The following is a 54585-nucleotide window of genomic DNA, read 5'->3' on the forward strand; positions in this document are numbered from 1 at the left end:
CAGGCTTCCAGGTACTGCCGCGCCGATGGGTCGTCGAGCGCAGCTTCGGGTGGCTGACGAGGAGCAGGCGGTTGGCACGCGACTACGAGCGCAAGACCGAGCACGCCGAGGCCATGATCAAGGTCGCCATGATCCGGCTCATGGCCGCCCGGCTCACCGGACGGCACATCGAGCCGCACGGCCCCATCGAGACCGAGGCCGCCCGCCGCCTCGCCGAAGACCTCGACGAGCAGCAGTAGCCGATCAGTTACCCAACACCCTCTCAGGGGCGGCTCACGCTCCACGTTCGGCTCCTCGAGCGCATCTCGACGGAGCGTGACCCGGTCAGCCGCGGTCCTGCAGCCACCGCAGGACGGCGAGGACGCGGCGGTTGTCGTCGCCGGCCATCTCCAGGCCGAGCTTGGCGAAGATGTTGTTGATGTGCTTGCCCACGGCCTTCTCGGTGACCACGAGGGCCGCCGCGATGCCGGCGTTCGACCGGCCCTGCGCCATCAGCTCCAGCACCTCGCGCTCGCGCGGGGTCAGCGCGTCGGTGGCCCGGCGCCGGTCGGCCGCCGCCAGGACGGCGGAGACCACCTGCGGGTCGAGCACCGTCCCGCCGCCCGCCACCGAGTGCACCGCCGCGACGAACGAGCGGACGTCGCTCACCCGGTCCTTGAGCAGGTAGCCCACGGCTCCCTCCCCCGACGCCATCAGCTCGCGCGCGTACAGCTGCTCGACCCACTGGCTGAGCACGAGCACCGGGAACGCCGGCCGGGACCGGCGCAGCTCGACCGCCGCCACCAGCCCCTCGGTGGTGTGCGTCGGCGGCAGCCGCACGTCGAGGATCGCGACGTCGGCCCCGTCCAGCCGCTCGGCCAGCCCGAGCGCGTCGGGCAGCGCGTCGACGGAGATGTCGTGCGCCTCGAGGATGCGGGTCAGGCCGTCCCGGAGGAGGGCGTTGTCCTCGACGACGACAGCGCGCACGGCACCTCCACTCCCACCGTCGTCGGCCCGCCGGGCGGGCTGGACACCGTCAGCGTGCCGTCGAAGGCGTCGACCCGCCGGGCCACCCCGGCCAGCCCGGTCCCGGACGACGAGTCCGCTCCCCCGCCGCCGTCGTCGCCGACCACCGCGCGCAGCACGCCGTCCTCGTGGCCGAGCGACACCCACGCCCGCGACGCCCCGCTGTGCTTGACCACGTTCGCCAGCGCCTCGGCGACGGCGAAGTACACCGCGCTCTCCACCGGCGCCGGCGCCCGGCCGTCCAGCGTCGACGACACCGTCACCGGCACGGCGACGTCCAGCGCCAGCGCCTCCACCGCCCCGGCCAGCCCGCGGTCGGCCAGCACCGGCGGGTGCATGCCGCGCACCACGCTGCGCAGGTCCTCCAGCGCGGTGGTCGCGCCCAGCCGGGCCTCGGCCAGCAGCTCCTCGACCGCGTCGGGGTCGCTGCGCAGCAGCACCTCGGCCAGGCCCAGGTTCATGCCGAGCGAGGCGATCCGCGCCTGCACGCCGTCGTGCAGGTCGCGTTCGATGCGCCGCAGCTCGGCCGCGGCGGAGTCGACGGTGGCCGCCCGCGACGCCGTCACCCGCTCCACCTCGCGCTCCAGCTCGGCGGCCGGCGACCAGCCGAGCACGTGCGCGCCGGCCAGGAACCGCGGCCGCACCAGCAGCGGGGTGAGGATCCACCACAGCCCGGCCGCCGGGCCGGCGAGCAGCACCATCCACCACCACGCGCCGCCGAGCAGCCACGGCGCGGCCAGGTACCAGAACGGCAGAACCGTGAGGCCCACGACCACCGCCGACATCGCCAGGCCGCCGGTGCCGTCGTAGGCGAGGAACGAGTAGTCGCGCCAGCGGGTGCTGTCCCGCGCCCAGGCACCGAGCCGGCGCACCGGGTCGCGCGGCGCCGGCGCGTACCTCGCGGTGAGCTGGTGCCCCAGCACCCAGCCCGCCGCTCGCCGCTGCACCCCCGCGACGGCGGCGACCAGCGGCACCAGCCCCAGCAGCAGCACGCCGCCGACCACCGCCGGCGTCGTCGCGATCCCGATCGTGGTGACGGCGAAGAGCACCAGCGAGCCGACCGCTCCGATCAGCGACACCAGCGCCAGGCCGGCCAGCCGCAGCCGCTGCCGGAACGCGCCGCCGTCCACCGGCAGCAGACCGGGGAAGGCGACCGCGTCCACGGCCAGAGCGTCCCACCGCCCGGCGGGCGGTGGGACGCTCCCGGCCTGCTCGGTCATCCCAGCGAGGGGCGCAGCACCGGCCCCGCGACCGCCCGGCGGGTGGCCACCACCGCGGTCCCGAGGGCGACGACGACGGCGACCACGACGACGCCGAGGAGCAGCCACGGCGTGGTCGGCAGCCAGCCGTCGGTCTTGGCGATGCTGTACGGGATCACCGTGCCCAGCGCCGCCAGCACCCCGAAGACCAGCGCGGTGACCAGCAGCACGGCGGTCTCCGCGCCGGCCGTGGTGACCAGCTCGGCGCGGGTGACGCCGGCCAGCCGCTGCTGGGTGAACTCGCGCCGCCGGTCGGCGACCGCCGCCACCGTGCCGTTGACCACCATGATCGCGGCGAAGACGGCGATCATCCCGACGACGAGGTAGTTGATCAGCCCGACCGTGTCGCCGGTGAGGCTGTCGGCCGAGACGCTGTTCTCGATCTGCATCAGGTACAGCGTGCCGGTGGCCGGGCCGACGAAGACCAGCAGCGGCACCAGCACGCCGGCCAGGTCGTGGGCCCGCCGCCGGGCGTGCTGCACCGCCAGGTGGCCGGGGACGTCGGGCAGGGCCCGCCGGACCAGCGGCGCGGTCAGCGCGGCGACCGCCTGCAGCAGCAGGGGGGCGAACAGCGCCAGCCCGACCGACCAGTAGATCGACGCCGGCCCGGCGGTCTGCATCGCGGCGTACGGGTCGCTGCTGCTGCCCGTGACGGTGAGCGTCAGCACCGTGAAGGTCATCCCGGCGGAGAGGAAGACGCTGCCGGCGGTGATCCGCCAGGCGCCGAGCCGGTTGCGGCGCACGCGGCCGGCGGTGAGCGCCTCCTGCGCCGAGCCGCGGGTGGCCGACCGCGCGGCGAGCACCCCGGCGACGGCGCAGGCGAGCAGCACCGCGCCGAGCGCGCAGGTTAGGGTGAGCCAGCCGAGGGTGTGCGCGACGTCGTCGGCCACGAGCCCGCCCTCCTGCAGGAGGTCGAGCACGACCCGGCCGAGCAGCCAGCCGGGCAGGACGCCGGCCGCGGCCGCGACGACGGCGATGGTCACCGACTCGGCCAGCACCATCCGGCGCACCTGGCCGCGGGTGGCGGCGATCGTGCGCAGCAGCGCGAACTCATCGGCCCGCCGCCGCACGGTGAGCGCGAGCATCGAGGCCACCGAGAACAGCACGATGACCGTTCCCCAGCCGCCGACCACCGAGGCGATGGTCACCAGCGTCTCCCGGTCGACCGCGCTCACGCCGTCCTGCACGCCGCTCTCCAGCAGGGTCAGGAACGCGGTCAGCACGGCGGTGCCCAGCAGCACCGACAGCGCGGTCGCGACGAACGTCGTCCGGCGGGCGCGCAGCGACCGCCAGGCCAGGCCGGTCACCGGGCCACCGCCACCAGCTCGCCGAGGTGGGCCAGCTGCCCGGCGACGGCGTCGGGGGTCGGCCGGGCCATCGTGCCGACGACGCGGCCGTCGGCGAGGAAGACGACCTCGTCGGCGGTGGCGGCCGCGACCGGGTCGTGGGTGACCATGACGATCGTCTGGCCGCGCAGGTCGGCGGCGCCGCGCAGCAGCGCCAGCACCTCGCGGGCGGCGGCGCTGTCGAGGGCGCCGGTCGGCTCGTCGGCGAACAGCACGGCGGGCTGGGTGACCAGGGCGCGGGCGACCGCCACCCGCTGCTGCTGGCCGCCGGAGAGCTCGGCCGGCAGCCGGCGCTCGCGGCCCTCGAGCCCGACCGCGGCGAGCGCCTCGAGCACGTCGCGGCGGTCGACGCGCCGGCCGGCCAGCCGCAGCGGCAGCTCCACGTTCTGCTGCGCGGTCAGGTACGGCAGCAGGTTCAGGCCCTGGAAGACGAAGCCGAGGTTGCGCCGGCGGAAGCGGGTCAGCTGGTCCTCGCCGAGCCCGGTCAGCGGCAGCCCCTGCACGGTGACGGTGCCCTCGGTCGGCCGGTCCAGCCCGGCCGCGCAGTTGAGCAGCGTCGACTTGCCCGAGCCGGAGGGACCCATGACGGCGGTGAAGCTGCCGCGCGCCAGGGCCAGGTCGACGCCGTCCAGGGCCCGCACCTCGGTGCCCGGCCGGCCGTAGACCCGGGTGACGGCGGCGAGCTCCAGCGCGGCGGGTGGGTTGGTCATCTCGTCGTCCTCTCGTCCGCGGCGCGCCGGGAGGAGCACCGCCGCGGACGACGCTAGGGACGCGCGAGGCGCCGGGACATGGCGCTGACCAGCCTCTTCGCGGTGGGGAAAAGCCCACCCCCGCCGTCAGGGACGGTAGGGCGGGGCGACGCCCCAGCCCCACCGCGGCACCGGCGCGTGCTCCACGACGTCGGTCGCGTCGCCGGAGTTGTGCACCGCCAGCCGGGTGCCCCACTCCGCGTAGCCCATGATCGCCGCCCGGAACTCGGGGTCGTCGGGCAGCGCGACGTCGTCGGCCGCCCGGGACAGCAGGGTGACGAACCGCAGCCGCTGCTCGCCGCTGATGTGCAGGCCGCGGTGCTTGCCGAGCATGTGCTCGTAGCCGCCGAGCGAGGCGGTGTACTCGGCCGGCCCGCCCATCACCTCGCACCACCAGGTGACGACGTCGCGCCGGTGCTGCTCGCTGACCCGGCCGTGGAACACCGGCGCCAGCAGGTCGTCGGCCTCGACCAGGTCGTAGAACCGGCCCAGCCAGCGCTGGAAGGCCGGCCGGCCACCGGCCCACTCGTAGACGGTCGGGTCGTCGCTCGCCACGCGGTCAGCATGGCCCCTCAGCCGGGGTAGGCGTAGGTCCAGACCAGCGCGTCGTACCCGTCCTCGTAGGCGTCCCGCGCCCCGGTGCCGACGACCAGCAGCGCACCGTCGACGACCGTGGCCGCGGCCGCCGAGCCGTCCCCCGCCAGCACCTGCGGCTCGCCGACCTCGCCGCCGTCCAGGCCGACCGCGAGCAGGAACGGCTCCGGGCGGTCGGTGTCCTCCCCGCCCGAGCCGACGAGGAACGCCAGCCCCGCCTCGGGGTCGACCGCGAGGTCCCGGTACTCGCCCTGCGGGTACGCCTCGTCCGACTCCGGCAGCCGGGCCAGCCGCACCGGCTCCGCCGCGTCCGGCGCGAGGGAGTGCAGCTCCGGCCCCCCGCCCGCGTCCAGCAGGAAGTACAGCGTGCCGTCGGGCGCCACCGTGGCCATCCACGCGTCGCCCGGCAGCACGACCGGCTCGCCGGGCCCGCCGGAGAGGTCGGCCGGCATCCGCACCACGTGCGTCGTCCCGCCGTCGGCGAGGAACAGGACCAGCTCGTCGCCGTCCTCGCTGAGCACCCAGGAGGCCGGCAACGCGTCCAGCTCGTGGCGGTCCTCGACCGCGCCGGTCGCGGGGGCGAGCCGGACCAGCACCGGTCCGCCGTCGGCCGGGTCGAGCAGCGCGATCACGTCCCGGCCGTCGGGGGCCGGCACGGCGGACACGTCGGCGTACTCGTCCTCGAGGTGCAGCGGCGGGTCGACCGGCCGCGTCGCCACCGGCTCGACCTCGTCGGGGTGCCCGCCCGGCGGCACGACGGCGACCTGCAGCGCGGTGCCGTCGGGGTCGGCGGTCACCAGCGCGACCGAGCCGTCCGCCCGCACCACGCCGGCCAGCCCGTGGGCGACCAGCTGGCTGCGCGACACCACCTCCCCGTCGCGCACGCGGACGACGGCCGTCTCGTCCAGGCCGTTCTCGAAGACCACCCAGGTGCCGTCGTCCTGCACGGCGATGCCGGTGGCGTAGGTGATCCACTCGCCGCCCCACGGCTGGGACGGGACGGTCACGTCGGTCGAGCGGATCTCACCGGGGAGACCGTGCTCCCCCTCGGCGCTGCACGCGGCGGTCAGGAGCACGGCGGCGAGGAGGAGCAGCCGCCTCACGGGACGCTCCACAGCTGGGCGCGCCGCTCGCCGTCGTCGTCGTCCGCGGCCCCGGCGACGAACAGCGTCCCGCCGTCGGCGCCCGCCGCGAGCGCGGTGCCGCGCCCGCCGAGCGCTTGCGGCTCGGCGACCTCACCGCGGGCGACGTCGACCAGCGCGTAGGTCGGCACGCGCTCGGCGCCGGTGCGGGCGGCCACCAGCACGGTGGCGCCGTCGCCGGAGACGGCCAGCGCCGTCGGCTCGTCGTACGGCCCGTCGGCCAGGTCGGCGATCGCCACCGGGGTGCGCGCGCCGGCCGCGAGCCGCACCAGCACCGGTCCGCCCTCGGCGCCGGGGTCGGTGAGCAGGTACAGCTCGCCGTCCGGCCCGACGGCGGGCGGGGTCACCGGGTAGCCGTCCACCTCGACGGTCGGGGCGTCGGCGCCGTCCAGGCCCGGGCCGAGCCGCCACACCTGGGTGGTGAGGTCCGCCGTCTCGACGACGACGGTCACGGTGCCGCCGTCGCCGGAGGCCACGACACCGACCGGCCGGACGGTCGCCGTGCCCAGGGTGCGCGTGGCGACCACCCGCCCCGTCGCGACGTCGACGGCAAGCACCTGGGCCAGCGAGCCCACGTCGAGGTCGCGCTCGGTGAACGCGACGTAGAGCGTGCGGCCGTCGGGCGAGAGCGCCGTGGTGACCGGCTGCGCGTCGTCGAGGGCGGGGTCGGGGTCGACCGGCCGGGTCTCGTACGGGTCGTCCGCGTCGGCGGTGCCGGCGGGCGGGACGACGACGAGGAGGAGGTCGGACTGGCTGTCGTCGTCGGCGACGAGGAGGAACGACCCGTCCGGCAGCGCCTGCACGGCGTGGGCGGTGTCGTCGACGAACGTCTCCTGCGCCACCGCGCCGTCGCGCACCTGCGCCAGGCCCGAGTCGTAGCGGCCCTGCAGCAGGACGCCGACCGTGCCGTCCGGGCCGACGGCCACGCCGTCGGCCCAGGTCAGCCGCTCGAACGACACGTCCACGGCGGCGACGGCGGCCGCACCGGCCGGAGCGCAGGCGGACAGCAGCGCCGCGACGGCGAGGAGGGCCGGCGCGGCGGGCGATCGGGAGCTCACGCCGGTCACCGTGCGCCGGCGCGCTTGGGCGGCGGTTGCAGGTCGCTTGAGCGATGAGTTCCTGGTCAGCCGGGGGTCTGCAGTGCATGACGAGCACCCTCCAGACCCCCGAGGCGACCCTGGCCTACGACGTCCGCGGTCCGCTGCCGACCGCCGACGGCCGCCCGCCGCTGGTGCTGATCGCCGCGCCGATGGACGCCTCCGGCTTCGGCAGCCTGGCGTCCCACTTCCCCGACCGCACGGTGGTCACCTACGACCCCCGCGGCCTGGGCCGCAGCACCCGGCACGACGGCCGGCCCGAGCACACCCCCGAGCAGAACGCCGACGACGTCCACCGGGTCATCGCCGCGCTCGGCGCGGGACCGGTCGAGCTGTTCGCCAGCAGCGGCGGCGCGGTCAGCGCGCTGGCCCTGGTCGCCGCGCACCCCGGCGACGTGAGCACGCTCGTCGCGCACGAGCCCCCGCTGCTCGCGCTGCTGCCCGACGCCGACCGGGCGTTCGCCGCCGAGCGCGACGTGCAAGCGGCGTACCACGACAAGGGGTGGGGCACCGGCATGGCGGCGTTCATCGCGCTGACCTCGTGGCGGGGCGAGTTCACCGACGACTACGCCGCCGGGTCCGCGCCCGACCCCGCGGCCTTCGGCCTGCCGGTCGACGACGACGGCTCGCGGCAGGACCCGCTGCTGTCCGGCATCTCCAACGCCATCACCGCCTACCGCCCCGACCTGGCGGCGCTGCGCGCGGCGCCGACCCGGATCGTCGTCGCGGTCGGCGCCGAGTCCGACGGCCTGCTCACCGGGCGGACGTCGGTCGCGCTCGCCGAGGCGCTGGGGCAGGCGGCCGTGGTCTTCCCCGGCGGGCACGGCGGCTTCCTCGGCGGCGAGTTCGGCCAGCAGGGCGACCCGGAGGCGTTCGCGGTGCGGCTCCGCGAGGTGCTGTCGGCGGGGTGAGCGGTCAGCAGCCCGCCGCGGCGTAGCCGCTGACGGCGGGCCACGCGGACGGGGGCGTCGTCGGCCAGTCGTAGATCGAGACGCCGACGGCGCCCTGCTCCGCCGCGGCCCGCACCATCGCGGCGTAGTCCTCGGCGGTCTCCTGGACGTCGTAGCCGCCGACCACCGAGACCACCGCGCAGGGCTCGCCGAGGTGCTCGCGCACCCGGGTGATGTTCTCGGTGACGTACCAGTGCGGATCGGTGAACCCCTCCTCCGACCGGTTCGACCAGTACGCCATGGGCAGCCACACGTCGTAGAGGTCGCGCAGCTCCTGCCAGGGGAACTGCGGCCAGTAGGCGGTGTTGAGCACGTCGGTGACCACCGGCGGCAGCACGATCGCGCCCAGCTCGGCGTCGGGCAGCAGGGCGCGCAGCTGCTGGGACAGGTCGACCAGCGCCGCGTTGCGCGCGGCGAGCCCGGTCCCCTCGGTGAACTCGATGTCGACCGCGACCGCGTCGAACGTGTGCCCGTCGGCGGAGAAGCCGGCGATCTCCTGCAGCCGCCGCAGGTCGCCGGCCACGTCGGTGAAGCGCGGCAGGTACCAGGCGACGACCTGCATGCCGCGCTCGTGCGCCCGGGCGAGGAACTGGCCGAGCAGGTCGGTGCTCAGCAGGCCGGGGAAGCGCGGGTCGTCGGCGGCCGGCTGGAGGTAGAGCGTCTGCACGCCCGCGCCGGCCATCGCGTCGACGTCGGCCGGGGTGACCGGTGGCGCCGTCCCGCCGAACTCGCGGGTGAACCGGTAGCGGGACAGCCACGTCCCGACCCCGGCGTAGGGCGAGGGCCCGGCGTCCGGCGCGGGCTCGGGCTGCGCCGGCGGCCGGGACGGCGGGGTCGGCAGGGCGGTGACGTCGGCGCTCTCCCCCGTGCCGCACGGGCCGGTGCACGGCTCGCCGAGCGAGTCGGCGCGGATGCCCACGAACAGGGCGACCACCACCAGGAGTCCGAGCAGCAGCCCACCGCCCCGGTGGGCCGGCCGCCGCGAGTGCGCCCCCATGACCACCCCCTCCGCAGCATGAGGGGAGAACCGGCCGGGCGCCAGACGCCCCGCTCCCGCCGGCTGGCGGGTCAGGCGCTGGGGCGCGCCCCGCCGATGAAGCCCGACCAGCGCATCGAGGTGATGCGGACGGTCTTGCCGCTCTCGGGGGCCTCCAGGATCTGGTTGCCGCCCAGGTAGATCGCGACGTGGTGGATGGTCGCCGGGTTGCTGGTGTTGGTGGCCCAGAAGACCAGGTCACCGCGCTGCAGCTGGCTGCGCGACACCTTGGGCAGGCTCGTGTACTGGGCGCTGCTGTTGCGGGCGATGGAGATGCCGGCCTGGTGGTAGGCGAACCGCGTCAGCCCCGAGCAGTCGAAGCCGACGACGCCGGCGTCCACGCCCCAGCCCATGCTGGGGCCGGTGAGCGACCCGCCGCCCCAGGCGTAGCGGGTGCCGATCCAGCGCGACGCGGCGGCGATCGCCGTCTCGACGGCGGAGGACGACGGCGCGCCCGCGCCGGAGCCGCCCCCGGTGCCGCCGGAGCCGTTCCCGCTGCCGCCGGAGGGGGCCGGCGCCGGGTCGTCCTCCTCCTCCGCCGCGGCGGCGGCAGCGGCGGCGGCGGCAGCAGCCGCGGCGGCCGCGGCGGCGTCGCGGGCGGACTGGTCGGCCGCGGTGCGCTGGCCCTGCAGGGTGGCGAGGGTCTGCTGCGCGGCGTCGAGCTGCTGCTGGAGCTGGGCCTGCTGCGCCTCCACGGCGGCGGCCTGCCGGCGGGCTCCGGCCTCCAGCGCGGTGGCCTCGGCCAGCTGCTCCTCGGCCTCCTGCTTGAGCGCGTCGGCGGTGGCGAGCGCGGTCCGCGCGGTCCCGGCGGCCGCGGTGGCCTGCTGCTCCACCACGGTCACCCGGGTCAGGACGTCGCTGCGGTGGTCGCCGGCGGCGTCGAGCAGCGCGGCACGCTCGAGCATCTGCGCCGGGCTGCCGGAGTCGAGCAGGCTGACCAGCCCGGGGCTGGTGCTGCCGGACATGTAGCTGTCGCGCGCGAAGGCGGCGACGTCGGTGCGGGCGGCGGCGAGGTCGGTCTGCGCCTGCTGCGCGGCGGCATCGGCGGCCGCGGCCTCGGCCTGGGCCGTCTCGTACTCGGCCTGCGTGGCCTGGAACTCGTCGAGGGCGATGTTGGCGGCCGCGTGCGCGGCGTCGACCTGCGCCTCGGCGGCGGCGACCTGGGCGGCGAGCTGGCCGATCTGCGCCGCGACGGCGTCGGCGGCCTGCCGGGCGGCGGTGATCTCGCCGTCGGACGGGTTGCGCGGCGCCGCGGAGGCGACACCGGCGGACAGGCCGACGCCGAGCGCCGCGGCCACCAGCACACCGGCGGTCCTCGCCGCGCCGCGCCGTCCCCTGCCGTTGCCGATCCGCACCGGCCTCTCCCTCCGTCGTGCGCGACCCGCCTTTCTGCGAATTGCGCCGACAATGGGATCGACCCGTTCGGATGAATGCTTGAGAGCCTTTTTCTAAATGGCGGGGAGTCGCCGTGTCGACAAGCTGCGGCATCGCCTTTGTCGGGAGTGCAATTCAACGGAGAGCCGCGTCCACGTGCCGGAGCAGTTCGCCGACCCGCTCACCGCCGCTCGGGGCGGGCGGGTAGCACCGGAGGACGTCCACCACCACCGCACCGGCGACCATTCGGAACCGCGTGAGGGAGTTCGCGCCGACGGCGGGGTCGCCCTCTGCCGAGAGCTCGATCGCCCGGGCGGCGGAGGCGGCCGACCCGAGGACGTGCCGGACCTGGGTGTCCTTCGCCAGGGGGTGGAGGAAGGCCGCCCCGGCCGCGCGCGCGGCGGCGCTCGCCGCGGCCAGGCCGGCGTCGCGGGTCTCCCGGGCCGCCCGGTGCGCCGCCCAGGCGGTGCCGAAGGCGCGGCTCTGCTTGTGCCGGTTGATGCCGCACTCCACGGCGTGCCGCTGCTTGCAGCGCTCTCGGTCGAATGCCGGGGGTCGGCCGCCGGCTGAGCCCTTCGCCCGGCGATGGGCCAGCTGGTCGACCTTGTTCGGGATGGTTGCCCGGATACCGCGTCGGCGCAGATGGGCGCGGTTGCCGCGGCTGGAGTAGGCCCGATCGGCCAGCACTTCTTCCGGCCGGGTCCGGGGCCGTCCGCGCCCCGGTGGTCGCGGTACCAAGGATCGGCCGAGCGCATGATCGGCCGGCTCCCCGACCGGCGGCAGCACCTGCTGCTTGGGGTGGTGGCGGGCGCCGGCGGCGTGCTGATGGGCCCGGTCGACGGTGGCGTCCACCGACACCGTCCAGTCGATCACCCAGGCCTCGTCGGCCACCGCCTGCAGCGCGGTCTCGATGCCGGCCCACCGGCCGGCCAGCTGCCAGGCGCGGAAAAGCTCGTAGACGCACTGTCAGGTGCCATAGCGCTCGGGCACGTCCCGCCCCACGCGCAGTCGGTGCGGGTGCGGAACTGGATGCCGTCGATCAGCTGCCGCAAGGTCCAGCGGCGGGGGCGGCCCTCCGTGGCCTCCCCGAAAGCAGCGCGGCCAGGATCAGCCACTGCTCGTCGGTCAGGTCGTGGCGGGCACCGGCCGGTAGGCGGCCGTCCACGAGGTCTCCGTGGTGAGCTTCTTGGTCGTTGATCCCTCTACCGGAGACCTCGCCGACGTCCCGGCACCAACACGCGCCATCAGCGCTTCCGCCGACTTCTCAAACACGCCCTAGGTGTCGCGACCGGACAGGTTGTTCACGCGGCGAGGCGGCTGACCGGCGGGCGGCCTCCGAGGGCGGAGTGGCTCCGGGCAGTGTTGTAGTGCGCCAGCCAGCCGTCCAGCGCGGCGGTGCGCTCGTCGTTGCTCGTCCAGGCGGTGGCGTAGGCCCACTCGGTCTGCAGGGTGCGGTTGAACCGTTCGGCCTTGCCATTGGTCCAGGGCCGGCCGGGCTGGATGAACCGGCGGGCGATACCCAGCTGGCCGCAGGCGGTGATCCACGCCTTGCCGATCCGGTAGCTCTTGGCGTTGTCGGTCAGCACCCGGGCGATGGTCACGTCCCGGGCGGCGAACAGGCCGCCGCCCGGGTCAGGAAGCCGGCGCAGGTGGTCGTCCGCTCGTCGCCCAGCACCTCGGCGTAGGCCAGCCGGGTGTGGTCGTCGATGGCGACGTGCACGTAGTCCCAGCCCAGCCCGCGGCCGCGGACCTCCTCCCGCCGGCCATGGACGCGCCAGCCACCGCCGTCAGGCACCCGGCCCAGCTTCTTCACGTCGACGTGCAGCAGGTCACCGGGCCGGTCGCGCTCGTAGCGCAGCCGGCTGTGTCGCCGGCCGCGCAGCAGCTCGCCGGTGAGCCGGTCGACCTCGGCCAGCCGGGGCATGCCCGCCCGGCGCAGCACCGCCCCGATGGTGGAGGCGGCGATGCCCAGCAGCGCGGCCAACCGGACCGGGCCGGCATGGTGCGCCCGACGCGCGGCGAGAATCTCGGCGACCCGCTCGGGCACGGTCTTGCGTGGCATCCGATGCGGCCGCGAGGAGCGGTCGGCCAGCCCGGCCTCGCCCTCGGCGCGCCAGCGCCGCACCCACTTGTAGACCGTCTGCCGACTGATCCCCAGCTGCTTGGCCACCTCGCCGGGCCGGTGACCGGCCCGGACGCGGGCAACGATCAGCCTGCGGGCGAAGACAGTGGTGCGGGCATTAGCGTGGGCCACGGAGACCTCCGGTTGGGAATGGTGACGTCAAGCACCACCACTCCTTCCGGAGGTCTCCTTCGTGATCAAGCCACCACGCCGACTGTCAACAACGTCTGTGGTCGCGACACCTAGGGCACGATCCGTCGAGCGAGTACGTGCGCCGGATCGCTCGGGACGCCCGCGTTCTCTGGCAGAGGGTCCTGCCATCCCGAGACCGTGAACATCGGTCTTGGCGGCACCGCTACTGCGAACATGCAAAGTCCGTCCCGTTGTGAGCCCCCACGTTCCGATCCTCGACCGACTAGCCTGCCCCTACACCTGACGAGGACGGTCGGCCGGGGGAGTTCATGACCGCAGACGCCTTCTTCTTGACCGTGGGGGGATTCTCGCCAGTTTGACGGCCATCGCCTTCGCGAAGAGCCACCGAAGTGCAACTCCGCTGCTCGTGGCCACCATAGTCTGCGCTCTAGTCGCCACCGGGCTATGGATCGTCCTTCCACAAGAGGATGAGCAGCAAGGCGGCGGTGGAACCCGGGCCTCTGACACAAGCACTTCTGCGCCTGATGACTCGGCGGAAGCCCAAGTCCGACGCCTGCCCCGACTCCGACGCCCGCCACGACGACGTCCACCTCGACGACACAATTTTCGCCCACGACACACCGAGTACCACTTGCGAACTGGATTCCTGGCGGGCCATACGTGCGACAAGTCGGGGGGCGTCCCTCCACCGCAGCCCTCGGCCTTTCTGGCAGCACTGATGATGTCACTGTCGAGGACAGCACCTGTACCTCAATATCACTGCAAGCTGGTGTCGTGGACGTCCTCGGCGGTCAGAGCGGGAACTCCACCATCTCCTTGGAGGGCGAGCTCGGGTCATACGGCAGTATGACCGTTGAGCCAGGCGTCCCAGCTATCCCGGGCGGCCCCTTCCCAATGGAGCCGGGGGTGGTGCAGCTTTCCGTGAGAGGCGGAACTCTAGGCGTGGCGATAAACGGTGAGCTCATCTGCACGACTCCAAACGGCCACGCGCGCTGATTCTGAGATCACCACGCGCGCGGCGGGATCTTGCCGGTGCTCTCAAGGTTCGACTGAGGGTCCGCACGCTCACCACGTTCGGCAACGGCACGCGCAGCTCAGAGTGAATCCAGTGCACTGGTCGGCGGGTGAACGTCAGAGGCCGGAAGGCGCTAGATGCTCTGCAAGGGTGATCTCAGTCGGCCGCGAGCATCTCGATCGAGGCCGAGTTCGGGCCCTCAGATTGACGAATCCGCTCGGTATGCACCTCTCTGTGCCGGTACACACCCGGCACGCCGTCGTACCTCGACCCGGCGGCGAATGCGTCACGCGGGGAAGCGGATGCTGATATCGCGGTCGTTGTCCATAGTGTGCCCCTGCCCTCTCCGGGCGACGGCTCCCACGGGCGCGGTCGCCCTATCCTCTGGCCTACGGTCCGGCCGGCCGGCTGGCACCGAGGTCCTTGAGGGAGCACCGTGCCGCAGCAGCGTGCCGGGAGTCGGTCCGGGCGGACGGCCGGGGCGTCACTGCCCACGGGCACGGTCACCTTCCTGTTCACCGACATCGAGGGCTCCACGCGGCTGCTGCAGGAGGCCAGCAGGGCTTACGGCGACCTGCTCAGCGAGCATCGGCGGCTGTTGCGGGCGGCGTTCACCGCCCACGGGGGACGCGAGGTAGACACCCAAGGCGACTCGTTTTTCGTGGCCTTCCGGGGACCGGCGCAAGCGGTGGCCGCCGCGGTGGACGCTCAGCGCGCCCTCGCCGCCCACGAGTGGCCGCCGGAGGCGCCGGTGCGGGTGCGGATGGGGCTGCATACCGGTGAGGCGGTCGTGGTCGAGGGCTCCTATGTGAGCATCGCGGTCCACCGGGCGGCGCGGATCGCCGCTGCGGCGCATGGGGGTCAGGTGCTGCTGTCGGAGGCCACGGCGTCGCTGGTGCGGGACGAGCTGTCGGGGGGTGTCGGGCTGCGCGACCTGGGCGAGCACCGGCTCAAGGACTTCCCGGCACCCTCGCGGCTGTTCCAGCTGGTCGTGACGGGCCTGCCCGCCGACTTTCCGCCTCCGCTCAGTCTGGGCCGACGTCGGCAGGTTCTCAGTCCGCCGGGCAGCTTCGTCGGGCGGGAGAGCGACGTCGCGGCCGTCGTCGGGCGGCTGCGCGACCATCGGACCCGGCTGCTGACCCTCACTGGGCCCGGCGGGATCGGGAAGACCCGGCTCGCGGTGGAGGCCGCCCATCTGGTGGCCGCCGACCTCCCGGGCGGCGCGGTCTTCGTGACCTTGGCGGCGGTCACGGATCCGGCTCTCGTGGTCGGCGCGATCGCCGACGCCCTGGGCGCGCGACGAGAGCCGGGGGACGACGCCATCGCCGTCATCGCGGCGGCGCTGGGGGACGACCGAACGCTGGTGGTGCTGGACAACCTCGAACAGGTGGCGGGCGCCGCCGGCGACCTCGCCGACCTGGTGGAGCGGGTGCCTTCGGTGGTGCTGCTGGTGACCAGCCGGTCGCTGCTGAAGCTGCGGGTTGAGGAGCAGTTCCGGGTCCGGCCGCTGGACGAGGCGGCCGCCGTGCGCCTCTTCGCCGACCGGGCGGCCGCGGTCCGCCCGGTCTCCGGGTCGGCGGCGGACGAGCTGGCGATGGCCGAGATCGCCCGCCGGCTCGACGGCCTCCCGCTGGCCATCGAACTGGCCGCGGCACGGGCCCGGCTGCTCCCGCCGCAGGTCCTCCTCAAGCGGCTGCGCGGTCGGCTCGACGTTCTAGGCTACGGCCCGGTGGACCTGCCGGAACGGCAGCGCACCCTCCGGGCGACGATGAATTGGAGCCACGACCTTCTCCGACCGCACGAGCAGGCCCTCTTCGCCCGGCTCGCCGTGTTCGTCGGCGGGTGGGAGCTCGACGCTTTGGAGCGGGTCTGTGCTCGTTCGGACGAGCCAGACGTGCTGGACACCCTCGGCGCGCTCGTTGACGCGAGCCTCGTGGTCGTCGACGAGGCGGGACCCGAACCCCGGTTCTCCATGCTTGAGACCGTTCGAGGGGATGCCATGGAGCGGCTGGTCAGATCCCCGGATAAGGACCAGACCGAGACCGCACACACCCAGTGGATGTTGGCACTGACCGACGAACTGCTGCACTCCCGTGGCGACGACTACCGGTGCGCTCTGCATCGCATGGACCGCGAACGGGCCAACTACCGAGCCGCGGTGCAGCGCGTGCTTGCCGCGCGGGACCTGGCCGCGGCTGCCCGCCTCATCCGCGATGCCCTGGCCTACCTCGCGTTCCGGGACGCCGAGCCCGAAGTCGCCGCCTGGCTGGACCAGGCGCTGGCCGCTTCGGGCGAGGCGCCTCCGCCAGTCGTCGGGCGTCTCTTGGTCCTCCGAGCGGCCGCAGCCATGGCGCTCGGCGATCTGCCGGCAATCTCACCGCTCCTGCGCCGCGGTCGGCCGCTGATTCCCGATGGCCACGAGTACGACGTCGACCGCGCCCTCGTGGCCGTCGCCGAGATTGAAGACGGATTCGAGCGTGGGCTGGACGAGGCGGCGCGGGCCGTGCACGTGGCCCTCGACCGGTTCACGGCACTGGGCATGGAACTCGGCCAGGCAAGCATGCATCTTGCGGCCGCTGACATGGCACTCGCCCGCCGGGATCACGGCACGGCCGCCCACCACTACCACGCTGCAGCCGACCTCGCGGAGACGGTGGGTGAGGAGGCAATGCTGGGGCGGGCCTTGAGCATGCTCGGCCTCACCCAGCTCGACCTCGGCGATCACGCCGCGGCTCGACGCTCGATAGTGGCCGGGGCCCTGGCCAACCAGCGCGCCGGCCAGCAGACGAGCATGGCCTACTCCCTCGAGGGACTCGCCTCGCTCGCCCTGGCCGAGCGGCGGCCGGCCGTCGCGGCCCGATCACTCGCCGCCGCGGCCGCCGCCCGGGGACGAAACGCCCGCCTCCTCACGCCGGCCCTTCCCCCGCTGATCGAGCAGATCGTCACCCGGTGCCGGGAGCTCCTTGGTCAGGACGCCTTCGAGCTGGCGTGGACCGAGGGGGAACGCTCGACGCTCCATCAGGCGCTGGAACAGACGCTGCAGGAGCTGTCCGAGCCGGCCGCACCCCACCCGACGGGTTGACCGCGGGCCGCGCTCATGGCGGCCAGGAAGCCGTACCTCTCTCGGCACGACGAACGACGGGAAGCCTGCAGCGCGGCGCCTGAGGCACACCGCATCAGATCTCGTACACGCCGCCGGCGAGATGCGTCCGCGGCTGGCTACCGCTCGGGTCTGTCCGCCAGCCGATCGCGGTCCCCCCGCGGCACCTCACGCGGCCGGCGAGGGTGCCCATCCCTCGACAGCCGCCTGGCGCGCCGCCGCGCACGGCACGCCCCCTCCGACGACCCCCGGCTGGCCGAGCAGGCGGGCGAGGGGCTGCGCGAGCTGCTCGCCGCCGCCGGGTTCGCCGAGGTGGTCGAGACCGGCCGCACCACGCTGCTGCGCGCGCCGATCACCGCCTACCGCGCCGTGCGCTGAGGGCGGCGCATCGCCTCTCGCCGCGGAGGCCGGTCCGGCGTAGCGTGCGCCCCACCGAAGCCGGATCCGGCCCTCCGCGAGGGAGCGAGAGCCATGGCCGACAAGTCGCCGCACGACGCGCACTCCGCCAAGAAGTCCAACAAGTCGCTCAAGGAGAAGCGCGCCGCGCGCAAGGAGGACAAGCAGGCCACCGCGGCGGTGGAGCGCCTGCTGCACCCGCGCAAGGCGCCGCGCACCTAGGCCTCACGCGCCGATGGTGTTGGTCATCCCCCGCGGGCCGGCGTCGTCGGTGCCGCAGACCGCGCACGAGCGGTAGCGGCTCCCGTCCTCGGTGCTGTGCAGCCGCCAGTCGTGCAGGCGCAGCACGCGGCAGCGGAACCGTCGTCCGAACGAGGGCATCGGGACCTCCTCCAGGAGCTGGCGGGGATCGCCGAGCGCGGCGCGCAGGGCGAACGCCTGCGAGAGCACACCGACGGCGAACCTGAGCTGATCGCGGGGCGTCGTGCCGTACAGCTCGGCGACCAGCTCGCAGTAGTACCTGTCGCGGTCCGCGCGCGTCGGCAGCACGCGGACCGCCACCGCGACCGCGAGGCGCGCCCCGGGGAGCGGCCTCCGGACGCCGGGAGCACCGGGACGCACCGGCACGGTCTAGCCGGCGAGGATCTGCCCGCCGCCGCCCGCCGCGTCGTCGTCCTTGCCGCAGACGGCGCAGGACCGGTAGCGCCCGCCGTCCTCGGTGCTGTGCACCCGCCAGTCGTGCATGCGCAGCAGGCGGCAGCGCCACCGTCGTCCGGTCGATGACATCTCGGTCTCCCCTCTCTCAGGCCACGCCACCGCCGCCGAGCCCGAGGCCGCCGCCTCCGCTCATCCCCGCGCCGGCCAGCCAGTGGGCCGGGCCGTCGTGGTGCTTACCGCAGACGGAGCAGGCGAGGTACGGGCCGCCGTCGGGGGCGCTGTACTTCTTCCAGTGGTGCCACCGCAGGACGCGGCAGCGGAACCGGCGACCGAGCGGCTGCCTCCCGGCCGCCGCCGGCAGGCGGCCGGCGCGGAGCGCGGCGCGCAGCGCCGGCGTGTGGGACAGCACGCCGGCGGCGTGCCGGAACTGGGCGGCCGGCGGGAGACCGTAGAGCTCCGCGGCGAACTCCGCCTGGTACCGACGGCGGTCGGCCGGGGTGGGCAGGAAGTGCGCGGCCACCTCGATGGCCAGCCGAGCGCCCGGCACCGGCCGGGCTGGCGCCGCCATGCCGCCGCCTACGGGATCCTGCGTCGAACGGTCATCGCGGGCTCCCCGGGTCGGGACGTCCTCGTCGTGCTCAGAACCAACCGGTGGGCGGCGCCGGCACGTGCTCGACGTACGGCGCCGTCGTCCGGCCGCACCTCCTGCACGTGCTCACGTACAGGCCGTCCCGCTCCGGGACGGCCGTCCAGGCGTGCAGGCCCAGCCGGCAGCGGAGGGCCGTGCGCGATCGGGTGGTGGGAGCCATGGCCGTCCTCCTCGCGAGGGCTGGGTCAGCCGGCGAAGTAGCCGGTGATGTTCTGGTCCACCCCGGCCCGGGCGGAGTGGTCCTTGCCGCACACGGCGCAGGCGACGTAGCGCTCGCCGTCCGGGGTGCTGGTCGGCTTCCAGGGGTGCCAGTGCACGAACCGGCAGCGGAACCGCTGCCCGGTGGTGGTGGACTGCATCGCAGCCTCCGGGGGTCAGGCGACGGTGAAGCCGTCGCGGGAGACCGTGTCGGTCGGGAACTTGCCGCAGATGGCGCAGGCGGAGTACCGCGCGCCGTCGGGCGTCCGGAAGACCCGCCACCGGTGCCACCGCAGCAGGCGGCAGACGACGACGCGGCGGATGGTGCTGGGCGGGGCGTCCAGGGGCAGGCCCGAGGGTCCGCCGCCGACGGCGGCACGCAGGGCGAGCGACTCGGCCAGGTAGCCGGCCACCTGCCGGCGCTGGGCCGAGGGGTCGAGCCCGTACAGCTCGGCGACGAACTCGCAGTAGTAGCGGTCGCGGTCGGCCCGGGCGGGCAACGGCCGCACCGCGATCGCGATCCCGAGACGCGCGCCGCGGACCAGGGCGCGCGAGCCGGTCACGTCTCCCCCACCTGCGGCCGGAGGCGGACGACGGACGGTCGGTACGCCTTCGCCAGCGCCGCCTGCGCGGCCAGCGCCCCCTCGGCGGTCAGCCGGTAGTACCGGCGCGGCGGACGGCCCTCGGCCTGCGGGTCGATCGCCTCCCACCGCGACGTCAGCCAGCCGACGCCCTCGAGACGGGCGAGGATCGGGTGCACGGTGCCGCTGCGCAGGTTCGCCAGCTCACCGATCTCCACCCCGTACAGCTCCCGCTCGGGATCGCCGAGCAGCGCCTCCAGCACCAGCTGGGTCGGGATGGTCATCCGGGGCTCTCCACCCATGCACGAACTCTACCTAGCCCCTAGGTAGAGAACAAGCATGGTTGCCCAGCGCACCGGGTGGCGCCTCAGAAGCCGAGACCGCCCGGCGGGACGTCCCGTGCGTCCAACCGAGTGGTCTCCCCCTCGTACCAGGGAAACGGACCGTCCTGGCGACCGCAGGCCCGGCAGGTGCGCATGCGCTGCCCGTCGCCCGCGCCGACCGTCGTCCACCGGTGCAGGGCCAGCCGGCACCGCACCCGCTGCAGCCGGGACGCGGCCATGCGGGGAACGGTCCGCGCCGCCGCGGTTGCCGGGCAACCACGGTCGGCCCGGGCGACTACCTCCGGCGGGGCAGGACGGCGGCGACGAGGTGCGGGCCGGGCTCGGCCAGCGCCCGGCGCAGCTGGTCGGCCAGCTCGTCGGCGGTCTCCGCGCGGGTGGCGGGCACGCCCATCCCGCCGGCCAGTGCGACGAAGTCGAGGTCCGGGGCGCCCAGGTCGAGCAGCTGCCCCGCCCGCTTGCCGTCGCCGGTCGCCCCCACCCGCGCCAGCTCGTGCTCGAGGATGGCGTACGAGCCGTTGTCGCACACGACCGTCGTGACGTCGAGCTGCTCGCGCACGTGGGTCCACAGCGCCGAGATCGTGTACATCGCGCTGCCGTCGGCCTGGAGCGCCAGCACCGGCCGGCCGGGGCAGGCGATCGCCGCCCCCGTCGCCATCGGCAGCCCGTCGCCGATGGCCCCGCCGGTCAGCGAGAGCCAGTCGTGCCGCGGCGCGCCGGAGGTCAGCTCGGCCAGCCCGACGCCCGAGGTCAGCGCCTCGTCGACGACGATCGCGTCCTCGGGCAGCAGCGCGCCGACGACCGCTGACAGCGAGCGCACGTCCAGCGCCCCGCTCGGCAGCTCGGGCCGGGCGGCCCCCAACAGCTGCGGCTCGGCGCCGTCGGCCACCTGGTCGGCGAGCGCCTCCAGCGCCGCCACGCCGTCCTCACCGGGTGCCGCGAGCACGTGCACGGTGCAGTCCTCCGGCACCGGGGACCCCGGGATCCCCGGGTAGCCGAAGAAGTGCACGGGCGCCGTGGCGCCGACGACGACCAGGTGCCGGGTGCGCGAGAGCGCCGCCATCGCCATCTCCGGCGGGTACGGCAGCTTCGGCAGGTCGGGCAGCCCCGCCCCGCGCGGCATGCGCGCCGGGAAGGTCTCGCCCATCAGCCGGGCACCGGTCGCCGCGGCGATCCGCGAGGCCAGCAGCTGCCCGGCCTCCCGCACCGCGTCGCCGCCGAGGAACAGCACGACCGGCTCCCCGGAGGTCAGCGCGGCGACCACCCCCTCCACCGCGTCGGGACCGGGTCGCGGCGCGGGCCGCGCCGGCACCGGCGCCGCCACCTCCGCGCCGTCGGACCACGAGACGTCCGCCGGCAGCACCAGCGTGGCCACGCCCCCCGCGGAGGCCGCGGCCACCGCGTCGGCGGCGTCCACCCCGACCTCGGCCGGCGTCAGCGACCGCCGCACCCAGGTCGAGACGGTGCCGGCGAGGGCGTCGATGTCCCACTCCAGCGGCGCGTCCAGCCGCTTGTGCGGGCGGGCGTGGTCGCCGACGACGTTCACGACCGGCGTGCGGCCGCGCCGGGCGTTGTGCAGGTTGGCCAGCCCGTTGCCCAGCCCCGGCCCCAGGTGCAGCAGGGTCGCGGCGGGCCGGCCGGCCATCCGGGCGTACCCGTCGGCCGCGCCGGTGGCCACGCCCTCGAACAGGGTGAGGACGCCGCGCATCTGCGGGACGTCGTCCAGCGCCGCGACGAAGTGCATCTCGGAGGTGCCCGGGTTGGCGAAGCAGACGTCGACCCCCGAGCCGACCAGCGTGCGGATCAGCGCCTGCGCCCCGTTCACGGCATCTCCGGGATGCCGGCGATCGGCTCGTGCACGTCGAAGTGGACCAGCGTCGCCCCGCCCGTGGCGAAGTTGGCGATGTCGGCCCCGGCGGCCCGCCCCTCGTTGGACGCCAGTGCCCGGCCCATCGCCTCCTCCGACTCGAAGTCCAGCTCGGCCACCAGGTAGGGCCCGGGCTGCGACGGGTCGAGCGGCTTCGGATGACCGATGGCCAACCGGACCAGGCCCGGCATCTCCATCGCCAGCGGCGTGTGGGTGTCGCGGTAGTAGTCGTCGAACGCCCCGGGGTCGGCGGGCTGGCCGTAGCTGACGAGGAGTCGGTGCACCATGCCGGTCAGCCAATCAGCGTCAGAAGGTGAGCACCAGCCGACCGCGGACCCCGCCCCCGGCGAGCAGCCGGTGCGCCTCGGCGGCGTCCTCGGCCGGGAGCGCGCGGTCGACCCGCAGCGAGAGGACGCCGTCCTCGGCCTGCTGCCGCAGCCGGTCGAGCGCGGCGCGGTCCCGCGCGACGCGGCGGACCAGGGTCGGGAAGAACCGCAGCCCGCGCTCGCCGCCGCCCGGCCCGCGGTAGCCGCGGACGGTCGCCACCGCTCCCCCGTCGCGCACCGCCGGCAGCACCCGCTCGTCCTGCACCGCGCCGTCGGCCTTGGCCAGCTGGACGACGTAGCCGCCGTGAGCGCCGGCCGCCCCGGTGACCGCGAGCACCTGCCCCGGCCGCAGGCCCACGAGGTGGAGGGTGGACCGCGCGGTCAGCGCGTTCATCGGCAGCGTCGACGCCGCGACGTCGGTCGCGGTCGCCGGCGCCCGCACCACCGAGTCGGCGGGCAGCACCAGGTCCTCCCGGTACCCGCCGTGCGACCCGGTCGGGACGACGACGCCCGTGACCCGGGCGCCGACCTCGAGCTCGGGCCGGTCGACGCCGTCGCTGAGCTCCTCGTCTCTACCCCGTCACTCGCTGTGGATCAGCTGTCACAGGGGACCTCCAGCCACTCCCCGGCTCCGCGCCAGCTCCGCACCTGACGGTGATCGCCATGCCACCCCTGCTGCAGGGCGCCGACGCGCGCGCTGGAGAGTCCCGACCCGCCCCGCCGGTCCTCGACGTCGTCGTGCCGGTGCACGACGAGGAGACCGACCTCGAGCCGTGCCTGCGCCGGCTGCACGCGGCCCTGTCGGAGCTGCCGTGGAGCTCCCGGATCACCGTCGCGGAGAACGCCAGCACCGACGGCACGCTCGCCGTCGCCCAGCGGGTCGCCGCCGAGCTGCCCGGCGTCGAGGTGCGGGTGCTCCTCGAGCCGGGCCGCGGCCGCGCGCTGCGCGAGGTCTGGCTGGCCTCCGACGCCCCGGTCCTCGTCTACACGGACGTCGACCTGTCCACCGACCTCGCCGCGCTGCTGCCCCTCGTCGCGCCGCTGATCAGCGGCCACTCCGACCTGGCGATCGGCAGCCGCCTCTCCCGCTCGTCGCGGGTGGTGCGCGGGCTCAAGCGCGAGGTCATCAGCCGCGGCTACAACCTGCTGCTGCGCGGCACGCTGGCCACCTCGCTGTCCGACGCGCAGTGCGGCTTCAAGGCCGTCCGCGCCGACGTGGCGCGGCGGCTGCTGCCCCTGGTGGAGGACACCGGCTGGTTCTTCGACACCGAGCTGCTCGTGCTCGCCGAGCGGTCGGGACTGCGCATCCACGAGGTGCCGGTCGACTGGGTCGACGACCCCGACAGCCGCGTCGACATCGTGCGGACGGCGAAGGCCGACCTCGCCGGCATCGCGCGGATGCTGCGCGCCTTCGCCACCGGCCGCCTGCCGGTCGCCGAGCTGCGCGCGCAGATCGGCCGCCGCCCGCTGCCCGACCCGGTGCCCGGGGTGCCGCCGGGCCTGGTGACCCAGCTGCTGCGGTTCGCCGCCATCGGCGTGCTGTCGACGCTGGCCTACCTGCTGGTGTTCGTGCTGCTGCGCGGGGTGGTGGGCGCCCAGGCGGCCAACCTCACCGCGCTGTTGCTCACCGCGGTCGCCAACACCGCGGCCAACCGGCGCTTCACCTTCGGCATCCGCGGTGGGGCGGGCGCCGGCGTCCACCACGCCCAGGGGCTGGTCGTCTTCGGCCTCGGCCTGGCGCTGACCAGCGGCTCGCTCGCCGTCCTGCACGCCGTCGCGCCGGGGGCCTCCCGCGCGGCGGAGCTCCTCCTGCTCGTCGCCGCCAACGCCGTCGCGACGCTGCTGCGCTTCGTCCTCTTCCGCGGCTGGGTCTTCCGGCCCGCCGCGGCTGCCCCTGCCGACGGCAGGACTGCCGTCCTCGAGATGGAGACCGCCCGATGACCACGACCCTGCCCGCCGCGCCGGGGTGGACCGCGCCGCCCGCTCCCCCGGCGCGGCCGTCGCGCCTCCGGCGCCTCGTCCGCGGGAGGGACGGCGACCCGCGCTGGGTGCGCCCGTCCCTGCTGGGCCTGCTGCTCGCCACCGGCGTCCTCTACGTCTGGGACCTGGCCGCCTCCGGTTGGGCGAACGCCTTCTACTCCGCCGCGGTGCAGGCCGGGTCGCAGAGCTGGGAGGCGTTCTTCTACGGCTCCTCCGACGCGGCCGGCTCGATCACCGTCGACAAGCCGCCGGCCTCGCTGTGGGTCATGGCGCTGTCGGTGCGGCTGTTCGGGCTGTCGTCCTGGTCGATCCTGGTGCCGCAGGCGCTCATGGGGGTGGCCACGGTCGGCGTGCTCTACCTCGCCGTCCGCCGGGTGGCCGGGTACCGCCCCGCGCTGCTGGCCGGCGCCGCCATGGCGCTGACCCCGGTCGCGGTGCTGATGTTCCGGTTCAACAACCCCGACGCGCTGCTGGTCCTGCTCATGACGATCGCCGCCTACGCGCTCACCCGGGCGGTCGAGAAGGCGAGCCTGCGCCGGCTGGTCGCCGTCGGGGCGCTGATCGGCCTGGCGTTCCTCACCAAGACGCTGCAGGCGGTGCTCGTCGTCCCCGGCTTCGCGCTGGTCTACCTGGTCGCCGCGCCGACGACGCTCGGCAAGCGCATCGGGCACCTGCTCGCGGCCGGCGCCGCCCTGGTGGTCACCGGCGGCTGGTGGGTGGCCGTCGTGGAGCTCGTCCCCGCCTCCATGCGCCCCTACATCGGCGGCTCGCAGACCGACTCCGTCTGGGAGCTGATCTGGGGCTACAACGGCCTCGGCCGGCTCACCGGGGACGAGACGGGCAGCGTGGGCGGCGTCACGGGCTGGGGCGAGACCGGCCTCGGGCGGCTGTTCGACTCGGAGATCGGCGGGCAGATCGCCTGGCTGCTGCCGGCGGCGCTGCTGCTGCTCGTCGCCGGTCTGGTCGCGGTCGGCCGCGCGCCGCGCACCGACCTCCGCCGCGCCGGGCTGCTCACCTGGGGCAGCTGGCTGCTGGTCACCGGCCTGACGTTCAGCCTGATGGCCGGCATCTTCCACGCGTACTACACCGTGGCCCTGGCCCCGGCGGTCGCCGCGCTCGTCGGCATCGGCGGCGGGCTGCTGTGGCGGCACCGGGGCGAGTTCTGGGCGCGGGCCGTGCTGGCCGTCGTCCTGGCCGCCACCGCGGCCTGGTCGTTCGCGCTGCTGGCCCGCTCGGCCGAGTTCGTCCCCTGGCTCAGGTGGGTCGTGCTCGCCGCCGGCGCCGTCGGGGCGCTCGGGCTGCTGGCGGTCCACCGGCTGCGCCGGGCGGTCGTCGTCGGCGTGCTGGCCGCGGCGGTCGTCGCCGGGCTCGGCGGCCCGGCGGCCTACGCCGTCCAGACGGCGGGGACGGCGCACACCGGGTCGATCCCGAGCGCCGGCCCGACCGTGACCGACGGCATGGGCGGTGGCTTCCCGGGCGGCGGCGCCCGTCCGGCCGGCGTCCCGGGTGGCGGCGCGAACGGCACGATGCCCGCCCCGCCCGGTGGCGGCACCGGCACGATGCCGGGCGGCGGGGCCACGGGTGCCCGGGGCGGCCCCGGCGGCGGCCTGGGGGGTCTGCTCGACGCGGGCGAGGTCAGCGACGAGCTGGCCGCCGTCCTCGCCGAGGACGCCGACGCCTACACCTGGGCCGCCGCGACGGTCGGCGCCAACAACGCCGCCGGCTACCAGCTGGCGACCGGGCTGCCGGTCATGCCGATCGGCGGGTTCAACGGCACCGACCCCTCGCCGACGCTGGCGGAGTTCCAGGCGCTCGTCGAGGACGGCCGGATCCACTGGTTCGTGTCCGGCAGGGTCGGGATGGGCGGGGACGGCGGGAGCAGCGCCTCGGCCGAGATCACCAGCTGGGTCGAGGAGAACTTCACCGCCACGACGGTGGACGGCGGAACGCTCTACGACCTCACCCAGCCGAACTGACAACCCTGTCCCACGATGCTTGTGCTCTGCCCACCACGGTGGGCAGAGCACAAGCGTCGGCGGAGGAGGTGTCAGCGCTTGAGGGCGTACTCCTTGAGCAGGCCGCGGCTGATGATCGTCTTCTGGATCTCGCTGGTGCCCTCGCCGATGAGCAGGAACGGCGCCTCGCGCATCAGCCGCTCGATCTCGTACTCCTTGGAGTAGCCGTAGCCGCCGTGGATGCGGAACGACTCCTGGGTCACCTCGGCGGCGAACTCGCTGGCCAGCAGCTTGGCCATGCCGGCCTCGACGTCGTTGCGGGCGCCGGCGTCCTTGAGCCGGGCGGCGCGGACCATCATCGCGTGCGCCGCCTCCACCTTGGTGGCCATCTCGGCCAGCTTGAACGCGATCGCCTGGTGCCCGGCGATCGGCTTGCCGAACGTCTCCCGCTGCTGGGCGTAGGCGATGGCCAGCTCGAACGCGCGGATCGCGATGCCGCAGCCGCGCGCGGCGACGTTGACCCGGCCGACCTCGACGCCGTCCATCATCTGGGCGAAGCCGCGGCCGGGCAGCCCGCCGAGGACGTCGTCGGCGGAGACGGCGAAGCCGTCGAACACCAGCTCGGTGGTGTCGACGCCCTTGTAGCCCATCTTGTCGATCTTGCCGGGGATGCTCAGGCCCGGGAGCACCTCGCCGAATCCGGCCGGCTTCTCGATCAGGAACGTGGTCAGGTTCTGGTGCGCCTTCTCGGCGCCCTCGTCGGTGCGCACCAGCGCGGCCACCAGGGTGGAGGAGCCGCCGTTGGTCAGCCACATCTTCTGGCCGTCGATGACGTAGGAGCCGTCGTCCTTCTTCACGGCCCTGGTGCGGATGCCGGCGACGTCGGAGCCCAGCCCCGGCTCGGACATGGAGAACGCGCCGCGCACCTCGCCGGCCGCCATCCGCGGCAGCAGGCGCTCCTTCTGCTCCGGGGTGCCGTGCTGCATGACCATGTAGGCGACGATGAAGTGGGTGTTGATCACGCCCGAGACGCTCATCCAGCCGCGCGCGATCTCCTCGACCACCAGGGCGTAGGTGAGCAGCGACTCGCCCAGGCCGCCGTACTCCTCGGGGATGGTCAGCCCGAAGATCCCGAGCTCCTTGAGCCCGTCGACGATCTCCTGCGGGTACTCGTCGGCGTGCTCGAGCCGCTGCGCGTTCGGGATGATCTCCTTGTCCACGAAGCTGCGGACCGTCGCCAGGATCTCGGTCTGGACGTCGGTCAGGTCGGCGGTCTGCGCCAGGCGGGTCATTCGCACGCACCTCTCGGGACTGCGGTGTCCGTTGGTTACCGGTGAGTATGGGCCACCCCCGCGGGACGACGAGGGTGTGCCTGGTCACTGCGTACCGTCGGCCCGGTGAGGAGCCGACTGCTCGCCCCCGTGGCCGCCGTGCTGCTGCTGGCCGGCTGCGGGAGCGACCCGTCGGCGTCGACCGAACGCGGCGAACCGGCGCCGGCCCAGGCCGAGGCGTCGGCCCAGGCCTCGGCCGACCCCGCCGCGGCCACCGACCCGGCGAGCGCGGCACAGGCGGTGGCGCTGCGCGCGGCCGACCTGCCGGAGGGCTGGAGCGTGCAGGCCAACCCGGTCCCCGACGGCGACCTCGGCGACGACCCGAGCCTCGCGGGGATCTGCGGGTTCGCCTTCGCCTCCGAGGCGCACCGGGTGGCCAAGGCGCCGGTCATCGGGCTCGACTCCACCGGCACCGCGCAGCTGTCCTCCGAGGCGATCGCCTACGACGGCCCGGAGGCCGCGACCACGGCGGTGCAGGAGCTGGTGCAGGCCTTCAGCAGCTGCCCGCCGGACGAGTACACGTTCGTCCCGGCACCGAGCGCGGAGGGGCTGGCCGACAACAGCGTCGTCTTCCAGTACCAGCTCGCCGGCGACGGGACGCAGGTCGTGGTCGCGCAGGCCCGCGGCGCCGTCCTCTCCGTCCTGATCGGCGACGACCCGGCGACGGCGACGGCCGCGGCGCGCTCGGTCGCCACCCGACTCGCCGCGCTGCCTCCAGCGGCGATCGGGCTCTGAGGCCGCACACTGCCCGGGTGAGCGACCCCGGCCAGCACTCCCCCGCCCCCTGGCCGCCGCCCGGCTACGGCCCACCCCCGGGGTACGGCTACCCGCAGCCGTACCCGGTGTACGGCGCACCGACGAACTCGCTGGCGATCGCCGCCCTGGTCTGCGCGCTCACCGTCGCCCCGGTCGGGCTGGGGCTCGGCATCGCGGCGCGCAAGCAGATCCGCCGCACCGGCGAGCAGGGCGACGGCTTGGCGCTGGCCGCGGTGATCATCGGCGGCATCGTCACCGGCATCTGGCTGCTGGCGATCATCGTGCTGGTCATCAGCTGGGTCGCCCTGGTCAACACCGGCTTCGGCCCGTAGCCCTCACCGCTCCCCGGTCAGGGCCAGCCCCAGGTTCAGGACCAACCGTGGGACGACGGCGTGGTCCAGGCCCGCGCAGCGGATGCTGGCCGTGTCGCTCTCCGGGTCCCAGACGATCTGAACGATCGGCTTGCCGCCGGAGACGTGCAACAGGGCCCGTGCCTCCTGCTCGGCCGACCGTGTGGTGGTGTCCCGATCCATGGCGCACCTCCGTCCTCCCCCGCGCCGGGAGTGACCATGCGCGCCCCTCCCCCATCCGGAACAGGGGCGTCCTCCTCTGGTCCTGCGCGGCGGCCCGGGAAAGGATGGGAGGTGTCCGCGCGGGGTCAGTCCTCCGGCGGCGTGAAGGACGACGTGCGCTGCATGCCGGCGGCGCGGCCCTTGCCGGCGACGACCAGCGCCATCTTGCGGCTGGCCTCGTCGATCATCTCGTCGCCGAGCATCGCCGAGCCCTTCTTCCCGCCGGCCTCGGACGTGTAGTACTCGTACGCGTCGAGGATCAGCTCGGCGTGGTCGTAGTCCTCCTGCGACGGCGCGTAGATCTCGTTGGCCGCGTCGATCTGGCCCGGGTGCAGCACCCACTTGCCGTCGAAGCCGAGCACCGCCGAGCGCTTGGCCACCTCGCGGAACGCGTCGACGTCGCGCACCTGCAGGAACGGCCCGTCGATGGCCTGCACGCCGCGGGCGCGGGCGGCCATGAGGATCTGCATGAGGATGTAGTGGAACGGGTCGCCCGGGTAGTCGGGGTGCAGGGCGCCGACGACGAGGGACTTCATGTTGATCGACGCCATGAAGTCGGCCGGGCCGAAGATGATCGTCTCGATCCGCGGGCTGGCGAAGGCGATGTCGTTGACGTTGATCAGGCCCTGCGCGGTCTCGATCTGCGCCTCGATGCCGATCCGGCCGACCTCGAGGCCGTTGGCCTTCTCGATCTGGGTGAGCAGGAAGTCCAGCGCCCGCACCTGGGCGGCGTCGGCCACCTTGGGCAGCATGATGCAGTCGAGGTTCGCCCCGGCGCCCTCGACGACCTCGATCACGTCGCGGTAGGTCCACTCCGTCGTCCAGTCGTTGACCCGGACGACGCGGATCTTCTCGCCCCAGCCGCCCTCGTTCAGGGCCGCCACGATGTTCTTGCGGGCACCGGGCTTGGCCAGCGGCGCGCACGCGTCCTCGAGGTCGAGGAACACCTGGTCGGCGTCCAGCCCCTTCGCCTTCTCCAGGAAGCGCGGGTTGCTGCCCGGGACGGCGAGGTTGGAACGGCGGGATCGGAGCTCGGCCACGGTGCCTCCGCTTCGGGTCTGGACGTCGTTACCGGAGAGTAGCGACGGCGCCCGGCGACCGCGCCGCGGAGTGAGCAACGCCTCAGGGCACCAGGTCGGTCTCCACCTCGTAGACGCGGTCGACCGGCAGACCGGCGTCGGCCGCGTGCTGCCGCAGGGTGTCGGGGTCGGGCGACTCGTACACGCAGAACGTCTTCAGCCCCTCCGCCGTCGCCACCACGTGGGTGTGCTCCCAGGTGAGGGTCGGGTAGCGCGCCTCCCGGACCTCGGTGGACCGCTCGGCGGCGGCGTCCACCTCCGCGCGGGAGACGTCGCCGAGTGTGCGCTCGACGAGGTACCTCGGCATGGGGCGCAGTCTGCCGTCAGGTCGCCGGCTCCACCAGGGTCGTGGGCCGGCTGGCCCGGACGACGAGCGCCACGCCGGCCACGACGGCGGCCATGCCCGGCAGCGCGAGCAGCGGCGGCACCTGCCCCAGCAGCACGAAGGCGACGACCAGCGAGCCGGGCACCTCGAGCAGGACGGCGAGGCTGACCACCGTCGGCCCCACCGAGGAGAGCACCAGGTTGAGCAGGGTGTGCCCGAACAGCTGCGCGCACACGGTGATCGCCGCGATGAGCAGCCAGTCACGCAGCGGGAAGCCGGCCAGCGGCGAGCCGGCGACCAGCGCGACGACCGCGGTGGCCGCGGCGCAGACCGAGTAGCAGACGATCGTGTAGGCCGACGTGGCCAGCCGCTGCCGGGCCCGCGCACCGGCCAGCACGTACCCGCCGGCGCAGAGCGCGCCCAGCAGCGCCAGGCCGTCGCCGGCCAGCGCCTCGAGGCTCACCGTGACGTCGACACCGGCGATCAGCGCCGCGCCGACGACGGCGAGCACGAGGCCCCACCAGACCGCCGCCGGCAGCTCCACGCCGCTGATCCGCGCCACCAGCGCCGTCCAGATCGGCGTCGTCGTGACCAGCGCGACCGAGGCGCCGACCGACGTCATCGACAGGCTCGGCAGCCAGGCGGCGAAGTGCCCGGCCAGGAACAGCCCGGCGACCACCGAGCTGCCCAGGTGGCGCGGCCGCAGCCCGTGCAGGGTCGACCGCTCACGGGTGAGCAGCACCGGCAGCAGCGCGGCGGCGCCGGCGGCGTTGCGCCAGAAGGCGATGGCCAGGAACGGCGCGGCGACCAGCGCGGTCAGCGGCCCGGACATCGAGACGCCGACCACGGCCAGCCCCATGAGCCCGAACTCGCGGCCGGTCGGCCGGTGCACCGCCCAGGCCGCGGCCTGGGACCCCGTCACGGCACCCGGATCCGGCCACTGGCCACCGGCACGACGGCACCGGCGACCGTCGCCAGCGTCGCCCGGCCCCCGGCGGAGGTGACGGTGCAGGTCATCAGCGAGGGCCGGCCCACGCGCTCGCCCTGGCGGACGACGTAGGACGCCGTCCCCTCCCCCGGCAGCAGGCCGGCGGCGACCAGCCAGACGCCGGTGCCGAGCGCGGCCGAGCCGGTGGCGGGGTCCTCGCCCCAGCTCAGGTCGGCGGCGAACACCCGGGCGTGGACGGTGGAGGCGGCGGGGTCCCAGGAGAGGACCGAGACCCCCTCCCCCACGCCGAAGCGGCCGAGCGCGGTCGGGTCGGGCCGCGCCCCGTCGACCACCTCGGGCCGCACCGCCAGGAAGGCGAATGGCAGCCCGCAGCCGGCGACGTGCGCCGGCAGGCCGACGGCGTCGGCGGCCGACAGGCCCACCGCCTCGGCCAGCTCGGCCGGGTCCGGCCCGTCCTCGAGGGTCGGCCGGCCGCCGGTGAGCGTGGCGCCGTCGTCGGTCACGTCGACGGGCAGCACGCCCGCGCCGCACTCCTGGTGCAGGGTGCCGGCCGGCAGCCGCCCGGTGCGCACGAGCGTGTGCGCGGCGCCGACGCTCGGGTGCCCGGCGAAGGGCAGCTCGGCGTAGGGCGTGAAGATGCGCACCTTGTAGCTGGCGCCGGGCTCGCTGGGCGCCATGAGGAACGACGTCTCCGACAGGTGGAACTCCGACGCCAGGGCCTGGCACTGCTCGGTGGACAGGTCGTCGGCGTCGAACACCACGGCCAGCGGGTTGCCCGCGAACGCCCGCGGCGCGAAGACGTCGACGACCTCGTACTCCACGGAACCCGGGCGCGACACGGCCCGACGGTAGCCTTCCGAGCCGTGACGACGGCGACCCGGGCATATGCCTCGCGACTGGCCGGGCTGACCGTCTTCGACCCCAACGGCGACCGGGTCGGCAAGGTGCGCGACGTGGTCGCCGCGCTGCGGGTGGGCACCGCCCCGCCGCGCGTGCTCGGCCTGGTCGTCGAGGTGGTCGCCCGCCGCCGCATCTTCGTGCCGGTGGGCCGGGTGACCGGGATCGACCCGAGCTCGGTGATGCTCGCCTCGGGCACGATCAACCTCAAGCGCTTCGAGCAGCGCCGCGGCGAGACGCTGGTGCTCGGCGAGCTGCTCGACCGGACGGTCACCATCCGGGAGTCGGGCCGCCGGGCCACCGTCGTCGACGCCGGCATGGAGCAGACCCGCACCGGCGACTGGCTGATCACCCGCCTCGCGGTGCAGGAGCCGGGCCGGCTGGGCCGCCGCGGCCAGCTGCACCAGCTGGCCTGGGACGAGGTGGTCGGGCTCGCGCTGCCGCAGGGCGACCAGGGCGCCGAGACGCTGCTCGCCACCTACCGGGAGCTCAACGCCGCCGACCTCGCGCACGCGCTGCAGGAGCTGCCGATCAAGCGCCGGCACGAGGTCGCCGAGGCGCTGGACGACGAGCGGCTGGCCGACGTGCTCGGCGAGCTGCCCGAGGCCGACCAGATCACCATCCTCGGCACCCTCGACGAGGCCCGGGCGGCCGACGTCCTCGAGGAGATGGACCCCGACGACGCCGCCGACCTGCTCGCCGAGCTGTCCAACGTCGACCGCGACCGGCTGCTCGAGCTCATGGAGCCCGACGAGGCCGAGCCGGTGCGCCAGCTGCTCGCCTACTCCGAGGACACCGCCGGCGGCATCATGACCAGCGAGCCGGTGATCCTCACCCCGGACGCCACCATCGCCGAGGCCCTGGCCCGGGTGCGCGACCCCGAGCTCACCCCGGCGCTGGCCAGCCAGGTGTACGTCTGCCGGCCGCCGTCGGCCACGCCGACCGGCCGCTACGTCGGGCTGGCGCACATCCAGCGGCTGCTGCGCGAACCGCCGTCCACCCTGGTCAGCGGGGCGCTCGACGACCTGGAGCCGCTGCGGCCGGAGGCGCCGCTGGCCGAGGTGACCCGCTACTTCGCCACCTACAACCTGGTGGCCGCGCCCGTGGTCGACCCGCAGGGCCGGCTCGTCGGCGCGGTGAGCGTGGACGACGTCCTCGACCACCTGCTGCCCGACGACTGGCGCGAGCGGGCCCGCCGTGGCTGACGGCCGCCGGCTCGACGTCCCGCGGGGTCACGCCCGCACGTTCGGCAACTTCCTGCGGCTGAACCCCGACGCCGTCGGCCGGTTCGCCGAGGGGATCGCCCGCTTCCTCGGCACCGGCAGCTTCCTCGCCGTCCAGACGATCATCGTGATCGCCTGGATCTGCCTGAACGTCTTCGCGATCCAGCTGCAGTGGGACCCCTACCCGTTCATCCTGCTCAACCTGGCCTTCTCCACCCAGGCCGCCTACGCCGCGCCGCTGATCCTGCTGGCGCAGAACCGGCAGGCCGACCGCGACCGCGTGCAGGCCGAGGAGGACCGCGCGCGGGCGGCGCAGACGCGCGCCGACACCGAGTACCTCGCCCGCGAGCTGGCCGCGCTGCGCGTCGCGATCGGCGAGCTGGCCACCCGCGACTTCATCCGTGGCGAGCTGTCCCGGCTGGCCGAGGACCAGCCCGAGGAGCGGGAGAAGAAGGGCAAGAAGAAGAAGCAGCAGGACGCCGCTCACCCTGCACCCGACCCGATCGCGTAGCGCACCTCAGCCCGCCCGGACGGCGATCTCCGGGTACTCCAGCGCGAGGCCGGCGGCGTCGTAGACGATCCGGACGGCGAAGTCCTCGGACGGGGCGTCGTAGTCGAAGCGCCGCTCGCCGAGCGCGACGTAGTCCTGGTCGAGCCGCTCGACCGACAGGTCACCGGCCCGCACCCAGGCCGCGGCGCTGGTGCCGCGCTCCCCCGGGCGCAGCGCCAGCCGGTGCACCGGGAGCGTGTTGGTCATCGCCGAGCTCTCCAGGTCGACGTCGAGGCAGCCATCGAGGTGCGGCGCCGGTGCGCCGTCGACCTGCCAGCGGCCGGCGCCGTCGGTGGTCAGCACGACCGAGCGCACGCCGTCGCCGGTGCGGCCGCGGACGCGGGCCTCGCGCGTGCGCCACTCGCCGTCGACCCGGATCTCGTACTCGACCGCCCAGGTGCGGCCCTCCTCCAGCCCGGTGGTGCAGCCGGTGAGGACGGCGCCGTCGAACCAGGACACCTCGAAGCCGTCGCGCGCCCCGCGGTGGGTCCAGGCCGCGGTCGACGGGAGCAGGTCCCACGTCATGCGCGCATCCTGTCGGTCCCCTCCGACAGGATGCGGGGCATGGGCCGGACGCACACCGTCGTGCCGTCGCCGATCGGACCGCTCGTCGTCGTCCGGGACGGCGACGTGCTGGTCCGGCTGCACCTCGAGCCGCCCGGCGCGACCGCCGACCTCGGGCCCCGCGACGACGGCGGCGACGTGGCCGCCCAGCTCGGCGAGTACTTCGCCGGCGAGCGCACCGCCTTCGACCTGCCGCTGCGGCCGGCCGGCAGCGCCTTCGAGCTGGCCGTGTGGGAGCAGCTGGCCGCCATCCCCTACGGCGGGACGCGCAGCTACGGCGCGGTGGCCGCCGCCGTCGGCGAGCCCGGCGGGGCGCAGGCGGTCGGGCTGGCGTGCGGGCGCAACCCGCTGGCGATCGTCGTCCCGTGCCACCGGGTGGTCGGCGCCGACGGCAGCCTGGTCGGCTTCGGTGGCGGGCTGCCGCGCAAGCGCTTCCTGCTCGACCTCGAGCAGCGCGACACCCGGCTGTTCTGACTCACACCCCCCAGAGGACGTGCGCGAGCGCACCGGCGCCGCCGGCCAGCAGCAGGACGACGATGAACGGCGCCCGCAGCGCCAGCGCCAGCGCGGCGACGGCGAGCCCGACCAGGCGGCCGTCGAGCTCGAGCTCCCGGCCCGACGCCGTCGCCTGGACCACGACGAGCGCGGCCAGCAGCGCGGCCGGGACGAAGTCGACCACCCGCGTGACCCACGGCTGCTCGACCCAGCGCGCCGGCACCGAGACCCCGGCGAGCTTGAGCAGGTAGCAGCCCAGGGAGCCGGCCAGGACGACGGCCCAGAGCGTCCCCTCGCTCACGCGGCCCGCTCCCGGGGCGGGCCGGCGAGCGCCACCGCGACGACGGCGGCGATCACCTGCACACCCGGCGGCACGAACGGGGTGAGGGCCAGCCCGACGACGGCGCCGCCGAGCGCCACCCGGCGCTGCACCGCCGCCTCGGGGAACGGGCGGCGCAGCCGCGGCCACAGCAGGGCCAGGAACGCCGCCGGGACGACGGCGTCCAGCGCCGCGCGGGCGGTGCCGCCGAGCGCCGCGGCGCCGAAGGCACCGACCAGCGTGGTGGCGTTCCAGAACGTGAAGATGGTGGCGCCGCCGACGAGGAAGCCCAGCCGGGCGAGGTCCCGGTCCGGGGCGCTCACCGCCAGCGCCGTCGTCTCGTCGATCACCCAGTGCGCGGCGCCGAACCGGCGCGGCCCCTGCAGCTTCAGCAACGGGACCAGCCGGACGCCGTAGACGGTGTTGCGGGTGCCCAGCAGCAGGGCGCTGCCGACCGCCGCGAGCGCGCTGCCGCCGGCCCCGAGGACGCCGACGAGGGCGAACTGCGAGGCGCCGGTGAACATGAGCAGCGACATCGCCGCCGCCTGCCACTCGGACAGCCCGGCCGAGACGGCGGCCGCGCCGAAGGCCGCGCCGTAGAGGCCGACCGCGACGCCGAGCCCCACCGCGTCCCGCACGGTCTCGGAGCGGGTGGGGGCCGGCACGCGGCCGACCCTAGGCGACCGCCCGGTCAGCGCTGCCGACCGCGCCAGGTGCGGCGGGTGCGCCGGGGACGGCGGTCGCTGCGGTCCGGGTCCTCGAGCAGCAGGGCGTGGAGCAGGGGGGCCATCTCGTGGGGTGTCATGACGACGACCGTCGTCCTGAGGCACCCGTGCCGGCATCGGTCGACCGCGCAGATCCGCACGTCGGCGGCGGGTAAGGGGCCTCAGGCCGCACTGAGCAGCAGATCACCCCGGGGACGGCGGGCGGCGCCTGCTGCCCGCCGTACAGTGGCGGGAGATCCGGATGCGCCGGTCCCCGCGGGCTCGCGGCGGGCGCAGACCGGTCCTTCGCCGAAGGAGACGAACGAGAACGATGTCGGACACGATGACCGGCTCGCCGGCGCTCGACGCCGTGAACGCGGCCCTGGCCACCGTCCAGGACCCCGAGATCAACCGGCCGCTGACCGAGCTCGGCATGGTCAAGGACGTGCAGATCGGCGCCGACGGCAGCGTGCGCGTCGAGGTCTACCTGACCGTCGCCGGCTGCCCCATGCGCGAGACCATCACCAACCGGGTCACGCAGGCCGTCTCCGCCGTCGCCGGGGTGACCTCGGTGCAGGTCGCCCTCGACGTGATGAGCGACGAGCAGCGCTCGGAGCTGCGGCGCACGGTGCGCGGCGACGCCACCGACCCGGTGATCCCCTTCGCCCAGCCCGGCTCGCTGACCCGCGTGTACGCGGTCGCGTCGGGCAAGGGCGGCGTCGGCAAGTCCAGCGTCACGGTCAACCTCGCCGCCGCGCTGGCCAAGCGGGGGCTGTCGGTGGGCGTGGTGGACGCCGACATCTACGGCCACTCGGTGCCGCGGATGCTAGGCGTCGACGACAAGCCCACCCAGGTCGACAACATGATCATGCCGCCGCAGTCCTACGGCGTGAAGGTCATCTCGATCGGCATGTTCACCCCCGGCAACACCCCGGTGGTGTGGCGCGGGCCGATGCTGCACCGCGCGCTGCAGCAGTTCCTCGCCGACGTCTGGTGGGGCGACCTCGACGTCCTCCTGCTCGACCTGCCGCCCGGCACCGGCGACGTGGCGATCTCCATCGCCCAGCTGCTGCCCAACGCCGAGATCCTCGTCGTCACCACGCCGCAGACGGCGGCCGCCGAGGTCGCCGAGCGGGCCGGGGCGATCGCCACGCAGACCCACCAGCAGGTGGTCGGCGTCATCGAGAACATGTCGTGGCTCGACCTGCCCGACGGCAGCCGCATGGAGGTCTTCGGCTCCGGCGGCGGCCAGGCGGTGAGCGATGCGCTGACCCGCACCCTCGGCGCCCGCGTCCCGCTGCTGGGTCAGATCCCGCTCGACACCCGCCTGCGCGAGGCCGGCGACGCCGGCGCGCCGATCGTGCTCGCCGACCCGGAGTCGGCCGCCGCCCAGGCGCTGGCCAGGGTCGCCGACGGCCTGGCCACCCGCCAGCGCGGCCTGTCGGGCATGAGCCTGGGCCTCACGCCCGTCCGCCGCTAGGCGCCCGCGCGCATCTGCGTCCGTCCTACGTCGCGTCGACGTCGAACGGCGGCGGGGTCGCGGCGTTGCGCGGCTTCGCCGCCGGCGCGGCGGGCGCGGACGACGCCGCGCTCCTCCGGCGCACCGGCGGGGTGTCGTCGCCGAGCAGGTTGTCGCGGATGAACGTCTTCGGGTGGTACTTGCGCAGGTCGAGGTCGCGCAGGTCGGAGAGCTCGTCGCCCATCGACTCGTGCACCTGGGCGCGGACGCCGGTGACCGCCTCGCGGACCTTGCGCAACCCCTGCGCGGCGTCGCGGGCCAGGGTCGGCAGGCGCTCGGGGCCGAAGATGAACAGCGCGGCCAGCGCGAGGACGACGATCTCGCCCCAGCCGATCGAGTCGAACACCGCCGCTCCCGTCCGGTCCCCGCGCCGTCCGCCGGACCGCCGTCCAGGGTAGCCGCGGCCCCTGTCGACGGGCCGTGCTCCGGCTGCGCCTCGTCTTCCCGGCTACGCCTCGTCGAGCGTCGCCTGCACGGTGGTCGACGACCCGTTGCGCACCAGCTCGATGGTCACCGTGTCGCCGGGGGCGTGGGCGTCGACGGCGACGACGAGCTCCTCGGAGCTGCCCACCTGCTGGTCGTCGACGCCGATGATGACGTCCTGCTCCTGGATGCCCGCGCGGGCCGCGCCGCTGTCGGGCTCGACGTTGAGCACCAGCGCGCCGTCGCGCGTGCCGTCGGTGACCGAGCGCGTGTTGACCCCGAGCGAGGCGTGCACCGCCGAGCCGGAGGAGATGAGCTGCTCGGCGATGTCGCGCGCGGTGTCGATGGGGATGGCGAAGCCGAGGCCGATCGAGCCTCCGCCGGCCCCGCCGCCGAGCGAGGCGATCGCGGTGTTGATGCCGATCACCGCGCCGGTCGCGTCGACCAGCGCGCCACCGGAGTTGCCGGGGTTGATCGGCGCGTCGGTCTGGATGGCGCTGATCACGGCGTTGGTGTCGCTGCCCTCGCCGGAGAGCCGCACCGGGCGGTCGAGCGCGCTGACGATGCCGCTGGTGACCGTGCCGGCCAGGCCGAGCGGCGAGCCGATGGCCACGACCGGGTCGCCCACCAGCACCGCCTCGGAGTCGCCGAGCGACGCGCCCACCAGACCCGGCTTCTCGACCTTGATCACGGCGATGTCGCTGGCCGGGTCGCGCCCGACGATCCGCGCCTCCGAGCCGCTGCCGTCGGAGAAGACGGCGCGGATCTCGGCGTCCTCGTTGCCGTCGGCCCCGGAGATGACGTGGTTGTTGGTGACGATGTAGCCGTTCTCGCCGTCGACGACCACGCCGGAGCCGGTGGCGCCGGCGTTGCCGAACCGCACCTCGATCGAGACGACGGCGGGGGTGACCCGCTCGGCGATGTCGGCGACCGAGCCGGGCTCGCGGGCGATGCCCTCGTCGGTCTCCGACAGCTGGGTGTCGGGGGCGAGCAGCGGCGTCTCGGCGGCCTCGCGGGTGAGGAACCAGCCGACGCCACCGCCGATGGCGCCCACCAGCAGGACGGCGAGCAGCACCAGCGCCGAGACACGGACGGAGATGTCGCGCAGCCGGACCTTCTTGCGACCCCTGGCGTCGACGACGACCGGGCCCTCCTGCTCGTCCTCGTCGTAGACGGCGGGGGCGCCCAGGCCGGCGGGGGCGTGCGGGTCGCGCCACGGGTCGGAGGCGGCGTCGGGCTTCCACCACGGCCCGGCCGACGTGCGCCGCCGGCCGGGGCGGCCGCCGGGCGGCTCCTGCAGGCCGGTGCGGCCGGGCCCGGACGGCGCGAAGGCGCGCAGCACCGCCTCGGGGGGCGGCGGGGGGAGCCGGCGCGGCGGGGGCACCGGCCGGTCGCCGGCGAAGCTGCCGTCGACGCTGGTCGGCCGCCCGAACGCCGCCTGCTGGGCCGGCGAGGTGGCGGGGACGGCGGTGGCGCGCGGGGTCAGCCGCTCACCGGGGGCGGCGAAGGAACCGGTCGCGCCCGCGGGTCGGGCGAAGGCCCCGTCGGCGGGGTTGGGCTGCTGCTCCGCCGCGGGGCGGCGGTCGTCGGTGTCGCTCAGGGGGTCCCGCCCGGAGCGGCGGCGGGCACGGTCGCGGTTCCCCCGGTGAGGGTGCGGACGACGGGCGGCACGCCCTCAGTCTGCTCCTCCGGCAGGGACGGGCGCGCGACGGGGCCCGACGGCGTGCCGCGTTCGAGCTCCCCCGCGGCGGGCAGGCTCAGCGCGAGGGCGGCGACGCCGATGCCGAGACCGGCGAGCGTGCCGGTGACACCGCGGCGCAGCCAGCGCGCGGTGGAGTCGGAGCGGCCCGGCCGGTGCGGGCGCAGCGACACCGCCCACGACCCCGTGGCCCCCGAGACGGTGAGCGAGTCCGGTCCCGCGGCCAGCGTCCCGGGGCCTCCGCTCCCCGGCACGTCGGTGGTGAAGGGGATCGCGCACAGCCGCGAGAGCAGGTCACCGGGGACGGCGACCTCCTGCGAACGGTGCAGCGCCTCCTTCGCCTCGCGCTGCGCCTGCACGGCCATGCGGCACTGCGCGCAGCCGGTGAGGTGCGCCGCCGCGCGCCGGGCGGGGCCCGCGGTCAGCTCGCCGTCGACCAGCGCGGCGATCGCCTCCTGGGCGAGGTGGCTCTCGGGGATGCTCATGCCTGCCCTCCTCCCGCGACGGCCGCACGGCGCGGCGCGAGGTGGGCGAGCGCCTCGCGCAGCTGGACGCGGCCGCGGTGGATGCGGCTGCGCACCGTCCCCAGCTTGATGCCCAGGGTCGCCGCGATCTCCTCGTAGGTCAGCCCCTCGATGTCGCACAGCACCACCGCCACCCGGAACTCCGGCGACAGCGCGTCCAGCGCCGCCTGGATCTGCGGGTCCAGGTGCGTGTCGGCGTACACCTGCTCCGGGCTCGGCGCCGAGCCGGGCAGCCGCTCGGTGTCCTCGGGCAGGGCGTCGAACCGGATCCGCTGCCGGCGCCGGACCATGTCCAGGAACAGGTTCGTGGTGATCCGGTGCAGCCAGCCCTCGAACGTGCCGGGCTCGAAGTTCGCCAGCGACCGGAACACCCGGACGAACGTCTCCTGGGTGAGGTCCTCCGCGTCCTGGGCGTTGCCCGAGAGGCGGTAGGCCAGCCGGTAGACGCGCGCCGAGTGCTCGCGCACGACCTGCTCCCAGCTCGGCGCGACCCATCCCTCGGCGACGACGGGCCCGGTCACGGGCTCAGCATCCCGCACGGGCGCCACCGCGACCTCGTCGGCGGGCGCGGGGTCGGCGGACGGTGCTCGCTTCAGGCGCACGACGGTGTCAACGGACGAGCCCCGGAGGGGTGTTCCCGCCCACAGGGAACTCCCAGGCGGGCACACCGGCCACTCGCCTCGCCGCTGGTGGCGGGGGTCGGCCACTACCCTCGGCCGGTGATGAGCGCCGGTGGATCGTCGTGGGCCGAGGCCCAGCTCCAGGCGCACGCCTACGCCGACCGCTTCGCTCCCGAGTCCGCCGCGCTGGTCGCTGCCCGGGCCCGGCTGGCGCACCGCGTGGACGCGGTGCCGGTCGAGCCCGCCGCCGGCGCCGCCCTCGCCGTCCTGGCCGCCCAGGGCCGCGCCCGCTCGGTGGTCTCGATCGGCGGCGGCGGCATCTCGGGGCTGTGGCTGCTGCGCGGGATGCGCCCCGACGGCGTCCTCACCGCCCTGGACGGCGACCCGGAGCAGCTGCGCGCCGCCCGCAAGGCGTTCCTCGAGGCGGGCGTGCCGCAGGGCCGCACCCGGCTGATCTTCGGCACCCCGGCGGAGGTGCTCCCCCGGCTCTCCCCGGGCGCCTACGACCTGGTCAGCTGCGCCGGGCCGCCGCGCGAGTACAGCGCCCAGCTGGCCGCGCTGCTCGACCTCGTCCGCCCCGGCGGCGCGCTGGTCTGCCACGGGTTGCTGGCCGGCGGCCGGGTGGCCGACCGCACCGCCCGCGACCCGCAGACGGTGGCCTGGCGCGAGCTCGCACGGGCGGTGCGCGAGGACGAGGGGCTGCTCTCCGCCGTCCTGCCGGTCGGGAGCGGTCTGCTGGTCGCGACCAAGCCCGCCGGGTCCTGACCGCGGCTCAGACGGAGGCGACGGCGCCCTTGCCGAGCACGGTCACGCCGCCGTCGGAGACGTGGTACCGCTGGCGGTCGGCGTCGTGGTCGACGCCGATCCGCGCCCACGCGGGGACGACGACGTTCTTGTCGAGGATCGCGCGGCGGACGTAGGCGCCCTCGCCGATCTGCACGCCGTCCATGAGCACGCTGTCCTCGACCCGCGCGCCGCGCTCGACCCGCACCCCCGGCGAGATGACCGAGTGGTGCACCGAGCCGCCGCCGATGATGGTGCCGGCGCTGACCATCGACTCCTCGGCCCGCCCGCCGAGGACGAACTTCGCCGGCGGCAGCTGCGGCGGCAGGGTGAGGATCGGCCAGCGGTCGTTGTAGAGGTTGAAGATCGGCGTGACCGACACCAGGTCCATGTGCGCGTCGAAGTACGAGTCGATCGTCCCGACGTCGCGCCAGTAGCCGTGGTCGCGCTCGGTGGCCCCGGGGACGATGTTGGTGGAGAAGTCGTAGACCCACGCCTCGCCCTGCTCGGCGAGCATCGGCATGATCGAGCCGCCCATGTCGTGGGCCGAGGACTCGTCGGTCGCGTCCGCGCGCAGCGCCTCGATCAGCGCGTCGGTGGTGAAGCAGTAGTTGCCCATCGAGGCGAAGCTCTCGTCGGGCGAGTCCGGCAGCCCGGGCGGGTCGGCCGGCTTCTCCAGGAAGCCGCGCACCCGGCCCTCGGCGTCGGCGTCGATGACGCCGAAGCCGGTGGCCTCCGCCCGCGGCACCCGCAGCCCGGCGATGGTCACCCCGGCACCGGTCTGCAGGTGCTGGTCGACCATCTGCCCCGGGTCCATCCGGTAGACGTGGTCGGCGCCGAAGACCAGCACGATGTCGGGCCGCGCGTCGTAGACCAGGTTGAGGCTCTGGAGGATCGCGTCGGCGCTGCCGGTGTACCAGCGCGGGCCGAGCCGCTGCTGCGCCGGCACCGGGGTGATGTAGTTGCCGAGCAGCTGCGAGAGCCGCCACGTCGTGGTGATGTGCCGGTCGAGGCTGTGGCTCTTGTACTGGGTGAGGACGGCGATCTGCCGGACCTCGGCGTTCACCAGGTTCGACAGCACGAAGTCGATCAGCCGGTAGTTGCCGCCGAAGGGCACCGCCGGCTTGGCCCTGTCCTGGGTGAGGGGGGCCAGCCGCTTGCCCTCACCGCCCGCCAGGACGATGCCGAGCACCCGTGGACCGCCGCGCATGCTCGCAACGTAGCCGCTCGGCGCGTGGTCCGCGCCACCTGGTCCGCCGGTTCCGCCCCCTAGGGTGACGCCGTGCGCATCGGGATCGTCACCAGGGAGTGGCCGCCGGACGTCTACGGCGGCGCGGGCGTCCACGTCGAACACCTCGTGGCCGCGCTGCGGTCGCTGCCGGCGGGGCCGGAGCTCGACGTCCACTGCTTCGGCGGTGAGCGGCCGGACGCGGTCGGGCACGGCGTCCCGGCCGGGCTGGCGCAGGCCAACGGGGCGCTGCAGGCGCTCGGCGTGGACGTCGAGATCGCCGGCGCGCTGGCCGGCGCCGACCTGGTGCACAGCCACACCTGGTACGCCAACGCCGCCGGCATGTTCGCCCAGCTGGTGCACGGGCTGCCGCACGTCGTCACCGCGCACTCCCTCGAGCCGCGCCGGCCGTGGAAGGCCGACCAGCTCGGCGGCGGCTACCGGCTCTCCTCGTGGGTCGAGCGGACCGCCTACCTGTCCGCCGACGCGGTGATCGCGGTCAGCCGTGGCATGCGCGACGACGTCCTCGCCGTCTACCCTGAGCTCGACCCGGCGCGGGTGCACGTGGTGCACAACGGCGTCGACGCCGAGGCCTACAAGCCGACCCCGGCACCCGACGTCGTCCGCTCGCTCGGGGTCGACCCCGACCGGCCGTACGCGCTGTTCGTCGGCCGGATCACCCGGCAGAAGGGGCTGACCCACCTGCTGGCCGCCGCCGAGCAGTTGCCGCCGGAGGCCGGGCAGCTGGTGCTGTGCGCCGGCGCCGCCGACACCCCGGCCGAGCGGCAGCAGGTGGCCGACGCGGTGGCGGCGCTGCAGGCCCGCCGGGGCGGGGTGGTGTGGATCGAGGCGATGCTGCCGCGCGAGCACCTGGTCCCGCTGATCTCCGGCGCCACGGTCTTCGTCTGCCCGTCGGTGTACGAGCCGCTGGGCATCGTCAACCTCGAGGCCGCCGCGTGCGGCACCGCCGTGGTGGCCAGCGCGGTGGGCGGCATCCCCGAGGTCGTCGCCGATGGCGCGACCGGCCTGCTCGTGCCCTACGACCCGGCCGACGCCGCCGCGTTCGAGGCCGGCCTCGCCGCGGGGATCGCCGAGCTGCTGGGCGACCCGGTGCGCTCGGCGCAGATGGGCGCCGCCGGCCGCGAGCGCGTGCTCACCGAGTTCGGCTGGCCGGCCATCGCGCAGGAGACGGTCGGGCTCTACACCGAGATCCTCAACGGGCGGGCCTGAACCGCACCACGTCCCCCGGGCGGAGCTGGGCGGCGGCGGGCAGCCCGGCGGTGGTGACGACGGCGAGCACCGGGTAGCCCCCGGTCACCGGGTGGTCGGCGAGGAAGAGCACCGGGGCGCCGTCGGGCGGCACCTGGACGGCGCCGGGCACCAGGCCCTCGCTGGGCAGCTCGCCGTCCCGGGCGCGCTCCAGCCGCGGGCCGCCCAGCCGCAGCCCGACCCGGTCGCTGTCGGCGCTGACCGTCCACTCCGCGCCGACCAGCCGGGTCCACGCCTCGTCGGTCAGCCAGTCGCGGCGCGGCCCGGGCAGCACCGGCAGCACGGGGCGGGCCGACGGCGCGGCCACCGGCGCGACGTCGACGACGGGCTCCTCCCCGGCGTCACGGCCCACCGGCAGGAGGTCGCCGGCCCGCAGCGGTTCCGGGCCGAGGCCGCTGAGCCGGTCGGTGCTGCGCGAGCCGAGGACCGGCGGCACGTCCACGCCGCCGCGCACCGCCAGGTAGGAGCGCAGCCCGACCGGCGGGACGCCGAGGGCCAGCTCGGCGCCGGCGGGCAGGGTCAGCGGCGCGTTGCCAGCGGCAGGGCGGCCGTCGACGGTCAGCGGGGCCGGGGCACCGGTGACCGCCACCAGCAGCGCGCGCTCGGCGCGAACCCGCAGCCCCCCGGCGGTGACCTCCACGGTGGCCGCGCCCGGCCGGTTGCCGACCAGCCGGTTGGCCAGGTCGTGCGCGGCGCGGTCGGCGGCGCCCGACCGCGGCACCCCGATCCCGGCCCAGCCGGTCCGCCCGGCGTCCTGCACGGTGGCGAGCGGGCCGGGCGCGACGACGCGGAGCACCTCAGCCGACCTCGGTGAGCCGGACGCGCGTGCCGGGGGCGAGCAGCGCCGGCGGGTCGCGGTCGACGTCGAACAGGACGGCGTCGGTGCGGCCCACCAGCTGCCAGCCGCCGGGCGAGGCGCGCGGGTAGGCGCCGGCGAACGGCCCGGCGAGGCCGACCGCGCCCGCCGGCACCCGCGTGCGGGGCGTGCTCCGGCGGGGCACGTGCAGGTGCTCGGGCAGCCCGGTGAGGTAGCCGAAGCCGGGCGCGAAGCCGCCGAAGGCGACGGTCAGCTCGGCGGCCGTCAGCTCCTCGACCAGCCGCCGCACCGGCCGGCCGGTCAGCTCGGCGACGTCGTCGAGGTCGGGGCCGTCGAAGACCACGGGCAGCTCGACCTCCCGTCCCGCCGCGGCGCCGGCGTCCCCGGTCAGCGGCAGCCGGCGCAGCCGGGCGGCGTCGGTGTCGGCGGGCGCGCGGTCGAGCAGCACGAGCACGGTGCGGGCGGCGGGCACGAGGTCGACCTGCCCCGGCAGCGGCTCGGCGGCCAGCGCCCTCCGGACGGCGGTGACCTCCGCCGCCCCCGCGACCTCGACCAGCAGCGCCCGGTCGCCGCAGGGCAGCACGGTGATGCCGTCGCTCACCCCTCCATGATCGGGCACGATCCCTCGTATGCAGCGGCTGCGGACCTACGCGCGCCTCTTCGTCGCCTGCGGCGTGCCCTTCGGCATCGTCACGGGGCTGCTCAGCCTGCCGTTCCTCGACGCGGGCGGTGGCGTCGCGGCCGGCGCGTCGGCCGGTGTGCTCTTCGGGGGCGGCATGGCGCTGCTGCTGGGGACGACCGACGCCGTCGCCGACCGCGGGGCCCGGCCCGGCGCACCGCACGGCCCGCGGCAGTCGGCGACCTTGGCCGTGCACCCGAGCCCGGACCTGCCGCAGCGCGTCGTCGACGCGCTGGCCGCCCTGCCCGCGACCGTCGCCACGGCGGATCCCGTCACCGGCCGGTTCACCGCCACCACGCGCACGACGTGGAAGAGCTGGGGCGAGGAGGTGACGGTGCAGCTGTCGGGTGATCCGGCAGCGCCGACGGCCACGGTGAGCAGCCGACCGCGGGTGCGCACCTCGCTCGTCGACTACGGCAGGGGCCGGTCGAACGTCGCCGCCGTCGTGGCCGCACTGCGGGCGCCGGCCGACGCGTGGGGCGGACCCGGGCGGGGCACCGTAGGGGGATGACCATCGCCGGCCGGTTCGAGGACGCGCTGGACTCGGTCAGCGAGCCGGGCTTCCAGGGGCCCGAGCTCCTGCCGGTCCGGCTCGCCCGTGCCTGTGCCCGGATGCTGCCCGTCGACGGCGCCGGGATCAGCCTGGCGGACCGGGGTGGGCAGCGGATCCCGCTCGGCGCCAGCTCCGAGGAGGCCGCCGTCGCCGAGCGGCTGCAGTTCACCGTCGGCGAGGGCCCGTGCACGACCGCCCAGGAGTCCCGGGAACCGGTCTTCGCGCTGCACGAGGACCTGCGCCGCCGCTGGCCGACGTTCACCGACCTGCTGGAGGAGCGCACCCCCTACTGCGCGGTGGTCGCCCTCCCCCTGCGCGAGGCGATCTCCGGGCTGGGCGCGATCGACCTGTACCTGGCGCGGGAGGACGGCGTCGCGGAGATCGACGTCTTCGAGGCCATGGCGGTCGGCGACCTGGTCACCTCGGCGCTGTCGGAGACCGCCGTCTGGTCGACCTGGGAGCCCAGCCGCGGCCCGGACTGGCTGCACGGCCCGTCGGCCGAGCGCCGGTCGCTGGTCTGGGAGGCCATGGGCGCGGTGGCGCTCGCCCTCGAGGTCACCCCGGAGGTCGCGCTCGACCTGCTGCGCGGGGCGGCCTACGCGTCCGGTTGCACCGTGGACGACGTGGCCGCCGACGTGGTCGCCGAGAAGCTGGACCCGCAGGAGCTGCGCCCCCCGGAGGACTGACGCTCAGCCGGCGAACGGCGCGATCGTCAGCCCGGCCCCGGTCAGCGCCGCCCGCACGCCGCGCGCCAGCTCCACCGCGCCGGGGGTGTCGCCGTGCACGCAGACGGAGTCGACCGCCACGTCCACCGTCGTCCCGTCGACGGCGACGACCACGCCCTCGGCGGCCATGCGGACCGCCCGCTCGGCGACCGCCCGGGGGTCCTCGACCAGCGCCCCCGGCGAGCGGCGCGGCACGAGGGTGCCCTCCGGGGTGTAGCCGCGGTCGGCGAAGCCCTCGGCGACGGTGCGCAGGCCCGCGGCCCCGGCGGTGCGCAGCAGCACCGAGCCGGGCAGCCCGAGCACCGGCAGCGCGGGGTCGTAGGCGGTGACCGCCTCGACCACCGCCCGGGCCTGCGCCTCGTGGGTGACGACGGCGTTGTAGAGCGCGCCGTGCGGCTTGAGGTAGGCCACCCGCCCGCCGCCGGCCCGGGCGATCCCGTCGAGCGCGGCCAGCTGGTACAGGACGTCGTCGGTGAGCTCGGCGGGGGCGACGTCGACGAACCGGCGGCCGAAGCCGGCGAGGTCGCGGTAGGAGACCTGCGCGCCGATGGCCACCCCGGCGGCGACGGCGCCGGCGCAGACCCGGCGCATCGTCGAGGGGTCGCCGGCGTGGAACCCGCAGGCGACGTTGGCGCTGCTGACGACGCCGAGCAGCGCCTCGTCGTCCCCGAGCGTCCAGACGCCGAAGCCCTCGCCGAGGTCGGCGTTGAGGTCGATCGCCGGCACGGTCAGACCGCCGCCGTCCCGATCAGGCCCTTGCGGGTGACCAGGCCGGCCAGCTCCTCCTCGCCGAGCCCGTCGGTGCCCGCCGGGCGGCGCGGCACGACCATGTACCGCGACTCGGCGCTGGCGTCCCAGACCGCGATCGAGGTCGAGGCCGGCAGCTCGAGGCCGAACTCGCGCAGCACACCGCGCGGGTCGCGGACCACCCGCGAGCGGTAGGCCTCGCTCTTGTACCAGCTCGGCGACGGCCCGAGCAGCGCGATCGGGTAGCAGGAGCACAGCGTGCAGACGACGACGTTGTGCTCGTCGGCGGTGTTGGCGACGACCTTCAGCCGCTGCTCCTGCAGGCCGCCGGACATCGACAACCCGACCTCGCGGATCGCGGTGTTGGCGTCGGCGAGCAGCCGCTCGGCGAAGCCGGGGTCCACCCACGCCCGGGCCACGATCCGCGCGCCGTTGGCCGGCGAGCCGCCGGCCAGGAACTCGTCGATGCGGGTGTCGATCTCGCCGGGGGCGAGCAGGCCGCGGTCCTCGAGGAGGGCCTCCACGTGCCGCACCTCCGCGGAGACCGCCGCGCTCGCGTGCTCGCCGCTCATCGCCCCTCCACCGGTTCCAGGTACTGCTCCCACAGCTCGACGGTCACCGAGTGGTCGCCGTCGCCGAACAGGTCGCGGGCCGCGAACCGCACGTGGTAGACGCCCTGCGGCTCCGGGCTCAGCCCGCGCGCCCGGTCGTCGGCCAGCGGGTGCCGCCCGGCCGGCTCCACCACCACGCCGACGGCCCCCCGGGCGTACCGCGGCAGCCGGGTGTGGCCGGGCGGGTCGACCGCGCGGGTGCGCACCCGGTCGCCGGGCGCGAACCGGTCAGGCACCGGAGAGCTCCTCCGCCGTCGCCACGCCCTTCTCGACCAGCAGCGTGCGGATCGCGGCGAACCACCGCTCGTAGTACGACGCCGCCAGGTAGTCGGCCGGCGGCATCCGCTCGATCGCGTCGCGGAACTCGTCGAGGTTGTAGACCCCCCGCTTGATCAGCGCGCCGTTGAGCGCGAAGACGTGCGCCTCCCAGTCGCTGTGGAACGGGGGCTCGTCGGGCTCCTCGGCGATCGCGGCGAAGCCGGACATCCCGCCGACGTCGTTGATGCGTGCCACCCGTTGTTCCTACCGCACCCGTGGGTACCCACGGGCCCATGACCGCTTCCCCGCGGAGCCCGCGCAAGGTCATCGTCGCGAGCCTGATCGGCACGTCGCTGGAGTGGTACGACTTCTTCCTCTACTCCACCGCCGCGGCCGTCGTCTTCAACAAGCTGTTCTTCCCCGACGTCTCGCCGGTGACCGGCACGCTGCTGGCGTTCACCACCGCGGCCGTCGGCTTCGTCGCCCGCCCGCTCGGCGGCATCGTCTTCGGCCACCTCGGCGACCGCCGCGGCCGCAAGCAGGTGCTGGTGATCACCCTGCTGATGATGGGCATCGCGACGGTGCTCATCGGCGCGCTGCCCACGTACGCCTCGATCGGCATCGCGGCGCCCGTGCTGCTGGCGGCGCTGCGCTTCGTGCAGGGCCTGGGCCTGGGCGGCGAGTGGGGCGGCGCGGTGCTGATGACGTTGGAGCACGGCGCTCCCGAGCGGCGCGGGCTGAACACCAGCTGGCCCCAGGTCGGCGTCCCCATGGGCAACCTGCTCGCCGCCGGCGCGCTGGGCGTGCTCGGCGCGGTGCTGAGCGAGGACGCGTTCCTCTCCTGGGGCTGGCGCATCCCGTTCTTCCTCTCCGGCGCGCTGGTGCTGGCCGGCCTCTGGATCCGGCTGTCGGTGGCCGAGAGCCCGCTGTTCGCCGAGGTGGAGCAGCGCGGCGCGAAGGTCGAGATGCCGCTGGTGGAGGTCGTGAAGCGGCACCCGCGGCAGCTGCTGGTCGCGATGGCGGCGCGGATCGGCACCGATGTCGCCTTCTACACCTTCACCGTCTACAGCCTGGTCTACGTCACCGAGGTCGCCGGCCGGGAGCGCAGCGTCGGGCTGACGGCGGTGCTCGTCGGCTCGGCGTTCCAGCTGGTGCTCATCCCGCTGTTCGGCGGGTTGTCCGACCGCCTCGGCCGGCGGCCGGTCTACGCCGCCGGGGCGGTGGCCGCGGCCGCGTGGGCGTTCGCCTTCTTCCCGCTGCTGGGCACCGGGTCGACGGCGGTCATCGTGTTCGCGGTCTCGGTCGCGCTGCTCACGCACGCGGCCATGTACGGCCCGCAGGCGGCGTTCATCGCGGAGCTGTTCTCCACCGAGCTGCGCTACAGCGGCGCCTCGATGGGCTACCAGTTGGCCGGCGTCCTGGGCGGCGCGATCGCGCCGATCGTGGCGATCGCGCTGGTCGAGGCCACCGGCACGTCGTTCGCGGTCTCGGCGTACGTGCTCGCCATGGTGCTGCTGACCCTGGTCGCGCTGAAGTTCGCGCCGGAGACCGCCGAGCGCCCGCTGCGGCGGGGCTCGCGGGTGGTGTCGACCGCCACGCGCTGACCCGAAATCCCTGGTCGGCGCCCGGCGCTGCACAGGACGTGCCCGCCGCACCCGCCCTCCTCCAGGTCCGCACGGTCTACGCCGAACCCGCCGCGCTCGCCTCCCCCCGCGGCCGCGACGTCCTCGACCGCTTCCCCGGCGCCGAGGTGGTCGAGATCGACTCGCACTGGAAGATCCCCGAGCTGCACGGCAACCAGGGCAACGTCGAGCGCTGGGTGCGGGTGAAGACCGAGACCCTCGTGCTGGGCGTGAAGAAGTCGCTGACCGCGCGGCCCAACGGCCGCTCGGCGAACTGGATCGCCCCCTCGACCGCCAACGGGTGCGCCATGGCGTGCGCCTACTGCTACGTGCCGCGGCAGAAGGGCTACGCCAACCCGATCACCGTCTTCACCAACATCGAGCAGATCACCGGCTACCTGCGCCGCCACGTGGGCCGGCAGGGCGTCAAGACCGAGCCGGACCAGTGCGACCCGGAGAGCTGGGTCTACGACATCGGCGAGAACAGCGACTGCTCGGTCGACGCCCTGGTCAGCGACAACGTCGCCGACCTGGTCGCCACCTTCCGCGACCTGCCCACGGCCAAGGCGTCGTTCGCGACCAAGTACGTCAACCGGCAGCTGCTGGAACTCGACCCGCGGGGCCGCACCCGGGTGCGGTTCTCCCTCATGCCGGACGACGACGCCCGCGTGGTCGACGTGCGCACCAGCCGGATCGCCGAGCGGATCGCCGCCGTCGACGACTTCGTCGAGGCCGGGTACGAGGTCCACCTCAACCTGTCGCCGGTGATCCTCCGCGACGGCTGGGAGGCCGACTGGGCGGCGCTGCTCGACCGGCTGGACGACGAGCTGTCGCCGCGGGCCAAGGCGCAGGCGGCGGCCGAGGTCATCCTGCTGACGCACAACCGCGACCTGCACCAGGTCAACCTCGGCTGGCACCCCAAGGCCGAGGAGCTGCTGTGGCGGCCCGATCTGCAGCAGCCCAAGCGAAGCCAGAACGGCCAGTGGAACGTCCGCTACCGCAACGACGTCAAGCGCACCGGCGTGGAGCGGCTGCGCGACCTCGTCGCCGCGCGCGCCCCCTGGCTGACGATCCGCTACGCCTTCTAGGAGGACCCCGCTGCCCCCACGCCTCGCAGGCCCGGCGCGGGCCCCTGCAGCGAGGCCGTTCCATCAGCCCGACTGGCCGGTGTCGGCGTGCGCGACGCCGACCGGCTTGGACTCCGGCGACCCGCGCTGGCGCAGGTAGACGGCGAAGATCGCCATGGAGCCGACGGCGAGCATCTCCGACTGCCAGTTCTGGAAGGAGCGGTTCCAGAAGTCGGCCTCGCCGAGGTAGCCGAGGAGGCTCACCGGGTCCTGCCGCTGGCCGAGCTGCTCGCTGTTGAACGCCGCCCAGCCGGTCACGGCCGAGGCCACCCAGGTGAGCAGGAACAGCGCGCCCATCAGCAGGCCCAGCGAGCGGGAGAACAGCGCCGTCCGCCAGCCACCGACCCGCGCCCACGCCGGGGAGTCCTCGTCCGCGTGCCGGCCGACCTTCTGCTCCTCGTCGCTCTCCGGGCCCTCCTGGCCCGGCTCCTTCGACTCCGTCGAGCCCTTCTGCACGAACCAGACGGTCGCGAAGATGAACAGGAAGAACTGCAGGTACTCCGACTGCCAGTTCTCCATGACGTCGACCATGAACGACGACGACGTCACGTAGTCGAGCAACCCGACCGGCTCCAGGCCGTCGGCCAGCTGCTGGGCGTTGAAGTCGGCCGTGCCCGAGATCGCCTGGCCGACGAGGGTGACGAGGAACAGCACGCCGAAGGCGAGGCTGAGCGCGTTGTTGCGCAGGAATCCGTAGCTCGGCTCCTCGACCGTCATCGCCCGATCGCCCCCAGCACGAACGCGTAGGCGATGCCCAGCGCGATCACGACCAGGTAGGTCAGGAAGACCGCCCGCACACCGTTCACGGCCCCTCCACCTCGCACTCGTAGGGCGCGTCGCCCTGCGGCTCGCAGCCCGCCGCGGTCACCTTCCAGCCGGCGTCGGTCTCGGTCAGGAAGACCGTCTCGCCGCCGAGCCGCACCTGGGCGTCGCCGCCCCACACCTCCACCGCCGTCACGTCGCCGCCCGGCAGCGGCACGTCGCCGATCGCCTCGGGGCAGGAGGCGGACTCCTCGGACTCGAACGTCGCCAGCGTGGCCGGCGCCAGCAGGTCGCAGCGGGCCTGCGGGTCGGCGGCCGGGTCCTCGAACGCGGTGGCCACGCCGCCCACGTCGGGCTCGGCCGCGCTCGCGCAGCCGGTGAGCAGCGCCAGGGCCCCTGCCCCGGCGAGAAGAGCGGAGAGCCTGCGCATCCGTCCTCCTGCAGCAGCAGCGCTCCGGCCGTCGTCTCGACCGAGCCCTCGTCCGCTACCCGGGGTTGCTCCACGGCCAAACGATCTTCACCCGGCCAGGCGACGGCCTCCGGTTACCGTGGTCGCCGTGGCGCGGGTGGCGGTCGTTGGCGCCGGGCTCGGTGGGCTGGCCGCCGCGGCTCGGCTGGCCGCGCTCGGGCACGCCGTCACCGTGCTGGAGCAGGCCCCGGAGGTCGGCGGCAAGCTCGGCTGGGTCGCCCGCGACGGCCACGGGTTCGACACCGGCCCCAGCCTGGTCACGCTGCCGCACCTCTACCGCGACCTGTTCGCCGCGACCGGCGCACCGCTGGACGACGTCCTCGACCTGGTGCCGCTCGACCCGGCGGCCGAGCTGCGCTTCGCCGACGGCACCCGGCTGACCGTGCCCGGCCGGGCGGCGGCCGTGCCCGACGCGCTGGACGACGCCCTGGGCGACGGCGCCGGCGGGCAGTGGACGGCGCTGATGGAGCGGGCCGGGCAGATGTGGCGGGTGTCGGAGCAGCCGTTCCTGCGCTCCCCGCTGGCCGGTGCGGCGACGCTGGCCCGGCTGGCCCGCCGGCCGGCCGACGTCGCGACCGTCGCCCCTTGGGAGACGCTGCGCGGCCTGGGCGGGCGCTACCTGCGGCACCCGCACCTGCGCACGCTGCTCGACCGCTACGCCACCTACTCGGGCTCCGACCCGCGGCGGGCGCCGGCGGTGCTCGCCACCGTCCCGTACGCGGAGCAGCGCTTCGGCTCCTGGTACGTGCGCGGCGGGCTGCGCCGGCTCGGTCTCGCCGTCGCCGAGCGGGCGGTGGAGCGGGGCGCCGAGCTGCGGACGTCGTCGCCGGTGGCCTCGGTCGTCGTCGAGGGCGGCCGTGCGCGCGGGGTGCGGCTGTCCACCGGCGAGGTCGTCCCCGCCGACGTCGTCGTCTCGGCCGGCGACGCGGCCGCGCTCTACCGCGACCTGCTGCCGGCCGACCGGCGCACCCGGCCGGTGCGCGCGGGGCTGGCCCGCGCCACGCCGTCGCTGTCCGGGTTCGTGCTGCTGCTCGCGCTGCGCGGGCGGACCCCGGGGCTGGCGCACCACACGGTCCTGTTCCCCGAGGACTACGACGCCGAGTTCGACGCGGTCTTCGGGATCGGCGGCGCGCCGCGGCCGGTACCCGACCCGACCGTCTACGTCAGCGCGCCGGACGACCCGGCGACCCGGCCGGACGGCGACAGCGAGTCGTGGTTCGTGCTGGTCAACGCTCCCCGCCACGACCCGGCGGCCGGGGTGGACTGGACCGCACCCGGGCTCGCCGACGCCCACGCGGCGCGGGTGCTGGAGACGATGGCCCGCCGCGGGTTGGACGTGCGCGACCGCGTGAAGTGGTGCGTCGTGCGCACCCCGGCCGACCTCGAGCGCGACACCGGCAGCGTCGGCGGCTCGATCTACGGGACGTCGAGCAACGGCACGCGGGCGGCGTTCCTGCGGCCGGCCAACGCCTCGCCGGTGCCGGGCCTGTTCCTCGTGGGCGGCTCGGCGCACCCCGGCGGCGGCCTGCCGCTGGTGGCGCTCTCGGCGGAGATCGTGGCGGGCCTGGTCGGCCCCGCCTGACAGACTCGGCGGCGTGCAGGTCGCATACCTGGGGCCGCTCGAGGTCCGCGACGGCGGGCGGATCGTCCCGGTGCCCGGCGCCCGCCTGCAGCAGCTGCTGACCGCGCTGGCGCTGCAGCCCGGCCGCTGGGTCTCCGCGGGCGCGCTCGCCGAGGCGGTGTGGGGCGGGGACTCCCCCGCCGACCCGGCCAACAGCCTGCAGTCGCTGGTCTCCCGGCTGCGCCGGGCCCTGGGCCGGCCGGAGCTCGTCGAGCAGTCCGCCGCCGGGTACCGGCTGGCGGTCGCGCCGGAGGACGTCGACGCCGTCCGGTTCGAGCGGCTGGTCGCCGAGAGCCGCCGGCTGCGGGCCGCCGGGAACGCGGCCGCGACGGCCGCCGTGCTGGCGGAGGCGGCCGCGCTGTGGCGCGGCACCCCGCTGCCGGGCGACGACTCCCCGGAGGCGGCCGGCCGGCGGGCGGCGCTGGACGACCTGCGGCTGGAGGTGGTGCTCGAGCAGGCCCGCCTCGCGCGGGGCGACGGTCGCGCCGCCGAGGTGGTGCCGCTGCTGGAGGAGCTGGCGGCCGCCCACCCGCTGCGCGAGGACCTCGCCGGCGCGCTGGTCGACGCCCTCGCCGCCGCCGGCCGGCCGGCCGAGGCGCTGGCGGTGTACGAGCGGGTGCGCGCCACGCTGGCCGACGCGCTCGGCACCGACCCGTCGCCGGCGCTGCGCGCCCGGCACCTGGAGCTGCTGCGGGCGGCCGACCGGCCCGCGGAGGTGCCCACGAACCTGCGGGCCGCGGTCACCAGCTTCGTCGGCCGGGAGGACGACGTCCGCGCGGTGCGGGAGCGGCTGGCCGCCGGGCGGCTGGTGACCGTGGTCGGCACGGGCGGCTCCGGCAAGACCCGCCTGGCCGGCGAGGTCGCCGCGCGGGT

The 54585-nt window shown here is 75.3% G+C and carries 63 protein-coding genes and 1 pseudogene (1 of these 64 only partly in view); 20 read left to right on the forward strand and 44 right to left on the reverse strand.

The features are described 5' to 3' along the window. On the forward strand, positions 1–239 hold a 239-nt coding region (locus ACI797_RS21005), incomplete at its 5' end, for a transposase (RefSeq protein WP_456861032.1). A gap of 85 nt (positions 240–324) precedes the next feature. Here the strand turns inward: ACI797_RS21005 and ACI797_RS21010 are convergent. The 7 genes from ACI797_RS21010 to ACI797_RS21040 form a co-directional block, all read right to left on the reverse strand. Then, complete coding sequence (locus ACI797_RS21010; RefSeq protein WP_456861034.1) at positions 325–966, reverse strand: LuxR C-terminal-related transcriptional regulator; 642 nt, start codon at positions 964–966, stop codon at positions 325–327. Next, positions 918–2168 carry a histidine kinase gene (locus ACI797_RS21015; RefSeq protein WP_456861036.1) on the reverse strand — a complete coding sequence of 417 codons (1251 nt, stop codon included), beginning with the start codon at positions 2166–2168 and terminating at the stop codon, positions 918–920. Before ACI797_RS21015 ends, ACI797_RS21010 begins: the two co-directional genes overlap by 49 nt. A 53-nt stretch (positions 2169–2221) precedes the next feature. Beyond that, positions 2222–3571, reverse strand: a complete 1350-nt coding sequence (locus ACI797_RS21020; protein WP_456861038.1) for an FtsX-like permease family protein — start codon at positions 3569–3571, stop codon at positions 2222–2224. Then, entirely contained in the window at positions 3568–4320 is a 753-nt protein-coding gene (locus ACI797_RS21025) for an ABC transporter ATP-binding protein (RefSeq protein ID WP_456861039.1), read from the reverse strand. The genes ACI797_RS21020 and ACI797_RS21025 overlap by 4 nt, the downstream gene beginning before the upstream one ends. Before the next feature lie 126 nt (positions 4321–4446). Further along, positions 4447–4914: a group II truncated hemoglobin gene (locus tag ACI797_RS21030; RefSeq protein WP_456861041.1), complete on the reverse strand. Its 468-nt coding sequence runs from the start codon at positions 4912–4914 to the stop codon at positions 4447–4449. 17 nt (positions 4915–4931) lie between these two features. Beyond that, the gene (locus ACI797_RS21035; RefSeq protein ID WP_456861043.1) at positions 4932–6056 is read right to left on the reverse strand and encodes a hypothetical protein; all 1125 of its coding nucleotides are present in this window, start codon (positions 6054–6056) and stop codon (positions 4932–4934) included. Continuing rightward, positions 6053–7153: a hypothetical protein gene (locus ACI797_RS21040; RefSeq protein ID WP_456861046.1), complete on the reverse strand. Its 1101-nt coding sequence runs from the start codon at positions 7151–7153 to the stop codon at positions 6053–6055. The genes ACI797_RS21035 and ACI797_RS21040 overlap by 4 nt, the downstream gene beginning before the upstream one ends. A gap of 86 nt (positions 7154–7239) precedes the next feature. On the opposite strand from ACI797_RS21040, the gene ACI797_RS21045 reads away from it, so the two are divergent. Beyond that, positions 7240–8103 carry an alpha/beta fold hydrolase gene (locus ACI797_RS21045; RefSeq protein ID WP_456861048.1) on the forward strand — a complete coding sequence of 288 codons (864 nt, stop codon included), beginning with the start codon at positions 7240–7242 and terminating at the stop codon, positions 8101–8103. A 4-nt stretch (positions 8104–8107) separates the two neighbouring features. Here ACI797_RS21045 and ACI797_RS21050 read toward each other — a convergent pair whose 3' ends face one another. The 4 genes and pseudogenes from ACI797_RS21050 to ACI797_RS21065 form a co-directional block, all read right to left on the reverse strand. Then, positions 8108–9139 (reverse strand): hypothetical protein, encoded by a 1032-nt coding sequence (locus tag ACI797_RS21050; RefSeq protein ID WP_456861050.1) that lies wholly within the window; start codon positions 9137–9139, stop codon positions 8108–8110. Between the two features lie 71 nt (positions 9140–9210). Continuing rightward, the gene (locus ACI797_RS21055) at positions 9211–10533 is read right to left on the reverse strand and encodes a C40 family peptidase (RefSeq protein ID WP_456861052.1); all 1323 of its coding nucleotides are present in this window, start codon (positions 10531–10533) and stop codon (positions 9211–9213) included. 154 nt (positions 10534–10687) lie between these two features. Beyond that, positions 10688–11443, reverse strand: a complete 756-nt coding sequence (locus ACI797_RS21060; protein ID WP_456861054.1) for a hypothetical protein — start codon at positions 11441–11443, stop codon at positions 10688–10690. A gap of 410 nt (positions 11444–11853) precedes the next feature. Next, positions 11854–12806: pseudogene (locus ACI797_RS21065) on the reverse strand (IS481 family transposase). A gap of 1472 nt (positions 12807–14278) precedes the next feature. Between ACI797_RS21065 and ACI797_RS21070 the strand changes: the two are divergent. After that, positions 14279–16924, forward strand: a complete 2646-nt coding sequence (locus ACI797_RS21070) for an ATP-binding protein (protein WP_456861056.1) — start codon at positions 14279–14281, stop codon at positions 16922–16924. Positions 16925–17413: 489 nt separating this feature from the next. Next, positions 17414–17560 (forward strand): hypothetical protein, encoded by a 147-nt coding sequence (locus ACI797_RS21075; protein ID WP_456539505.1) that lies wholly within the window; start codon positions 17414–17416, stop codon positions 17558–17560. A gap of 3 nt (positions 17561–17563) precedes the next feature. Here the strand turns inward: ACI797_RS21075 and ACI797_RS21080 are convergent, their stop codons facing one another. The 11 genes from ACI797_RS21080 to ACI797_RS21130 all read right to left on the reverse strand — a co-directional run bounded on the left by ACI797_RS21080 (position 17564) and on the right by ACI797_RS21130 (position 22420). Beyond that, positions 17564–17887 (reverse strand): hypothetical protein, encoded by a 324-nt coding sequence (locus ACI797_RS21080; RefSeq protein WP_456861058.1) that lies wholly within the window; start codon positions 17885–17887, stop codon positions 17564–17566. Positions 17888–17968: 81 nt separating this feature from the next. Next, entirely contained in the window at positions 17969–18124 is a 156-nt protein-coding gene (locus tag ACI797_RS21085) for a hypothetical protein (protein WP_456542707.1), read from the reverse strand. A 16-nt stretch (positions 18125–18140) separates the two neighbouring features. After that, positions 18141–18563 (reverse strand): hypothetical protein, encoded by a 423-nt coding sequence (locus ACI797_RS21090; RefSeq protein ID WP_456861060.1) that lies wholly within the window; start codon positions 18561–18563, stop codon positions 18141–18143. A 70-nt stretch (positions 18564–18633) separates the two neighbouring features. Then, positions 18634–18804, reverse strand: a complete 171-nt coding sequence (locus ACI797_RS21095) for a hypothetical protein (RefSeq protein ID WP_456861062.1) — start codon at positions 18802–18804, stop codon at positions 18634–18636. 25 nt (positions 18805–18829) lie between these two features. Continuing rightward, a complete protein-coding gene (locus ACI797_RS21100; protein WP_456861063.1) occupies positions 18830–19003 on the reverse strand; it encodes a hypothetical protein in 174 nt (57 codons plus the stop codon). Positions 19004–19018: 15 nt separating this feature from the next. Continuing rightward, positions 19019–19405 carry a hypothetical protein gene (locus tag ACI797_RS21105; protein WP_456861065.1) on the reverse strand — a complete coding sequence of 129 codons (387 nt, stop codon included), beginning with the start codon at positions 19403–19405 and terminating at the stop codon, positions 19019–19021. Beyond that, entirely contained in the window at positions 19402–19725 is a 324-nt protein-coding gene (locus ACI797_RS21110; RefSeq protein WP_456861067.1) for a PadR family transcriptional regulator, read from the reverse strand. The genes ACI797_RS21105 and ACI797_RS21110 overlap by 4 nt, the downstream gene beginning before the upstream one ends. 65 nt (positions 19726–19790) lie before the next feature. Next, positions 19791–19985 (reverse strand): hypothetical protein, encoded by a 195-nt coding sequence (locus ACI797_RS21115; protein WP_456861068.1) that lies wholly within the window; start codon positions 19983–19985, stop codon positions 19791–19793. A 56-nt stretch (positions 19986–20041) separates the two neighbouring features. Beyond that, positions 20042–21589: an acetolactate synthase large subunit gene (locus ACI797_RS21120; protein ID WP_456861070.1), complete on the reverse strand. Its 1548-nt coding sequence runs from the start codon at positions 21587–21589 to the stop codon at positions 20042–20044. After that, positions 21586–21918, reverse strand: coding sequence for an EthD family reductase (locus tag ACI797_RS21125; protein ID WP_456861072.1), 333 nt, complete (start codon positions 21916–21918; stop codon positions 21586–21588). The genes ACI797_RS21120 and ACI797_RS21125 overlap by 4 nt, the downstream gene beginning before the upstream one ends. A gap of 19 nt (positions 21919–21937) precedes the next feature. Beyond that, positions 21938–22420, reverse strand: a complete 483-nt coding sequence (locus tag ACI797_RS21130) for a zinc-binding dehydrogenase (RefSeq protein WP_456861073.1) — start codon at positions 22418–22420, stop codon at positions 21938–21940. 200 nt (positions 22421–22620) lie between these two features. Between ACI797_RS21130 and ACI797_RS21135 the strand changes: the two genes are divergently transcribed. Then, positions 22621–23898 carry a glycosyltransferase gene (locus ACI797_RS21135; protein WP_456861075.1) on the forward strand — a complete coding sequence of 426 codons (1278 nt, stop codon included), beginning with the start codon at positions 22621–22623 and terminating at the stop codon, positions 23896–23898. Beyond that, entirely contained in the window at positions 23895–25913 is a 2019-nt protein-coding gene (locus ACI797_RS21140) for an ArnT family glycosyltransferase (protein WP_456861077.1), read from the forward strand. Before ACI797_RS21135 ends, ACI797_RS21140 begins: the two co-directional genes overlap by 4 nt. A gap of 71 nt (positions 25914–25984) precedes the next feature. Here the strand turns inward: ACI797_RS21140 and ACI797_RS21145 are convergent, their stop codons facing one another. Then, a complete protein-coding gene (locus ACI797_RS21145) occupies positions 25985–27184 on the reverse strand; it encodes an acyl-CoA dehydrogenase family protein (RefSeq protein WP_456861079.1) in 1200 nt (399 codons plus the stop codon). Between the two features lie 105 nt (positions 27185–27289). Here ACI797_RS21145 and ACI797_RS21150 point away from each other — a divergent pair, with 105 nt between their 5' ends. Both ACI797_RS21150 and ACI797_RS21155 read left to right on the forward strand, forming a co-directional pair. After that, positions 27290–27958, forward strand: a complete 669-nt coding sequence (locus tag ACI797_RS21150; protein ID WP_456861081.1) for a hypothetical protein — start codon at positions 27290–27292, stop codon at positions 27956–27958. Positions 27959–27975: 17 nt separating this feature from the next. Beyond that, positions 27976–28311: a DUF4190 domain-containing protein gene (locus ACI797_RS21155; protein WP_456861083.1), complete on the forward strand. Its 336-nt coding sequence runs from the start codon at positions 27976–27978 to the stop codon at positions 28309–28311. A 3-nt stretch (positions 28312–28314) separates the two neighbouring features. Here ACI797_RS21155 and ACI797_RS21160 read toward each other — a convergent pair whose 3' ends face one another. The 5 genes from ACI797_RS21160 to ACI797_RS21180 all read right to left on the reverse strand — a co-directional run bounded on the left by ACI797_RS21160 (position 28315) and on the right by ACI797_RS21180 (position 31743). Continuing rightward, positions 28315–28512 carry a hypothetical protein gene (locus tag ACI797_RS21160; RefSeq protein ID WP_456861084.1) on the reverse strand — a complete coding sequence of 66 codons (198 nt, stop codon included), beginning with the start codon at positions 28510–28512 and terminating at the stop codon, positions 28315–28317. Positions 28513–28637: 125 nt separating this feature from the next. After that, positions 28638–29591 (reverse strand): HpcH/HpaI aldolase/citrate lyase family protein, encoded by a 954-nt coding sequence (locus ACI797_RS21165; protein WP_456861086.1) that lies wholly within the window; start codon positions 29589–29591, stop codon positions 28638–28640. A gap of 82 nt (positions 29592–29673) precedes the next feature. After that, a complete protein-coding gene (locus ACI797_RS21170) occupies positions 29674–29937 on the reverse strand; it encodes a DUF4242 domain-containing protein (protein WP_456861088.1) in 264 nt (87 codons plus the stop codon). A gap of 16 nt (positions 29938–29953) precedes the next feature. Next, complete coding sequence (locus ACI797_RS21175) at positions 29954–30877, reverse strand: DMT family transporter (RefSeq protein ID WP_456861090.1); 924 nt, start codon at positions 30875–30877, stop codon at positions 29954–29956. After that, positions 30874–31743: a PhzF family phenazine biosynthesis protein gene (locus tag ACI797_RS21180; protein WP_456861092.1), complete on the reverse strand. Its 870-nt coding sequence runs from the start codon at positions 31741–31743 to the stop codon at positions 30874–30876. The genes ACI797_RS21175 and ACI797_RS21180 overlap by 4 nt, the downstream gene beginning before the upstream one ends. Positions 31744–31767: 24 nt before the next feature. Here ACI797_RS21180 and ACI797_RS21185 point away from each other — a divergent pair, with 24 nt between their 5' ends. Further along, on the forward strand, positions 31768–33006 hold the full coding sequence (locus ACI797_RS21185; RefSeq protein WP_456542689.1) for a magnesium transporter MgtE N-terminal domain-containing protein: 1239 nt from the start codon (positions 31768–31770) through the stop codon (positions 33004–33006). After that, positions 32999–33535, forward strand: coding sequence for a DUF1003 domain-containing protein (locus ACI797_RS21190; RefSeq protein WP_456861094.1), 537 nt, complete (start codon positions 32999–33001; stop codon positions 33533–33535). The genes ACI797_RS21185 and ACI797_RS21190 overlap by 8 nt, the downstream gene beginning before the upstream one ends. Before the next feature lie 6 nt (positions 33536–33541). Here ACI797_RS21190 and ACI797_RS21195 read toward each other — a convergent pair whose 3' ends face one another. Beyond that, on the reverse strand, positions 33542–34099 hold the full coding sequence (locus ACI797_RS21195; protein WP_456861095.1) for a putative glycolipid-binding domain-containing protein: 558 nt from the start codon (positions 34097–34099) through the stop codon (positions 33542–33544). Positions 34100–34138: 39 nt separating this feature from the next. On the opposite strand from ACI797_RS21195, the gene ACI797_RS21200 reads away from it, so the two are divergent. Further along, complete coding sequence (locus ACI797_RS21200; protein WP_456861097.1) at positions 34139–34612, forward strand: methylated-DNA--[protein]-cysteine S-methyltransferase; 474 nt, start codon at positions 34139–34141, stop codon at positions 34610–34612. A 1-nt stretch (position 34613) separates the two neighbouring features. Here ACI797_RS21200 and ACI797_RS21205 read toward each other — a convergent pair whose 3' ends face one another. Together ACI797_RS21205 and ACI797_RS21210 are read right to left on the reverse strand one after the other, a co-directional pair. Then, positions 34614–34934 (reverse strand): AzlD domain-containing protein, encoded by a 321-nt coding sequence (locus ACI797_RS21205; protein WP_456861099.1) that lies wholly within the window; start codon positions 34932–34934, stop codon positions 34614–34616. Then, a complete protein-coding gene (locus ACI797_RS21210; RefSeq protein ID WP_456861101.1) occupies positions 34931–35617 on the reverse strand; it encodes an AzlC family ABC transporter permease in 687 nt (228 codons plus the stop codon). The genes ACI797_RS21205 and ACI797_RS21210 overlap by 4 nt, the downstream gene beginning before the upstream one ends. 370 nt (positions 35618–35987) lie before the next feature. On the opposite strand from ACI797_RS21210, the gene ACI797_RS21215 reads away from it, so the two are divergent. Then, on the forward strand, positions 35988–37136 hold the full coding sequence (locus ACI797_RS21215) for an Mrp/NBP35 family ATP-binding protein (RefSeq protein WP_456861103.1): 1149 nt from the start codon (positions 35988–35990) through the stop codon (positions 37134–37136). 25 nt (positions 37137–37161) lie between these two features. On the opposite strand, the gene ACI797_RS21220 is transcribed toward ACI797_RS21215, so the two are convergent. From ACI797_RS21220 to sigE, 4 genes are all read right to left on the reverse strand, one after another. Further along, positions 37162–37521: a twin-arginine translocase TatA/TatE family subunit gene (locus ACI797_RS21220; protein ID WP_456861105.1), complete on the reverse strand. Its 360-nt coding sequence runs from the start codon at positions 37519–37521 to the stop codon at positions 37162–37164. Between the two features lie 102 nt (positions 37522–37623). Continuing rightward, positions 37624–38982, reverse strand: coding sequence for a S1C family serine protease (locus ACI797_RS21225; RefSeq protein ID WP_456861107.1), 1359 nt, complete (start codon positions 38980–38982; stop codon positions 37624–37626). Positions 38983–39194: 212 nt separating this feature from the next. Next, positions 39195–39782, reverse strand: a complete 588-nt coding sequence (locus ACI797_RS21230) for an anti-sigma factor family protein (RefSeq protein ID WP_456542680.1) — start codon at positions 39780–39782, stop codon at positions 39195–39197. Further along, a complete protein-coding gene (gene sigE / locus ACI797_RS21235; RefSeq protein WP_456861109.1) occupies positions 39779–40342 on the reverse strand; it encodes an RNA polymerase sigma factor SigE in 564 nt (187 codons plus the stop codon). Before sigE ends, ACI797_RS21230 begins: the two co-directional genes overlap by 4 nt. A 201-nt stretch (positions 40343–40543) precedes the next feature. On the opposite strand from sigE, the gene ACI797_RS21240 reads away from it, so the two are divergent. After that, positions 40544–41206: an O-methyltransferase gene (locus tag ACI797_RS21240; RefSeq protein ID WP_456861111.1), complete on the forward strand. Its 663-nt coding sequence runs from the start codon at positions 40544–40546 to the stop codon at positions 41204–41206. Positions 41207–41213: 7 nt separating this feature from the next. Here the strand turns inward: ACI797_RS21240 and glgC are convergent, their stop codons facing one another. Further along, positions 41214–42434 carry a glucose-1-phosphate adenylyltransferase gene (glgC, locus tag ACI797_RS21245; protein WP_456861113.1) on the reverse strand — a complete coding sequence of 407 codons (1221 nt, stop codon included), beginning with the start codon at positions 42432–42434 and terminating at the stop codon, positions 41214–41216. Between the two features lie 72 nt (positions 42435–42506). On the opposite strand from glgC, the gene glgA reads away from it, so the two are divergent. Next, on the forward strand, positions 42507–43682 hold the full coding sequence (gene glgA / locus ACI797_RS21250) for a glycogen synthase (protein WP_456861115.1): 1176 nt from the start codon (positions 42507–42509) through the stop codon (positions 43680–43682). Here glgA and ACI797_RS21255 read toward each other — a convergent pair. Both ACI797_RS21255 and ACI797_RS21260 read right to left on the reverse strand, forming a co-directional pair. Next, on the reverse strand, positions 43666–44517 hold the full coding sequence (locus tag ACI797_RS21255) for a 5-oxoprolinase subunit C family protein (RefSeq protein WP_456861117.1): 852 nt from the start codon (positions 44515–44517) through the stop codon (positions 43666–43668). The genes glgA and ACI797_RS21255 overlap by 17 nt on opposite strands. A gap of 1 nt (position 44518) precedes the next feature. Next, positions 44519–45139, reverse strand: coding sequence for a 5-oxoprolinase subunit B family protein (locus ACI797_RS21260; RefSeq protein ID WP_456861119.1), 621 nt, complete (start codon positions 45137–45139; stop codon positions 44519–44521). 28 nt (positions 45140–45167) lie between these two features. On the opposite strand from ACI797_RS21260, the gene ACI797_RS21265 reads away from it, so the two are divergent. After that, a complete protein-coding gene (locus ACI797_RS21265) occupies positions 45168–45728 on the forward strand; it encodes a hypothetical protein (protein WP_456861121.1) in 561 nt (186 codons plus the stop codon). Then, positions 45725–46456, forward strand: coding sequence for a GAF domain-containing protein (locus tag ACI797_RS21270; RefSeq protein WP_456542065.1), 732 nt, complete (start codon positions 45725–45727; stop codon positions 46454–46456). The genes ACI797_RS21265 and ACI797_RS21270 overlap by 4 nt, the downstream gene beginning before the upstream one ends. Positions 46457–46459: 3 nt before the next feature. Here the strand turns inward: ACI797_RS21270 and ACI797_RS21275 are convergent, their stop codons facing one another. Genes ACI797_RS21275 through ACI797_RS21290 form a run of 4 tightly spaced genes read right to left on the reverse strand, consistent with a single transcriptional unit; the run spans position 46460 to position 48366 of the window. Next, entirely contained in the window at positions 46460–47221 is a 762-nt protein-coding gene (locus tag ACI797_RS21275) for a LamB/YcsF family protein (RefSeq protein WP_456861123.1), read from the reverse strand. Between the two features lie 2 nt (positions 47222–47223). Continuing rightward, positions 47224–47814, reverse strand: a complete 591-nt coding sequence (locus tag ACI797_RS21280) for a nitrile hydratase subunit alpha (RefSeq protein WP_456861125.1) — start codon at positions 47812–47814, stop codon at positions 47224–47226. Further along, complete coding sequence (locus tag ACI797_RS21285) at positions 47811–48089, reverse strand: SH3-like domain-containing protein (RefSeq protein ID WP_456861127.1); 279 nt, start codon at positions 48087–48089, stop codon at positions 47811–47813. The genes ACI797_RS21280 and ACI797_RS21285 overlap by 4 nt, the downstream gene beginning before the upstream one ends. Next, the gene (locus ACI797_RS21290) at positions 48082–48366 is read right to left on the reverse strand and encodes a hypothetical protein (RefSeq protein WP_456542061.1); all 285 of its coding nucleotides are present in this window, start codon (positions 48364–48366) and stop codon (positions 48082–48084) included. The genes ACI797_RS21285 and ACI797_RS21290 overlap by 8 nt, the downstream gene beginning before the upstream one ends. 38 nt (positions 48367–48404) lie before the next feature. Here ACI797_RS21290 and ACI797_RS21295 point away from each other — a divergent pair, with 38 nt between their 5' ends. Together ACI797_RS21295 and ACI797_RS21300 are read left to right on the forward strand one after the other, a co-directional pair. Continuing rightward, positions 48405–49715 carry an MFS transporter gene (locus ACI797_RS21295; protein WP_456861129.1) on the forward strand — a complete coding sequence of 437 codons (1311 nt, stop codon included), beginning with the start codon at positions 48405–48407 and terminating at the stop codon, positions 49713–49715. A gap of 38 nt (positions 49716–49753) precedes the next feature. Further along, positions 49754–50821 carry a spore photoproduct lyase family protein gene (locus ACI797_RS21300; RefSeq protein ID WP_456861131.1) on the forward strand — a complete coding sequence of 356 codons (1068 nt, stop codon included), beginning with the start codon at positions 49754–49756 and terminating at the stop codon, positions 50819–50821. 63 nt (positions 50822–50884) lie between these two features. Here ACI797_RS21300 and ACI797_RS21305 read toward each other — a convergent pair whose 3' ends face one another. Next, a complete protein-coding gene (locus tag ACI797_RS21305; protein ID WP_456861133.1) occupies positions 50885–51577 on the reverse strand; it encodes a DUF6766 family protein in 693 nt (230 codons plus the stop codon). Between the two features lie 85 nt (positions 51578–51662). Further along, positions 51663–52052 carry a hypothetical protein gene (locus ACI797_RS21310; protein WP_456861135.1) on the reverse strand — a complete coding sequence of 130 codons (390 nt, stop codon included), beginning with the start codon at positions 52050–52052 and terminating at the stop codon, positions 51663–51665. 127 nt (positions 52053–52179) lie between these two features. On the opposite strand from ACI797_RS21310, the gene ACI797_RS21315 reads away from it, so the two are divergent. Beyond that, positions 52180–53673, forward strand: coding sequence for a phytoene desaturase family protein (locus tag ACI797_RS21315; RefSeq protein ID WP_456861137.1), 1494 nt, complete (start codon positions 52180–52182; stop codon positions 53671–53673). A 13-nt stretch (positions 53674–53686) separates the two neighbouring features. Further along, positions 53687–54585 carry the start of a BTAD domain-containing putative transcriptional regulator gene (locus ACI797_RS21320; protein ID WP_456861139.1) on the forward strand. Its footprint extends 2302 nt past the window's final position, so 899 of the gene's 3201 nt are visible here — the first part of the coding sequence; it begins with the start codon at positions 53687–53689; the stop codon falls past the right edge of the window.

It is taken from the genome of Geodermatophilus sp. SYSU D00691 (genome assembly GCF_054050275.1).

Bases quoted from the DNA above. Each gene is read 5' to 3' on its own strand.
- ACI797_RS21025 (WP_456861039.1), bottom strand. From the start codon at position 4,320: ATGACCAACCCACCCGCCGCGCTGGAGCTCGCCGCCGTCACCCGGGTC.
- ACI797_RS21045 (WP_456861048.1), top strand. From the start codon at position 7,240: ATGACGAGCACCCTCCAGACCCCCGAGGCGACCCTGGCCTACGACGTC.
- ACI797_RS21050 (WP_456861050.1), bottom strand. From the start codon at position 9,139: ATGGGGGCGCACTCGCGGCGGCCGGCCCACCGGGGCGGTGGGCTGCTG.
- ACI797_RS21075 (WP_456539505.1), top strand. From the start codon at position 17,414: ATGGCCGACAAGTCGCCGCACGACGCGCACTCCGCCAAGAAGTCCAAC.
- ACI797_RS21085 (WP_456542707.1), bottom strand. From the start codon at position 18,124: ATGTCATCGACCGGACGACGGTGGCGCTGCCGCCTGCTGCGCATGCAC.
- ACI797_RS21090 (WP_456861060.1), bottom strand. From the start codon at position 18,563: ATGGCGGCGCCAGCCCGGCCGGTGCCGGGCGCTCGGCTGGCCATCGAG.
- ACI797_RS21095 (WP_456861062.1), bottom strand. From the start codon at position 18,804: ATGGCTCCCACCACCCGATCGCGCACGGCCCTCCGCTGCCGGCTGGGC.
- ACI797_RS21100 (WP_456861063.1), bottom strand. From the start codon at position 19,003: ATGCAGTCCACCACCACCGGGCAGCGGTTCCGCTGCCGGTTCGTGCAC.
- ACI797_RS21110 (WP_456861067.1), bottom strand. From the start codon at position 19,725: ATGGGTGGAGAGCCCCGGATGACCATCCCGACCCAGCTGGTGCTGGAG.
- ACI797_RS21115 (WP_456861068.1), bottom strand. From the start codon at position 19,985: ATGGCCGCGTCCCGGCTGCAGCGGGTGCGGTGCCGGCTGGCCCTGCAC.
- ACI797_RS21125 (WP_456861072.1), bottom strand. From the start codon at position 21,918: ATGGTGCACCGACTCCTCGTCAGCTACGGCCAGCCCGCCGACCCCGGG.
- ACI797_RS21135 (WP_456861075.1), top strand. From the start codon at position 22,621: ATGCCACCCCTGCTGCAGGGCGCCGACGCGCGCGCTGGAGAGTCCCGA.
- ACI797_RS21140 (WP_456861077.1), top strand. From the start codon at position 23,895: ATGACCACGACCCTGCCCGCCGCGCCGGGGTGGACCGCGCCGCCCGCT.
- ACI797_RS21145 (WP_456861079.1), bottom strand. From the start codon at position 27,184: ATGACCCGCCTGGCGCAGACCGCCGACCTGACCGACGTCCAGACCGAG.
- ACI797_RS21160 (WP_456861084.1), bottom strand. From the start codon at position 28,512: ATGGATCGGGACACCACCACACGGTCGGCCGAGCAGGAGGCACGGGCC.
- ACI797_RS21170 (WP_456861088.1), bottom strand. From the start codon at position 29,937: ATGCCGAGGTACCTCGTCGAGCGCACACTCGGCGACGTCTCCCGCGCG.
- ACI797_RS21195 (WP_456861095.1), bottom strand. From the start codon at position 34,099: ATGACGTGGGACCTGCTCCCGTCGACCGCGGCCTGGACCCACCGCGGG.
- ACI797_RS21200 (WP_456861097.1), top strand. From the start codon at position 34,139: ATGGGCCGGACGCACACCGTCGTGCCGTCGCCGATCGGACCGCTCGTC.
- ACI797_RS21215 (WP_456861103.1), top strand. From the start codon at position 35,988: ATGTCGGACACGATGACCGGCTCGCCGGCGCTCGACGCCGTGAACGCG.
- ACI797_RS21230 (WP_456542680.1), bottom strand. From the start codon at position 39,782: ATGAGCATCCCCGAGAGCCACCTCGCCCAGGAGGCGATCGCCGCGCTG.
- ACI797_RS21240 (WP_456861111.1), top strand. From the start codon at position 40,544: ATGAGCGCCGGTGGATCGTCGTGGGCCGAGGCCCAGCTCCAGGCGCAC.
- glgC (WP_456861113.1), bottom strand. From the start codon at position 42,434: ATGCGCGGCGGTCCACGGGTGCTCGGCATCGTCCTGGCGGGCGGTGAG.
- ACI797_RS21265 (WP_456861121.1), top strand. From the start codon at position 45,168: ATGCAGCGGCTGCGGACCTACGCGCGCCTCTTCGTCGCCTGCGGCGTG.
- ACI797_RS21270 (WP_456542065.1), top strand. From the start codon at position 45,725: ATGACCATCGCCGGCCGGTTCGAGGACGCGCTGGACTCGGTCAGCGAG.
- ACI797_RS21280 (WP_456861125.1), bottom strand. From the start codon at position 47,814: ATGAGCGGCGAGCACGCGAGCGCGGCGGTCTCCGCGGAGGTGCGGCAC.
- ACI797_RS21295 (WP_456861129.1), top strand. From the start codon at position 48,405: ATGACCGCTTCCCCGCGGAGCCCGCGCAAGGTCATCGTCGCGAGCCTG.
- ACI797_RS21305 (WP_456861133.1), bottom strand. From the start codon at position 51,577: ATGACGGTCGAGGAGCCGAGCTACGGATTCCTGCGCAACAACGCGCTC.
- ACI797_RS21310 (WP_456861135.1), bottom strand. From the start codon at position 52,052: ATGCGCAGGCTCTCCGCTCTTCTCGCCGGGGCAGGGGCCCTGGCGCTG.